We start from the raw sequence: 53,820 nt of genomic DNA on the forward strand, positions 1-53,820 counted from the left end.
CAGAAGGCCTGTTCTACCAGTTCGCAAATGATATGCCCGACGATGATGTGCGCCTCCTGTGTCCTGGCAGTGACCGAAGAAGGCACTACCAGCGATACATCAGCTAGTTTAGCCAATTCCCCTCCATCCGCTCCGGTGAGGGCGATTGTTTTTATCCCCATTTTTTTTGCCTGCTTGATCCCGCAGGCAACGTTTTTTGCCTTTCCGCTTGTGGATATCCCGATAACCACGTCGTTCTTTTGTCCCAAGGCCTCTACCTGTTTTGCAAAGACGAACTCGTAGCCGTAATCATTAGCCAGCGCCGTTATTATAGAGGTATTTGTGGTCAGGGCAATAGCCGGCAGGGCATCCCTGTCTTTTTTAAACCTGCCTACTAATTCTGCGGCAATATGCTGGCTGTCACTGGCTGAACCGCCGTTACCGAACAGGATTACTTTACCGTTTTTCTTTAAGGCGTCAATAACGATAGTGGTGATTTCTATGATTTGGCTTAAGCCTGTGCGCATTAATTCTTCTTTGACCTGGATGCTTTCCAACAGTATATCTTTAATTCTGTCTCTCATCTGCCCGCTCCGTTTTAACCAAAGAATTCCTTTGCGATAGAGTAAAGTTCCATATCCACTGTTTTTAAAGCGGATACCGCTTCTTCAATGGCCACGTCAACGATTTTATTCCCTACCAGCGCGGCCATCCTGCCGAATTTCTTGTTTTTTATTAATTCCACTGCCTTTACCCCGAATCTTGTACCTAAAACTCTATCAAAAGCGCTGGGAGTGCCTCCTCTTTGAATATGGCCGAGGACGCTTACCCTTGTTTCGTAGCCCGTCCTTTTTTCTATCTCCTGGCCTAAAGATTCGCCTATTCCCCCTAACCTGACATGCCCGAATTCATCCAGTTTTTCTTCCTGCGTAATCATAGTGCCTTCTTTGAATTTCGCGCCTTCAGCTACCACCACTATGCTGAAGAGTTTGCCTCGCGTATGCCTCTTTTTTATAATAGCGCAGGTTTCCTCGATATCAATAGGCAGTTCGGGTATTAAAATTACGTCCGCCCCGCCTGCTATCCCCGCTTCTATGGCGATCCATCCGGCGTGCCTGCCCATGACTTCTACGACGATGATGCGGTGATGGCTTTCGGCAGTAGTATGCAGTTTGTCAATGCACTCCGTGGCAGTATTTAACGCCGTGTCAAAACCAAAGGTATAGTCTGTGGCAGAGAGGTCGTTATCTATGGTCTTGGGCACCCCCACAATATTAGTGATGCCGTCTTTGATTAATTTTGAGGCTACCCCTAAGGTATCTTCTCCGCCTACAGCAATAAGGGCGTCTAAACCGATTTTCTTATAATTGTCCCTTAGTTTTTGCAGGTCGCCTTCTTTTTTATATGGGTTTGTCCGGCTCGTGCCCAATATTGTCCCGCCCTTAGGCAATATGCCGGAGACGCTGGCAAGATTTAAGCTGACAATATCGTTTTCAATCAGGCCTTTCCAGCCGTTTTTGATACCGATTATTTCGTGCCCTTCATTTACTGCCTTTCTGACTGCCGCTCTGATTACCGGATTTAAGCCCGGGCAATCGCCTCCTCCGGTAAGAATACCAATTTTTGCCATATCCTCGCTCCTTTTATTTTATATTTTACACCCTGTAACCGCCAAACGGTATGGGGGGTTCTTCTTTTAATTGTTCTTTTCTTCTTTTATCTGTTTCCTGCGCAGAGATAATTTTTGCTACGTGAATCCTGATAATAATCTGCTCTTCAATCCCTAAAATTTCCTGTATTTTAGAGCGGGTTATCTCCTGCAGCCGTCCGGTCAGCTCCGGGATATTCGCCTCCGATTTCAGGACGACCCTGATATCGACGATGATACCTTTTTTAGTGGCGATTACATCAGGCCTCAATTCTTTTATTTCCGGGATAATAAAGCCTACCCGTTTTATCAGGTCTTCCACCGCTGAAAGCGCGATAGTTACCTCTCCCGAAGAAGTAGTGAAGGCAATAGTCTTCTCACGCTGGAACCTGCCCAAGATTAATTGCGCAAACGAGAAACTTATGAGTATTAACAAGAGGCCCGAAAGCCCGACGATTATCCTGGAATTAATCCCGTATTGCGCGTATGCCAAGAGGTTATTTATGTCTTGGGGCTGTAATAGGTTGAGAGAGAAAATTATCATTACTAATCCGATTAAAATAAGCACTACCGCATAAAATAATATCCCTAAGACCGTGAATATGCGCATAAGTTACCCCCTCTCTATACCCTGCACGTTTATATTGATATATTTGATGGATAGGCTGGTCATTTTCTCCAAGGCGTTACGTACATTTTCCTGGGCCTTATTGGCTACTTCGGGTATGTTGGAGCCGTATTTTATCACGAGCGGAATTTCTACGCGTATCTCCTCGTTTTTGTCAATCTGGACATCAATAGCCGTTGCGGATTTTTGCCCGATTAATTCCAGTATTCCGCTTTTTAAGTCTTTGCCGATACGTTTTACGCCCTCAATTTCCACTGCCGCTAAAGACGCTATTGAGGCAATGACGTTTTTATGTATCCTGATTTTTCCTAAATCCGTTTGTGATTCTTCTTTATGCATTGCCCCCTCCTGCTTACGCCAGGCACGGCGAAATTATTCATTTTGCGGGATGTCTTTGTATTCTTCCTTTAGCATCTCTTGGACAAAATGGGTGGATATCTTTCCTTCCAAAAAGGCAGAATCTGCCAGCAGGCGCTGGTGGAAGGGTATGGTAGTTTTTATGGGGGAGATAGTAAATTCGTTTAACGCCCTTTGCATTATTCTTATTGCTTCCTGGCGCGTGCCGGCGTAAGTTATTAGTTTGGCGACCAGCGAGTCGTAGTAGGGTGAGATTTCGTATCCGGCGTAGATATGGGTATCCAGGCGTACGCCCGGCCCGCCGGGCAGATTAAGCGTTTCTATCCTGCCCGGGGAAGGCGAAAAGTTATTGGTATAGTCTTCGGCGTTTATCCGGCATTCTATCGCAGCACCCTTTATCTGGATATCGTCCTGTTGAAAAGAGAGCCTCTCGCCCGCGGCAACGCGGATTTGTTCTTTTATCAAATCCATCCCGGTTACCATTTCGGTTACGGGGTGTTCTACCTGTATCCGGGTATTCATTTCCATAAAATAGAAGTTGTTATTACTGTCTAAAAGAAATTCAATGGTCCCGGCGCCGACATAGTTTATTGCCTTAGCGCCCTTTACGGCTAATTCTCCCAGGCGTTTGCGTAATTTATTGTCCACTACCGGCGAGGGGGATTCTTCCAATAGCTTCTGGTGCCTTCTCTGTATGCTGCAGTCCCTCTCTCCGAGGTGCACAATATGCCCGTGTTTATCAGAGAGGATCTGTATCTCTATATGCCGGGGCCTCTCGACATATTTTTCTATGTAGACATTAGAGTTGCCGAAATTCGCTTCTGCCTCTGCCTGGGCGGTCATCAGGCTAGCCACTAACCTGATATCATTGTGGGCGATCCTCATCCCTTTTCCGCCGCCGCCGGCAGCCGCTTTTATAATTACGGGATAGCCTATTTTTTTAGCGGTCCTGATAGCCTCTTCTTTATTTTTTATTGCGGCAATGCTCCCGGGCACTATAGGCAGGCCCGTCTTTTGCATATTGGCGCGCGCTGCCATTTTGTCGCCCATGAGCCGGATATTCTCCGGGGTAGGCCCGATAAAAGTTATCTGGCAGGACTCGCAGATTTCCGCGAAATGCGGGTTTTCGGCAAGAAAACCGTATCCCGGATGTATCGCGTCTACATCGGTGATTTCCGCGGCGCTGATAATCGCGGGGATATTTAAGTAACTGCTGCTGCTTTGCGGCTTGCCTATGCAGATGGCCTCATCAGCAAAGCGCACATGCAGAGAATTCCTGTCCGCCTCGGAATATACAGCGACGGTACGGATGTCTAATTCCCGGCAGGCACGGATGACCCGCAGGGCTATTTCGCCGCGGTTGGCTATTAAGATTTTTGAAAACATCGGTTTAGATTATTAATTTTAGAGGGGTTCGATGAGAAACATCGGTTGCCCGAATTCTACGGGTTCGGCATTATCCGCGAAAATTTCCAGGACCTTACCCTTCACTTCCGATTTTATTTCGTTCATTAATTTCATCGCCTCGATGATGCAGATAACCTGCCCCGGCTCTATTACCTGGCCCACCTCAGCATAGGGCGGCGCTTCCGGAGAGGGCGCGCGGTAAAATGTCCCTACCATCGGCGCCTTTATTTCTATCGTTTTTCCCGTTGTTTTTTCTGTGGTTTCGTAGGATTCTTCTCTGGGGTGTTCACCCGATACGCGTGTCCTTTCCACTATTATCGGCTGGTTAGCTGCATCTATGCCTGCGGCGCCGGTCTTTTTTAACCTGATGCGCATGCCGTCTTTTTCAATTTCCAGTTCTACCAGGCCGTTTTCGTTCATCAGGTTGATCATTTCCTTTATTTCTTTGATATTCATAGGAAACCTCGTATTTTTATGAGTATACCCTTTCGATATACTCTCCTGTGCGGGTATCTACTTTTATTTTATCCCCCGTATCTATAAAAAGCGGTACCTGTATGTTTGCCCCGGTCTCGATTTGCGCCGGCTTTGTGCCGCTTTTTGCGGTGTCCCCTTTTATCCCGGGTTCGGTATGGATAATTTTAAACTCAATAAAATTCGGCAGGTTGATGTTTAAGGTTTCGTTTTTATAGAAATACCCCATAACTTCCAGGTTATCTTTTAAAAATTTTTTCTTATCACCGATACTGTCTTCGGAGATGGATATTTCTTCATAATTATCCTGGTCCATAAAATGGTATATAGTGCCGGAGAAATACTGATATTGCAGCTTTCTTTCTTCTATAAAAGCAGCATCTATTTTTTCATCTCCCCGGAAAGTTTTCTCCTGGATGCCGCCGTTCCTTAAGTTTCTTAATTTTGCCCGGACGAAAGCGGCGCCTTTACCCGGTTTTACATGCTGGGTTTCTATGACCAGGTATACTTCTGCGTCTACCAGTATAGTTAACCCTGACTTGACGTCATTTATCGAGAGGGCCACTTAAGACCTCACATCCTTTTTTGGTTACTAAAACTATATCTTCTAACCTTATGCCGAACCTGTGGGGTAAATAAATCGCCGGCTCAACAGTAAAAACCATCCCCGGATTTAATATGCCTTTTTCTTTGCTGGATATGCTTGGTTTTTCGTGGACCTCCAGGCCTATCCCGTGTCCTAAGGCATGACCAAAAAACCCGCCGTATCCTTTTCGGGTTATGTATTGGCGGGCAGCTGTATCGATTCCGCTTATAGGGACAGCCGGTTTTATTTTTTCTATTGCCTTATCTTGGGCCCGGCGGACTATATCGTAAACCTTTCTTACAGTAGGGGTTATTTTACCTAAAAAGAAAATCCTTGTCAAGTCAGATTTATACCCCGCATACTCAACGCCTATATCCACCAAGACATGCTCGTTATTTTTAATTTTTCTCTGAGAGGTGCGGTGGTGGGGAAGGCTGGAGTTGGCCCCGGCAGCGACAATAATCTCAAAGGCGCAACCCTGGGCGCCGCGATACCTGACGAAACGCTCTATTTCTGCGGCAATTTCAATCTCTCTCTTTCCGGCTGAAATAAAATTACGGATAAACTCAAACGCCTTTACAGTAATCTGGATCGCGGTTTTTATCTTTTTAATTTCTTCCTTATCTTTTACCTGCCGCAGCCCCTCTATTAAACCATGAGTGGGAATAAATTCATATTTTTTATTTAATTTTATTTTATCCTCTCTATCTTCAGCTAAAGGAGAGCGCCTTTCTTCAAATCCTATGCGCTTAAGGCCTAAGTCCTGACAGAGCCTAGGTATGATTCTCATGATCGGGCCATCGGCCTGTTTTACCGTTGCAATGTTCTTTAAACATGCCCTGGCTTCTTGGATATATCTAGAGTCTGTGATATAAATATTCTTTTGCCTGGATATTAAAAGGTGGGAATCACGGCTGGTGAAATCAGTAAGATAAGAGATGTTGGCGGGAGAAAAGACCAGCAGGGCATCTAGATTTTTTTCTTTTAATTTTGTATATATGTATTTTATACGTAAATTCATAAGATAGCATCAAAGTAAATCTATCAGTGCCTCCAGGCCCAGCAGGTAACTTTTAGCGCCAAAACCCAGTATTGTGCCTTTTACTACCGGGCTGATCAGGGATTTTTGCCTGAATTCTTCGCGGGAGTAAATGTTGGAGAGATGAACTTCTACCGCTAATATGTTTGCGGCTGCTATAGCGTCCCTGATGGCAACGCTGGTATGCGTATAGGCAGCGGGGTTTATTAGTAAGCCGGCGTATTTATTTTTCATCCTGCCGATTAAATCGACGATTTCTCCTTCGTGGTTAGACTGTTTTATGGCCAGGACTACCCCTCTTTTTTTAGCAATTTTTTGCAAGGCGCCATTTATCTGTTGGAGAGTTACTTTACCGTAGATACCGGGTTCCCTCTTACCCAATAAATCCAGGTTCGGGCCGTGGATTACGAGAATTTTTTTCATTTTATTAATCTTCTGCTTCGTCAATCAACATTATGGGGATATCGTCTTTAATAGGGTATTTCTTACCGCACTTTTTACAGACGATTTTGTTGTCTTTTAGTTCCACGTCTGCCTTGCAGGCAGGGCATGCCAGGATGTCTAATAATTCTTTGTCTATCATTTTGTCCCTCCTTGCGCTTGAGATATATACTGCATCCTTAATTCGTAAAGTATGTTTTCCAGGAAGTTTGCTTCTTCTGGCTTCAGGTTTCCTTTTGTTTTTTCTTTGAGCATCCCCAGGGTGTCAATAATGAATTTTGCCTGTATGAGGTTTTCTTCTTTTTTATTTGTCGCGGGGTTAGGGACCTGGCCTAAGTCAATGGATGCCTGAAGCGAAAGCGTAGTGACGAAGAAAATAAAATCCGGTTCGGGCGGAGCGGTTTTCCCTTCTTTCTTTAGGTTTTCTTTCTCTTTTTCCGCCGCTTCTTTCCAGCTCTCGTCGATATTTTTATTTAATTCGTCCATTGTTTTAGTATAAGATGATGCCGGCATAACCCACTACGCTAGTTTTATCCTGGGTTATATCGCCGCTGGTTTGATATTGTATGAGTTTGGCTTTTCTTGCGCCCAGCCTTTTGGCAGCAGAGATCATCGTGATCACCGGGGCATATCCGCACATTGATATATTTAAACGCCGCAGCGTATGCATAAGTTTATCCTCGTCTAATTCCAAAATCGCCTCTATAGCCTGGCTGTCTTTTTTTTGGGCCTCTTCCTGCGGTTCGTAGTGGGTCATATCAGAACTGGCTGCCAGAAGAGGTAAATCTTTAAGTTTAAGCCCCGTTATAGTATCGGCGATCTCGCTACCTATTTTTTTAAGAGTTTCTACTTCATCGGAGAGCAGGATAATAGGTACGATTTCCAGGTCGTTTCTGAAATATTGCAAGAAAGGCAGCTCTACTTCCAGGGAATGTTCATATGCATGGGCTAAGGGGTCTTCTTCTAAATATTGAGAATGCCGTAAAATTTCTTTTGCCAGGCCGCTATCTATTTTGACCTCACCTAACGGAGTCTGCCAGCTGCCTTCGGATACGATACTGAATTTCGCTCCGTAACCGGTATGGTTAGGCCCCAGGAGGATTACCTTTTTCCTTATATGAATATGCGAAATTGTCCGGGCTGCTACGGCTCCCGAATACATATAACCGGCATGCGGCAGGATACAACCAATGGCATCTGATTTAGCCGCTTTTTTATCAATAAGTGAGGCTATTTGTTCTTTGAGTTCTTTCGGGGAAGACGGATAAAATTGCCCTGCTACCGCAGGCGGCCTTAACTTAGATTTTTCCATGCCAGGCTTATCTTCTTCCTCTTGACTTCTTTCTTTTGCGTTCGCTGGGTTTTTCGTAATGTTTGCGGTCTCTGAGCTCTCTTAGGATGCCTTCCTGCTCAATCTTTCTCTTGAAACGGCGCAACGCCGACTCAAAGGATTCGTCTTTTTTGATTTCAATCTCCGGCATATATAATCATCTCCCTTCCGTTTTTATTTGAATTATCAATATAGCACTAAATTTAAGGGGTGTCAATAATTTAGGTAATACCGCGGGGTTTATACATTCGCGGCCAGAAAAACCCTGCTCTTCAGGGCAAGGATGAAGAATGGCCGCTTTAGTATTTCGTTCCAAGAGGCCATGGGCTTTAGCCCATGGAGCTTCATTCGACCTCAAAAGAGATGATTACGTTAAAGGAGAGCTGGGGGTAATCCAGTTCTTTGGGAAAGTTCGCAAACGGTGAGGATTCTTTTACGCTTCTAAGGGCGATCTCCCTTAGGTAAGGGATAGGTGATGATTTTTCTTGCAGTAACCGCGTTTCTTTCAGGGAGCCATCAGAGAGGATAACGAAAGAAAGATACACCTCGCCCACTTCTACCCGGCTATAGTTTTGGTAAGCCGAGCGCCTGATCTTCTCGCGCACCATCTGGTAATAAGTTATGTAGGAAGGGCTATTGATTTTATTGATATCTATGGGGGGTAAGGTTATCTTTTTTTTAACGGCGATAATATCAGGTTTTATAAAAGCGGGTTTGGTAAAGGTATATTTTTGAGAAAGGGCCTGCCTGTCTTTTTTAAAGATAACCTCTCTGTCTATGAAGGGCGGCGGGGCTGCTTTCATAGCTGTTGCCTTAGGGGACGATTTTAAAAAGTCCTGTTTTGGCTGGGGTATTTCCTGGTGCGCCTGCTTTTTTAGCGCCGGCTCTATATAACTTACTTCTAGATTTTGCTTTTTTTTATCCGCTGAAGAAAGATGCGGGTTAAGATTAGGATTCTGGAATAGGATAACGCCGTGGGCGGCTAAAGATAATAAAAACGCGATTTTAAAGGCTTTATCTGAAAGCATGAGATTTATATTAACATAATTGGTTTTGGTTTACAAGTTTTGATTTAAAGGGGGTAGTATACTCAATCTTGTGTAAATTATATCAGGCAGCGGGTCCTGCCTGCCGAGCCACTTCGCCGTCCTCGCTTTTGGCTGCGGGCGGCAAGGTCTTCGTTTCGTCAGTCACCCACTGGACAGAAAACCAAACAAAACCGCCAAACAAGCGCCAAACACAAACAAGACGCTCTTAATAATTATATCTCTTGCAATAAGTTGCGTAACAATTCTTATGTCTAGCCTGCCTCTGCCTTAAGGCTTAAAAAGAATTGTTTTATAACTCTAGTGATTATATAGAGTTAACAACAGCGTCTTGGTCATTACAACAGCGTCTTGGTCATTGGTCATTGGTCACTTTGGTTATTTGCGTTGGTTATTTGGTTACTTTTACTGTTTTGGTCACTGTTGGTCACTGAAGGCTATGCCGTGTTTAAAACTTTATAGAGCCACCCACAGTAAAATTTCTTTCTGCTGCTGGATAATAATTTTTATACGTCCTATCGAAACTAGCCGCACCATATTCGTAATATTCTTCATTGAATAAGTTATTAATTCCTAAAAATGCCGAGACAATACCTTTATCAAAAATTAATTTGGTATCTACGGTAAGATAAGAAGCCATACGCGGCAGCACATTAGCTTGGTCGCTGATAAAATACCTTTCCCCGATGTAATTACCCACCAAGGAAAATATAAAATATTTATGGAATTTTATATCCCCGCCCAAACTCCATTTATGAACAGGAACCGCCGGAATCATTTTTTTATCATATGTGCCGCCCTTAAAATATGCATCTGTAAACGTATAATTGGCAAAGAGTTTAATCCTTTCATCCCATTTCATGTCTGTGCTGAATTCTAATCCTCTGTGGATTGTCTTATCATAATTAGTATTATTGCCCGTTGTCGGCTCATAATATATCTCATTCCTAACTTTCATCATATAGCCGGTTAGCCCGATGAGGAAGTTTTTATTTAAACTATGGCGAATGCCGGCTTCGTAATTCTTTGCCGTCTGAGGGCCAAGGGCGGAATTTAGACCTCCTCCCGGCCCAAGCCCGTAGTCAAATTTATTCACATAAACTTCATCAACCAGCGGAAGGCGGAAGCTGTTGGCAAAACTTAAATAAACATTTGAGTCAGCACGGTAGTTATAATTTAGCGCGGCATTAAACACACTTTCCTTAAATCTGCTCTTTTCTGAACCAATTAAAACCGCTTCCTGTTCAAAGTTATAACGCGCAGTTTCGTACCGGGTCCCTCCGGTAAAGGAAAATTTATCGGTAAAATAAAACTGGTCCATTAAATAAAACCCGTAATCTTTCTTAGACAAAGTAAGCTTGTCAGGGTTACCGGCATAACTACCATCATTTATGTCTTGCTCTGCATCAAAATAGTCTATACCGGCGATAAACTTATTTCTATTCCTAAATATTTTATTTTCCAATAAATATTTTGAATTCATGGTATAGGTAACGGTATTTCTTTCGCTCATCCAAGAATACTTAACATTATTAAAGAATGTATCTCTTTTTCTTTTGGCCAAATCAACCTCAACTTTACCGAATTCATCCAAATCTCCTTCGATACCAAAGTCAATAAAATAGTCTCTAGACCTTGCAAAATCGTCGGGAGTAACCGATGCGCGCCTGTCCCTGGTATTTAATTCTCCGTCTAATAGCCCGCCGGGAAGTCCGTATTTATCTGTGTGATTCCCAAAAGTAAATCTGGTTTTTAAGCTCTCATTTAAGGAATATTTTAATTTTCCGTTAAAATCATTGCGTATCAGGTCACTATTTATTCTATATCCGTCTGTTCGATATTGTTCAAAAAGGCCTAAGCCGGAAAAATTTTCTTTATCAAGAGAAAGCTCAATGTTTTCTCCATAAGTCCCATAGCTACCCCCAAGTAAGCCTAATTTCAATTCATTTTTTCTATACGCGGGTTCTTTGGTAATTATATTAATTACACCTCCAGATGCGTTATCGCCATACAATACGCTCCCTGCGCCCCTGAGGATTTCAATTTTCTCAACCATGGAAACAGGTATCTGCGTCCAGTCGGTGCCGCTTAAGTCGATATTATTCACCCGTCTGCCATCTACGAGCACTAGCACATTGCTCAAGCCGGTTTCTCCGAAACCGCGGATATCGGCATTTGTAGTTTTACCATTACCGATGTAATCCCGCATTATCACTGAACCCTGGCCACTAAGGAGTTCGGGTATGGTTTTTGCTTTTGAGCGTTCAATCTGGCCTTTTGTAATAACAGAGATATTGTTGGGTGTTTTGCCCATTTCTTCTTCGTTCCTGTTTGGGGTTACGACAATCCTTTCTAAATCAATATCTTCTGCTTGACACAAACTGCTTGAAAGTAAAACCAATCCTGCGAAGACAATCAGTGTTTGCCTGACCTTTTTTAGCCTAAACCTTTTCATGACTTGATTCTCCTTTCCCTTCTTCGCGAAGGTACTTTCCTTCCAGTAGGCGATCGACCGGACTTGAAACCCTAAATAGGGTTTTACCGTTGCGCGGGCAGTGCCTGGAATCTCCACCAGGACTTCCTTCGCCTACCCGGATTAGATAGTTTTATATTTTTTAATATCGAGAAACCAGTGTTTCCAGAAGCCTTCCTTGATAATGGGTTCGGCTTTTAGTATCTGAATCCGTTTCTTAAAAATCGGGCCGTCTATCACCAGGGTATGGAATTCTCCGTTTTCGCCGCAGGGGCAGATATTCCTTGTTTTCAACTCGCTGATTAAATCCGTGTCTATCGGACGGCCGAGGAATTCTTTGCCCATTATGTCTGCTTTACAGCTGACAATAATCGCCTTAAAGCCGAGTTTTATAAAATCTTTGATAATTTCTTCCGGCGGTAAATTCCATAACGGCTCTACGGCAGAAATATCTAAATCTTTGCAGACACGTTTAACCCAATTCTCATGTTCTTCTAAATAAATATCCCCGAAAACCATTGCCTTGACGCCTTTGAATTTAAACTCTCTAACCGCAGCCTTAAATTCCTCTTCATATTTTTTCATATCCGGGCTTACTTCTTTTTGAATCAGGGGTATGCCTATTGCTTCTGTTTGGGCCTGCATGAGCTTATTTTCTATTCCGTGAAAACATCCGCGTTTGGATTCCCGCGAGATAAAATTCAAAAGGTATTTTACCTGATAGCCCTCTTGGATTGCCTTATAGCAAGCCAGGCAGCTGTCTTTACCGCCGCTCCATGAAGATATCGCCGTTAAATTATCCATAGGTTGCCCCTTTCTAAAATGCATATACTAAATAATATGATGACCTCAGTTATTTCTTCTGCTGCGCCAAGGGTGTCTCCGGTTATTCCGCCGATTTTTTTATCCATAGCTTTACCGAAAATATAATTAACCCCGGCTATTATCATAAGAACTAATAGCCCTTTTATCCTCCAGATTGCGATTACGGGAATCAGGGTGATTATAGTCGCTAAGATAAATATTTTTAAAGTTATTCCCTGCGTAAAAGTCTTTGCTTTACCCTCTTCTCTGGCATAAGGGAATAAAAATATCGTAAAGACCATAGACCATCTGCTCAGTATGCACATTAAGAGCAATGCAGTCATTTTGGAAGATATGCCTAGCGTAGAAAGAAAAGAGGACTTTAATAGTAGCATGCTTATTATTGCCAAGACCCCCATTACGCCGATGTGGGGATCGCGCATAATCGTAAGCATCTCTTCTTTGCTCTTTCTGCTCAATAAGGCATCGGCAGTATCGGCTAGGCCGTCTAAATGCATCCCGCCTGTAAGTATGACGAGGGAGATAACCAGGATAATATTTATGGAGAATTCCGGGAAATTCAGGTTAAGGAATAAATTGTCTATTCCTACTAAAGCCAACCCCAGCAATAGCCCGATCAATGGGAAGCATATCATTGATTTTGCTAATTCATCTTCTCGTGCGAGGCTGACCTTAACGGGAATAATGGTTAAGAATTGTAGCGCCAAGAGTAGGCTCTTCATTTATCGGTTTTTTGGGATACGCCCGCGCTTTTAAAGGTAGCCATCTGGGTTAAAATCTTTATTGCCGCATCTATTATGTTTATTCCTAAGGCAGCACCCGTGCCTTCTCCCAGCCTTAGGTTTAAATCCAGAAGGGGCTTAAGGCCCAAATATTCTAATATAACCTTGTGGCCTTTTTCTACTGAACAGTGGCTGGCGATCATGTAATCTTTGGTTTTCGGTTCTATTTGATAAGCGATTAATGCCGCAGCAGCAGATATAAATCCGTCTATTATTACCGGGACCCTTTTACTTGCGGCTGCTAAAATTATACCGGCCAGCCCCCCTATCTCAAAGCCGCCTACCTTAGCCAGGATATCGATAGCATCGTCAGGATCGGGTTTATTCAATGCCAAGGCCTTTTTGATAACCCTGATTTTATTCTTCATGCCTTTATCGTCAATTCCCGTTCCTTTACCAGTAACATCCGCAACAGGTTTTTTTGTAATTACCGCGGTAATCGCGCTGGCTGCAGTGGTATTGCCGATACCCATCTCTCCGGTTCCGATAATATCAATACCTTTTTTCCCGCCGGAGGCGGATCCGCCTTTGACGGAAAATTCATCTGTAAATATTTCTATCCCTGCCTCAATAGCTTTTATTGCTTCAGGCCTGGTCATTGCCGGGCCAACTGCCATATTCTTAGTGCCGTAATTTATTTTTTTAATCACAAGGGCCGGGTGAGGTTTTAAATCCTGGACAACACCCAAGTCCGCCACTATAACCCTTGCTCCGGCATGCCTGGCTAAAACATTTATCCCTGCGCCGCCGCTTAAGAAGTTATAGACCATTTGCGCGGTGACTTCTTGGGGATACGCGCTTACGCCTTCCCGGGCTACCCCATGGTCAGCCGCAAAAGTAAAGATGGCCTTATTCTTAAGCTTCGGGTTTTCTTTTGCGGTTATACCTGCAATAAGCCTGGCTAATTCTTCTAATCTCCCCAGGCTCCCAATAGGCTTAGTCAGGTTATTGAGCCTTTCTTGCGTCAAATCCATAAGCCTTTTGTTAATTTCGGCGATATTACTTAAGGTTTCTTTTAGTTTATCCATGCCTTGCTCTATTTTATTTTTAGGGGGATACCCGCAACCATAAAAAATACCTCGTCGGATTCTCTGGCAACGAATTGGTTTATCTTGCCGGCAATATCCCGGAAATCCCTGCCTAGCTTGTTCTTTGGCACTATGCCCAAACCCACTTCGTTAGATACGATAATGGCGCTGGCCCTGCTTTTTTTTAATTCGGATAAGACTTTATTTATTTCTTCATAGATAGCCGGTTCCCGGAGCCCCTTTAGTATTAAATTTGATACCAGAAGCGTCAGGCAGTCCAATAAAATAAGCGGGAATTTTTTAATGATTTTATACAGGAGTTTTGAGATATTAACCGGCTCTTCAAAGGTCTGCCAGTTTCTTGGCCTGTTCTTTTTATGCAGATTTATGCGCTTAGCCATTTCCTTATCCAGGGCCTGGCAGGTGGCAATAAAGGCAACCTTTCTTTTACCTTTCTTGGCTAACTCAAGGGCATAAGCGCTCTTACCGCTACGCGCGCCGCCGGTAATAAAAATAATTTTAGCCATATTGACTTTACCCTTTCTTAAATTTTACCGCGTCTATCTTCAGGCCGGATAGATGCGAGATGTCATTGAGGAGCCTGATTTTAATTTTTTTATTCTTTGCGTCCATGATAGTGAGGCTGGCTGAATCCGGTATATGTTTCCAGAATTCCTTAGATTTTAATACATGGTTGATGAATGCGCTGATTGCTCCGCCATGGCAGACCACCGCGATAGTCTGGTTAGGGTGGCAGAGAATAATCCTTTTGAATGCCTTTACTACGCGTTTTTTAAGTATAGTCAGGCTTTCGCCTGAGGGGATGGCGTTTGCAAAGGGGTTACCCGCCCATTTTTTATAAATACGGGGGAATTTTTCCATGATTTGTTTATAAGTCAGGCCTTCAAAGATGCCGAAGTGCATCTCCCGTAAATCCGCGACCTTCTCTACGTCGCGCCCCTTAAAGACTATTTCGGCAGTTTGTATGGCGCGTTTCCTGTCGCTCGCGTATACTTTATGCACGGTTTCATTCTTGAGCCTCCTCTGCAGCCTTTTTGCCTGTATCTTCCCTCTTGCGTTTAAGGCTATGTTGATAAAGCCGCAGTATCTCTGTAGAACATTCCAATCTGTCGAGCCGTGCCGGATAAGAAAGAGCCTGGTAGCCATTTATCTCTCTCTTGGGACCAAGACCACATATGGCTTGGAATTAATGGGGTTATTGTTGACTACTACAGTTGTCTTATATACTGCTTCTATATTTTGATAAGTCAATACATCGCGGGGAGAACCTTCTTTAAAAATTTTCCCTTCATTCATCAGGACTATCCGGTTACAATATTCACTGGCTAAGTTTAAGTCATGCAGGACCATAATAATGGTAAGATTATCCTGGCGGTTTAATTTCCGTAATAAATCCAATATCTGTATCTGATGGCCTATATCCAGGTGTGAAGTAGGCTCATCTAAGAATAGTAAAAGCGGCTGCTGGGCGAGGGCCTTGGCGATAATCACGCGCTGGCGTTCCCCGGAACTTAACTCGTCTATCATTTTTTCTTTTAAATGCAGGGTGTCGGTCATTGCCATTGCCTTCTCGGCAAAAAAATAGTCTTTCTTGGTTTCGGCCTCAAGCCTCTTAAGGTGCGGGGTCCTTCCCATTAACACGATCTCAAATACGCTAAAGGGAAAATTGACCACGGTATCCTGAGCCACAAAGGCAACAGACTTCGCGAACTCTTTCATCGCCATTGAGGCGATATCCCTGCCATGAAAAATAATATTTCCTTTATTGGGTGAAAGTATCTTGCTGGCCAGGCGTAGGAGGGTAGTCTTACCGGAGCCATTTGGCCCGATAATCCCCATAAAATCCCCGTGTTTTATATCCAAAGAGATATCCCTTACGATCGTCTCTTTACCGTATCCTCCGCTTAGGTTATATGTCTTTAGCAAATTACTCATTTTATCCCCTGTTTTACTTTTAACAGGATTATAAATACCGGCGCTCCCAAAAATGCTGTTATGACTCCTATAGGTATTTCTAAAGGAGGGAATATTGTGCGCGAGAGTATGTCGCAGGTTATCATGAATATCGCAGCTGCAAGACATGAGACAGGAATAAGGGTTTTATGGTTTGGGCCTATCAAGAGCCGCATCATATGCGGGACTATCAGCCCCACAAACCCGATTATCCCGCAGACAGAAACAAGCCCGGCGGTGATTAGAGAGACTATCAATATAAGGATTTTCTTTACGGCTTCTATGTCTATACCTAAGTGCATCGCTTCTTCTTCGCCAAGGCTTATGGCGTTTAAATCCTGGGAGAATATATAAACCGCGGCTACCCCAAGCATAACCACGGTACAGATTATTATAAGGAGCGTCCAGTCGTAGACCTGCAGACTTCCCCAGAGCCACCAGGTTATGCCGTGTAACGCCTCATTCGAACTGGCAGAGATAAGGAATACGATTATAGCTGAAACCGCCACGGAGACAATAACCCCGGAGAGTATTAACGACTGCGGTAATATTTTATTATTCTGTTTAGCTAAATTATAAACCAAAACAATGCTTAAGACTGCGCCTATGAATGCTGCCAGAGGCAGGTATATCCCCGATACGCCTAATATGACCGCTATTACCGCGCCTAACCCCGCGCCGCTTGAAGTCCCCAATAAGTATGGTTCAGCTAAGGAATTCTTTAAAATTGCCTGCAGGGCTATGCCTGAAACACTCAAGCCCGCCCCCGCGACTGCCGCAAGGAATATGCGCAAAAGCCTCAAGTTCAATATGGGCCTGTTTCCTTCAAGTAGCAATTCAGAAAAAGGAATATTCACCGAGCCGATAAGGGCCCCCGCCAAAATAGCGAATATTAATAATAAAAATAAAAACAGTATTTTATTCCTGAGCTTTCCCGTCATGGATAAAACCTCTCGTGAAGTTCCCTAAGCCCCTCTGTTATGCGCGGGCCCGGGCGCAACAATAAATCAGAATTAATGTCGTTATATATCCTATTATTTCTAACTGCCATTATATTCCCCCAGCTAAAACGCTTACTCAATGATATTCGCGAGCCTTCTTCGCCCATATAAGCCAAAATGATACATTCAGGGTTACGTTTAATCACCTCTTCCGGGCTAAATATACTGTATGCCCTTTTTGTATCCTTTGCTATGTTTATCCCTCCTGCCTTGGTAATCAACTCATCAACAAAAGAACCATCTCCCGCGGTAGTCAGCGGGTCATGCCATATCTCAATAAATACCCTTGGCTTTTTATTTGCGGGTATTGCTGTGACCTTTAAATTTATCTCTTTAATCTCATCCTGCATAGCTTTGATTAATGCCTTTGCTTCTTTTGGCTTGCCGGTAATCCTGCCTATCTCCATAATAGAGCTAAAGAGCCCGTCCGTGTTCTGCGGGTCAGACACATAGACATTTAAATTTAGGCGCCTCAACTCAATGACTACAGATGCCTGCTCAAGCCCCGTACAAAAAATATAGTCAGGCTTTAAAGAAATGATTTTCTCTATATTGGGATAACTGAATGTGCCGACTTTTTCCTTGCCTTTTGTTTTTGGGGGATAATTACAGTATAAGCTTACCCCTACGATTTCTTCATCTAACCCTAAGGAGAATAAGATTTCAGTAGTTGAAGGGGCCAGCGAAATATACCGGGCGGTCTTTTTAGGGACTGTCCCCGCCATGGCTATTTCTGTAAATCCCAAGGGGACTGTCCCTGATAATAAGCTAATTATTAATAATAGTTTCTTCATATAACAAAAAACCCGCCACAAAATTCGGCGGGTTGCACCCTGCTTTCCTACTTGACCCTTATCCGCGAGGTTCTTCTACGCCCTTTAAAAGGCCGGGTTTCGAAGCAACTATTATATAGGTAAGGTCTTCTGACTTAAGGATTGGCCTACTTGCTCTACCTTCCCGGCTTTTAAGCCAGTGGTATTTTAGAGTTTTCGTACCCTTATACAGCAGCGGGACTGTGGCCGCTTTTACGGCCTTCCCTCACCCATACAACTATCTAATTTGTAAAAAGAACTCTTACTAATTTTCTATCTAGGGCTATATTAATGCAAATTTATTTTTATGTCAAGAGAAAGTTTCATTAATGAAACTTTCTCTTGATTCTTAAGGCAATGTGCCGAAGAATCTAATATAATTCTTTAAAATTCAATTCCCTTCCTGGCCTTCACGCCCTTTTTATAATAATGTTTGACCTCTTTTATTTCGCTTACTAAGTCTGCGGCCTTAACGATTTCAGGATGCGCCTGGCGGCCGGTAAGAATCAGTTCTGTTTTTCCGGGAGCGCTTTTAATGAGCGAGATAACATCCCTCAATTCCAGAAGCCCGAGTTTTAAGGCCGGGTTGATTTCATCCAATATTACCACATCATAATATCCTGCGCAGATAATTTCTTTCGCTTTATTTAAGCCGCGTTTGGCTAACTCCCTGTCTTTTTGGGCAGGGTTTTTACGGATAAAAAAGGCCCTTCCGAATTGTTCGACTTTTATATTTTTAAACTTCTTTATGGCCGTTAATTCACAATAGCAGCCGTTTTTTAAAAACTGGCAGATATAAATTTTTAAACCGCCCCCTGCTGCCCTTAGCGCCTGGCCCAAGGCAGCCGTAGTTTTTCCTTTGCCGTTACCGGTATATACCTGTATCAATGCACCACCGCTTTCCAGCTGATTATGCCTAATCCAGAGAGGCCAGCGACGATTAATCCTGCGCCGATAACCCCACAGATTATAGCGATAAATGCGTATCTAAACCTGATTTTAAATAAAGACGCAGCTACTACCCCGCTCCAGGCCCCTGTTATCGGTAAAGGTATCGCCACGAATATGGCTAAGCCCAACGCTTCGTATTTTTGCACTGTATCTGCTTTTTTCTTCGTTCGCGTAAAGAGCCAATCGAAGAAACGCGACCAGATTTTAAAATTCCGTAGCCTTTTGGAAACGGGCTCTAGAAGAAAAAGCGCCGGCGCAACCGGGATGATGTTGCCTATTACCGCCAGCCAAAATGCTTTACCCATAGGCATACCCAGAGATAATGCTAAAGGGATCGCCCCTCTTAGTTCCGATATGGGTAGCGCCCCTACAATCATTACCAGGTATTCTTTAGGTATATTTTTTAAGCAGTTTATTATTATCTCAAGCATGTTTTTGCCCCCAGCCATATTTGCCTATTAGCGGGACGAATACGCAGCCGCAGATATTTAAGGGCTGAAGTTTACCTTCCTTCTTTTCCACTAAAGTTAAGGTCTGGCTGAAATTTTCACCCAGCGGCAGGATGAGCTTGCCGTTTTCTCCCAGCTCCTCGGTTAAAGGCGGCGGGATTTTCGGGCTTGAAGCAGTAACAATAATCTTATCAAAGGGCGCTTCCTCTTTCCAGCCCAAGGTTCCGTCGCCTGCCTTTATTTTAATATTTTTATACCCTAAGCTGTTAAGTAAAGTTCGCGCCTTTTCTGCCAAAGCCTCAAACCTCTCCACACTATAGACTTCACCTGCCAGTTCTGCAAGAATAGCTGTTTGGTAACCTGAACCGGTACCTATTTCCAGTATTTTATCTTTCGGGCTTAAATTTAAACACTCTGTCATTAAGGCAACAATGTAAGGCTGGGATATGGTTTGCCCTTCGTCCAGAGGGATGGGAAAATCAGCGTAGGCATTCATTCTTAAATCTTCGGGAACGAATTTATGCCGCTCTACCTTACCAAAGGCCTCTAATACCTTTTTATCCCTTATCCCGCGGCCGATCAGCTGCTCTTCTACCATGCGTTTTCTTAGGATTTCGTAATCCATAGCTCTGTGGATATAAATTTGATAAACCTTAAGGTATCGATGATAGGGTTAATTTGGCTCTTTTCCCCCCTATATATAGTCTTAATAGGCACGGATTCTACTTTAAAACCCAAACGCGCCGCCTTAATAATTATTTCCGATTCGGTCTCATATTTACGGGTGCGAAGATTTATTTTATCCAACACCTCTTTTTTTATCAGCCGGAATCCGCATTGCGTATCAGGAATCTTTTGCCCGGCCAGAGAAGATATGAACCAGGACATAAATTTATTGGTAAAAATCCGCGCTAGCGGCATATCTTTTTTCTTTAGCATCCTGTTGCCTATCAGGATGCTGCTATCGGAATATTTGGCCAGCCTGACAAAATACGGTATCTCTTCGGGCAGGTGCTGGCCGTCGCCGTCCATAGTTATTACGGCGTCAAAACCTTTATCAAAAACATAATTAAAGCCACGTATTAAAGATGCGCCTTTACCTTCGTTATCCGGATTACGTAAAACTATGGCGCCGTTCTCTTGCGCAATCCCACAGGTATTATCAGATGAACCGTCGTCAACCACTACGACCTCCAGGGCCTGTTCTTTGATTTTTTTTATCAGCCCGGCAATGTGATCTACTTCATTATATGTAGGTATGACTACGCAGATTTTCATATTAGGCGTCTCTCCAGAATTTCCTGAACACATACCATTGGTCGGGGTAAGCGCGGATGTAATCTTGAAAAATATTCCTGTACTGCCCGGTTAAATCTACCAGGTCCTTATCTTTATTGCCCGTGGGGACAAAATTAAGGGGTTTCTCGAATTTCAGGGTGAAACTGTCATCCGCATTCCTTAACATAAATCCCAGCAATATCCCCGCGCCTGTTTTTATGGAAAGGGCTGCCGGCCCTTGCGGGAAAATTGCCGGCCTGCCGAAGAAATCCACCGTTATCCCCTTTTCGCTAAAATCCCTGTCGCCAACCAGGGCGAGGACCTTGTTTTCTTTTAAAATATCCAAAGACTGCCTTACGGCTTTGCCCAGGGGTATAACCTTTACGCCTTTGCTCCCCCTTTGAGAGTTAAAAAAATCATCTACTTTCTTATATTTGTGGGGCAAGGCTACTACCCAGAAAGGATACCCCAAAAGGGCGATAACCACCCCTCCTAATTCCCAATTCCCCAAATGGGCAGTGACTACAATAGCCCCTTTGCCTTTAGAGAGGACCTCGTCGATATAATGTATGTTTTCTACCTTGACATTTTTTCTTACGTAATCTATATCCAATTTTGAGAAACGGAAGAAATCTACCAGGTATTTGGCGAAATTCCTGAACATCCTTATCCTTATACCGCGGATTTCCCTGTTTGATTTTTGCGGGAATATCGCCTTTAAATTTTTTGCGGTAATCCCGCGGTCTCTGTAAACGAAGACATAGTGCAGGTCAGAAAAGAAAACCGCTATGCGATAGGCTGCTTTTAGGGGTAAGGATAAGCTGATAAATTGGCCGATTCTGTATAATATGTAATTAAACATGCCTAGCGGTTAAATCCAGAATAAATTTAGCTATATCTAAACTTGCGTTGGGCTTGGCGATACCTCCGGCGGCCTCAGCGAGGCGGGCTAATTTTTGGCGGTTTTCCAGAAGGTCATCAATAATTAAGTGTATATCCTTTGGTTTGTCTATTTTAATCGCCGCCTTCTTGTCCGTCAAATAAGCCGTATTATTTACTTCCTGTCCGGGTATGGGCTTAACGATAATCATGGGTAGTTTTCTTGCCAATACCTCTGATATGGTTACCCCTCCCGGTTTGGTAATGATAATATCTGAAATACCCATAAGTTCATGGATATTATTGACGTAACCGAAGAGTAAAACTTTTTTCTTATATTTCTTTAACCGCATTTTTAGGGATCCGTAAAGTTTTTTATTCGTGCCGGAAACAACTAATGCCTGAAAGCCTTTTTTTACTTTTTCTAAAGACTTGATGATGGTCTTTATAGGCCCTAACCCCTGTCCCCCGCCCATAATCAATACGGTAAAGAGCCCGGGGTCAAGATGGAGCCTATGCATAACTTCGTTTTTTAGGATGCCTTCGTTAAATTTGGGGTCAAAAGGAATACCCAGAGGCTTTATTTTGTCAGGAGGCACGCCCTTTTTGATTAAACGCAGGCTCACCTCTTGTGAGGGAGTGATGTAATAATCTACCTTATCGTAGACCCAGTAAGAATGCGGTATGTAGTCGGTCAGCACAGCTACCAGGGGGATATCGGAAGCATAGGTTTTTTTAAAATCCGCGGCCATCCCGCAGGGGAAGGCCTGTGTGCAGATGATTGCATCCGGCTTAAACTTATCAAAAAGATTCTTTAACTTAGGGGAGTTAAATTTATGGACGACATTTTTAATCTTTTCTATTTTCTTTACTACTGCCGGATTATCGTAAAGATAATCCCAGATTTTCGGAGTCCGTTTGATTACGGCCATATAGAGGCGGTTGACAATTTTTTCAGAGATGGGATTGGTATAATTGAATCCATCGATATTTAGAATTTGCGTATCGGGTTGTAGTATCTTTAAGGCCTTTTCGATTGCCAGGGTAGCGCTGTGGTGGCCGGAGACCTCGGAAATATACATCAATATTATACGTTTGGCTTCTTTAACGTCTGGCATATTAAAGTTTTTTAATTCGGGTATATTATCGATAATTTTTACCTTATCTATCTATTTATATTTACGATAATACAGTATAGCCCTATGTTGTCAAGCGATTTCTGGACGCAGGTTTATCTACTACTCTTCAATGGTACCCAGAACTTCGCCTACATTTACGCTGTCGCCTTCATGGAAGAAAACTTCCGAAAGCACTCCGGATGAGGGGCTGGGGAGATTAAATGTAGCTTTATCGGTGGTAAGCTCCACCAGATCGTCTTTTTCGTTGACTCTCTCCCCTTCTTTAAAAAACCAGTAAGATAGCGTTGCCTTTTCAATACCTTCTCCCAATTCCGGCAGAATTACTTTAACCATATAATCCCTCCTTTTGGTCTGGAAATATCTTCTGGAATCTATCAACCAGCCCTTTTTTTATTCTTTCTATTTCAATATTACGGTCCAGCGCTTTTTCTAACGCAGTCATCTCTATATCCATGCCGCAGGGTTTGATCAAACAGAAATTATCCAAGTCATCCTTTTTGATATTTATGCTTATGCCGTGTAAAGTAATCCAGTTCTTTACGCTGATACCGATGGAGGATATTTTTTCCCTGGATATCCATACCCCGGTCAGGCCCGGATAAGTCAAGGCATTAAGCCCAAAATCTGAAATAAAACCGACAGCTGCTTCTTCGAGTTTTCTAAGAAAGAAATGGATGTCTTTTTTTAGGTAGTTCAGGTTGAATATCGGATATGCAATGAGTTGCCCGGGGCCATGATAGGTAACGTCGCCTCCGCGCTCTATTTCGTATATTTGAATGCCCCTGTTTTTTAATTCCTGCGCAGAAACCCTGATATTTTCTTTCTTCGCTGACCGCCCTAAGGTTATTACGGGATAGTGCCGGCAGAGGATCAGCCCGGCTTTATAATAATTATTTTTTATTTCCTGGAATATTTCCTTTTGGAATTGCCAGGCCGCCTTAAAATCTACTAATCCTAAATCAAAAAGCTTAAATTCCATAACCTTCTTTTAATGCGCTAGCGATCCCTTCTGATAATGTCGGGTGGGGGAATATGATTTCCTTCAGCTCGGAGATTTTAAGGCGGGATTTGACAGCGAGGGTAAGGATGCCGATTAATTCGGTTGCGCGCGGGCCGATTATCGAAGCGCCCAGGACCTGCCCTGTTTTTTTATCGGAGAGTATTTTAATAAAACCTTCTGTTTCGTTTAATATCCGGGCCATCCCGGAACCTAAAAAATCAAACCTGTTTATTTTTACGTCCGTGCCTGCTGATTTTACCTCTTTTTCCGTCAGTCCGACGCTGCCTATTTCCGGTTCAGTAAAGATACAACTGGGGATATTTTGGCTATACACCTTCTTAGGATGCGAATGGCCCATAATATTCTCTGCGGCAATTTCTCCCTGGTACGCGGCAAAGTGCGCCAGCATAGTTTCATTCGCGCAATCGCCGGCTGCATAAATATTGGGCAGGTTGGTTTTAAGATATTCATCAACTAGAATCCTTTTGCCCTCTAATTTTACGCCCTGTTCTTCAAGGCCCAAACCTTCTGTATTGGGGGCGCGGCCTACGCAGACCAGCACTAAATTATAATTACTTAGATCAACTGTAGTTGCGTCGGTTTTAGTATATATTTTAATGCCTTTCTTCTTAAAAATTATTTCTATTTTTTTTGCTATTTCTTCATCCATCCCGGGCAAAAGCTGAGGTTCCAACTCTACAACAGAAACCCCGCAATCAAAGCTTGAAAATAAGCTCGCGAATTCACAGCCGATGACCCCTCCTCCGATGATTAAAAGTGACCCTGGCAATTCTTCTAAATCCAGGATTTCATCGCTGGAAATAACTTTTTTCCCGTCGAATTTTATGTCTTTTAAAGCGTAAGGCCTTGAGCCGGTAGCAATAAGGATAGACTTGGCATTTATCTGTCTTTGGCCTATTTCTATAGTATTTTCCGATACAAGCCGGGCGCCTTCATTTATAAAATCAACGCCGCCGAGTGCGGATTCCATACCTTTGCGTAATTGCTGGATGATTTTATTTTTTCTGGCCTGGGCTTCATTAAGATTGAGGTGAGGGTTTAATGTTTCTATGCCGAATATCTTGGCAATTTTTGCGAGGTTATAAATTTTAGCAGAAGCTAGCAGTGTTTTGGTGGGTATGCAGCCGCGGTTTAAGCAGGTACCGCCTAAGTTATTTTTTTCAATAAGGGCGGTCTTTAAGCCCTTGGATTTAGCTTTTAGCGCAGCATTAAACCCTGCCCAGCCCGCGCCGATTATGGCCAAATCATAATCCATGGCAGAAAGATTTTATTAATTCTAAGTTTTTACGTATGGATTCGGCTGAACGCAAAAAAGCTAACTCTTCTTCTTTATTTAAATCAAGCTCAATGATTTCCTCTATGCCTTCTTTGCCCAAGCGGCAGGGTACGCCGATACAGATATCCCTAATACCGTATTCGCCGCTTAAATAGGCCGATACGCCTATAGTGTGTTTTTCATTTTTTACGATTGTTTTGATAATCTCTGTGATTGCCTGGGAAGGGGCAAAATGCGCGCTACCGCTACCTAATAAAGAAACAATCTCCTGTCCGCGTTGCAGGGTTTTTTCTATTAAGCGCCCTGTTTTTTGAGCATCCAGGAGGTTATTTAATGCCGTGCCCTTTACGGTCGTAAATCTGGGCAGGATGAGCATATTTTCCCCATGGTTTCCGATTACACAGGCCTCGATATCAGCATAGGGGGCATTTAATTCTCTGCTTATAAAATTGGCAAATCTGGCTGCGTCCAGGGTAACCCCCATGCCGAATACCTTCTGGGGCTTAAAACCGGTAATTTTAAGCGCCAGGTAAGTCATTAAATCCAGGGGGTTAGTCACGATTATAACTATAGAATTAGGGCTGAGTTCTTTTACATTCAGGCAGATCTTTTTTAAGATCAGGGCATTTTTACTTAATAAATCCTCCCTGGTCATCCCGGGTTTACGGGTTAACCCCGCGGTAATTATTATAATATCTGACCCGGATATCTCTTTTATATCATCCGTGCCGTGGATACGATAATCATATTTCAGGATAGCCCCCGCATCTTCTAAGTCCAGGGCCTTGCCTTGCGCCAGGCCTTTGGCTATATCCACCAGGATTATATCCTCAAAGCCTGTTTCAGCTAAGCGCATTGCCGTTAATCCGCCTATATTGCCCGCGCCTATTATGGAGATTTTCATATAATATGCCTACCGTTGTGTCAAGGTATCATGTATCAAGGTATCAAAGTTTTTTCTTTGATACTCTGACACTTTGATACTTTGATACGCTTACCTTAATTTTCCAATAATAGCATCCGCCATCTCTTTGGTCCCGACGCAGGTAGGGTCGTTACGGTCAGGTTTTAAATCATAAGTTACGGATTTGCCTTCGGCTAACACCTTTTTTAACGCCTCCTCCAGTTTATCCGCAGCCCTATCTTCTTTGATGTGCCTAAGCATCAAAACACCCGATAAAATCATGGCCATGGGATTGACTTTATTCAACCCCTTGTATTTAGGCGCCGAACCGTGCACGGCTTCAAATACCGCTAAATCTTCTCCGATATTGGCTCCCGGGGCAACCCCTAAGCCGCCGACTAAACCCGCGCACAAATCGGAGATTATATCGCCATAAAGGTTAGGTAACACCAGGCAATCGTAATTATGGGGTTTCTGCACCAGCTGCATGGCCATATTATCTACGATCGCCTCTTCGAAAACTATTCTATCTAAATATTCTTTGGCTACTTCCCGCGCTGCCTTCAGGAATAATCCGTCGGTAAATTTCATGATGTTTGCCTTATGTACGACTGTAACTTTTTTACGGCGGTGTTTAACGGCGTATTCAAAGGCGAAGCGTATAATTCTTTGGGAAGCGGTTATGGATATGGGTTTTATGGAAATACCAGAATCCCGGCGTATCTTTTTTTTACTATATTCTTCGATTTGGGCAATGAGTTTTTTTGTTTCAGGCTTACCTTCTTCAAATTCTATGCCGGCATATAAATCTTCGCTATTTTCCCGTATAATTACCAGGTCTATATCTTTGTAGGGGCTCGCGACGCCTGAATAGGTCTTTGCCGGCCGCACACAGGCGTAAAGGTCCAATGCCTGCCTGATGGCTACATTTACCGAGCGAAAACCTTCGCCAATGGGAGTAACAATAGGCCCTTTCAGGGCGACCTTGTTCTTTTTTATGGATTCCAATACGTTTTCAGGCAGGATGTCGCCGTATTTATCAATGGCTGTCTCTCCGGCAATGACTTCATCCCAGGTAATTTCTACGCCGGTTGCTTCAATGCATCTTTTCGCCGCCTGGGTTACTTCCGGTCCGATTCCGTCACCTGGTATTAAGGTTATTCTGTGCATCATTCTACACCTTCAATTCTTTATATTTCTTAAAGTAGTTGACTATCCCGCCTTCTCTCAGTATTTCCTGCATAAATTTAGGCAAAGGCTTAACCTGCATAGTTAAATTTTTAGTTAAATTCATAACTATGCCTTTGTCCATATCTACGGCTAAAATATCGTTCTCTTCTATTTTATCCGTATCGGTTTCAATAAGGGTCAAGCCTATATTAAAGCTATTACGATAAAATATACGCGCAAAGGACTTGGCTAAAATAGCACTGATACCGGATTCTTTTATTACTAAAGGCGCCTGTTCGCGCGAGGAGCCCATGCCGAAATTTTCCCCTGCTACAAGCATGGATTTACCGGGTATTATCTTTGCGTGGAACTCAGGGTCAATATCCTCCATTATATGCTTGGCTAATTCTTTGATATCTGTGATTGAGAATTTATATCTGCCGGATATGATAAAATCCGTATTTATATTATCCCCTAATTTTATAACCTTGCCTTCTATTTTCATCCCGTTACAAACACCACCTTTGCCCGTTACTGGCCAATAGTTTATAACGGGACTCATAGTTGCTTAAATTCATCAGGGCTCTTGACCTTGGACATGGCCACGTCCAGGCTGATCAGCCCCTGCTGGTAGAGTTCCTTCAGGGATTTATCCATTGTTTTCATGCCGTATTGGCTGCCGGTCTGCATAAGCGTAGCGATCTGTTCAATCTCCTGTGTACGGATAAGGTTTCTTATGCCGGCGACACCCAGCATTATCTCCGTAGCGATTACGCGGCCCTGGCCGGAGGCCTTAGGGAGCAATAGCTGCGATATGACCCCCTGCAGGCAGTCGGCTAACTGCAGCCTTATCTGCGGCTGTTGATGGGAAGGAAAAACGTCTATGATCCTTTGGACGGTCTGCGGGGCATCCGGTGTATGTAAGGTTGCCAAAACCAAATGCCCGGTTTCTGCGGCAGTAAGAGTAGTAGAGATAGTTTCTAAGTCGCGCATTTCGCCTACAACGATGATATTGGGGTCCTGCCTTAAGACGTGCCTTAAGGCTTCCGCGAAAGAGTGGGTATCGGCGTAAACCTCCCTTTGCTTAATAATGCTTTTTTTATTCGGCTGTATAAATTCAATGGGGTCTTCAATACATACGACCAAGCTTTCCCTTTCATTATTGATCAAGTCAATCATTGCTGCTAAGGTAGTGGTTTTACCTGAGCCCGTTGGGCCGGTAACCAGCACTAAACCGTTAGGTTTACGCGCCAGGTCCTTAACTATAGGCGGCAGGCCTAATTCTTCAATCGCGGGTATTCTTAAGGGGACGCGCCTGAATGCCGCTTCCACTGACCCTCTTTGTATGTGTACATTGACCCTGAACCTGTCCATAGCTGCGAGGGCAAGGGAGAAATCCAATTCTAAGTCATGCTCCAGCTTTTCCTTCTGGGAATTATTCAGTATGCCGTAAATCATAAGTTTTAAATCCTCCCTCTTTAAGGGGGGCTGGTTTACCCGCATTAGCTTTCCGTCGATACGCAAGATGGGCGGTTCCTTTTCGGTAAGATGCAGGTCCGAAGCTTTTTTTTCTATGCACAACAAAAGCAATTCACGGATTTCTATCATACTAACCTCCCTTAATGAGCACATAACTTACTCGCGCTCTCGTGCTCGTAAGTTATGTGCGCGAATTAATCCGCCTTCGGCGGATAAGTTCGGACAATCCGCCTACGGCGGATGTCCTCACTTATAAGTATTCACGAGGGTCGGTAATCTTCCCCTTAACCGCAGATGCGCTGACCGTAGCCGGCGAAGCCAAATAAATAAATGCGTTGGGGTTGCCCATCCTGCCTTTGAAATTTCTGTTGGCGCTGGATATAACTGTTTCGCCGTCTGCGGGGACGCCATTATGCGTGCCGACGCAGGGTCCGCATCCGGGAGCGACTATTACTGCGCCCGCCTTAATAAATATATCAATAATACCCGACCGTAAGGCATCCTGAAATATTGCGCGTGAAGAAGGGGCAACGATGAATTTCACTCCCCTGGCCACTTTTCTTGATTTGAGTATTTTAGCCGCTATGGTTAAATCTTGAAGCCTGCCGTTTGTGCAAGTGCCTAAAAAAGCCTCATCTATTTTTTTACCCTTCAATTTATTTACGTCTACGGCGCTATCTACGCTGTGTGGGCAGGATACTTGCGGCTTAAGCTGTGAGATATCATACTCTAAGGTTTTGATATATTCAGCGCCTTTATCTGCCGTTACCGCCTTTATTTTTTTGTTTTTAACCCTTGTTTTTAACCAGGCTGAAGTCTTTTTATCCTGGGGCATAAATCCTGCCTTAGCCCCCATCTCTACGACCATATTACAGACGGTAAAACGGCCGTCCATGCCTATTTTATCGATTACCTCGCCATAAAATTCTACTGCTTTATATGTGGCTCCGTTAGAGCCTATACTGCTGATAATATGTAAAATAATATCCTTAGCGAATATCCCCTTAGGCATCTTACCCTTTACAATTATTTTTATGCTCTGAGGTACTTTAAACCAGTTTTTTCCCGTAGCCAAGGCGACTGCCAGGTCAGTTGAACCTACTCCCGTAGCAAAAGCGCCCAGCGCCCCGTAAGTACAGGTATGCGAGTCTGCGCCCAGTACTAAATCCCCGGGCAGGATCTGCCCGGATTCGGGGATAACCTGATGGCACACGCCGCAACCGGCTTCATAAAGGCCCACATTATAAGCATCGGCGAAGGCACGCATCCTTTTGTGGATCCTGGAGACGCCTTCGTTTGGCGAAGGGGCGTTGTGGTCAATCACCATGCAGAATCTTGTTTTTATCCGTTTTACCTCTAATTCTTTTAACCTGTCCAGAATAATGGACGATGTCCCGTCTTGGCCGAAAGCAAAATCAACCTTGCATATAGCAAGGTCCCCTGCTTTAAGTTTTCTTCCGGCATGGCTGCTAAGTATTTTTTCGGCGATAGTCTGATAAATCATAATTTTTTGGCCCAGCCTTCTATTCTATCCATGCCTTTTTCCAGTTGCGCCAGGCTGGTGGCGAAACTTATACGCACGTAATCATCACAGCCAAAACCCGAACCAGGGATGAGGCTTACGGAGGCCTCATCAAGCAGGCGGCCGGCAAAGGTAAGGGAATCCATTTTAAACTTAGAAATATCGCAGAATATATAAAATGCGCCCTGCGGCTTTACGGGTTTAAACCCCTTGATTTTAATCAGCCTGTTAAAGGCATAGTCCCTTTTCTTCTGGAATTCGCTAGCCATAAGTTTAGAAAAATCATCCGTAGCGTTAAGGGCTTCTAGGGCTGCTTTCTGGCTGATTGAAGCAGGGTTTGAAGTAGAGTGGTCCTGCAATTTGGATATGGCCTCTGCTATATCCAAAGGGGCCCCCAGGTAGCCGATACGCCATCCGGTCATGGAATGGCTTTTAGATACGCCGTTAACAGTAATAACGGATTCGTATATATCTTTACCGAGGGAGGCGATAGAGGTATGTTTTAAATTGTCGTAGATAAGCTTTTCATATACCTCGTCGCTGATTATGAAAATTTTTTTTGCTGTACAGATACGCGCTATCCCTTTTAGCTCTGCCTCTGTATAAACACAGCCGGTAGGATTGGATGGGCTATTTAGTATCAGCAGTTTTGTTTTGGAATTAATGTGTTTTTCTAAGTCTTTAGGGGTAATCTTGAAATGATTCTGCGCAAGGGTAGGTATGAAACGGATTTTACCTTCGCATAGATTTACCATTTCCGGATAACTCACCCAATAAGGAGAAGGTATTAAGACTTCGTCGCCCTCCTCCACTAATACAAACAGGGCATTGAAGATGCTGTGTTTTGCCCCGCAGGAAACAATTATCTGGTTGGGGGCGTAATCAAGGGAGTTATCTCTTTTGAATTTTTCGCAAATCGCTCCTTTTAATTCCGGGATACCGGTGGTAGGGGTGTATTTTGTAAATCCAGCTTTTATCGCGTTTATGGCAGCTTCTTTAATGAAATCAGGCGTATCAAAATCCGGTTCTCCGGCGGCAAAGTTAACGACATCGCGCCCCTCGGATTTTAATTTTTTAGCTTTTGCGGTTATGGCAAGAGTTTGGGAAGGATTTATTTTCTTAAGGCGTTTTGCCAGCCTTGCATCTTTTTGCATCGAGATTTCTTTATGGTTATAAAGAGTCCCGCTCTTTTTTGAATATTCCCCGAAGCCCCCCTAAGAATTTTTTGGTAGGCTTTTTAGTAATGGGCGGTTTTTCCTTTACCGCTATTTCTGTCTTTGATTTTTCTTCTCTGAGTTTTTCTTCTTTTAAGGGCCTCTCTTCGGCTATTTCCGTTTTCTTTGGGGTTTCGGCCTGAATTTTCTTAGGCTTTTTTTCCTTAATTTCGGTAAGCGCCAGGATTGCTAATTGCGCATTATCCCCCCGCCTTACCCCTAAATTTAAAATTCTGGTGTAGCCGCCGATTCTATTGGTAAAACGCGGGGCGATATCCTTAAAAAGCAGGCTGACCAGCTTATGGCTGCCCAGTATTTTATAGGCCTGCCTTTTGGCAAAAAGGGAGTTCTTTTTGCCTAAAGATATAAGCTCCTCTACCAATGGTTTTGCGGCCTTGGCCCTATGCAAGGTAGTTTTAATCTGTTGGTGAATGATCATGGCCCTTGCCAGGCTGATGAGCGTTGCCTTACGCCAACTGGTAAAACGGTTTAATTGTAATCTAGCCTTTGCGTGTCTCATCTAGTTTATCCTTTATTATATTATCTATATTTAATTTATGTTTTCTTTAATTTCTTAGAATCAACCTGCATGCCTAGGTTCACACCCATGCCCGCGAGCAATTCCTTTATTTCGGTCAGGGATTTCTTGCCGAAATTTTTAAAACTCAACATTTCCTCTTCCGTCTTCTTTACTAAATCAGCTATGGTCTTGATATTAGCTTCCCTCAGGCAATTTGAGCTCCTTACCGATAATTCCAGCTCCGATATGGGCAGCTTTAATTTTTCATATAGCATCATTTCTTCCCGGCTCATCTGCGGCTCTTCTTCTATTTCCTCGGGTAGCTGGCCGAAACTGACAAAGATATCCAGGTGCCTCTGCAGGATATTGGAGGCATAAAGAAGGGCGTCCTTTGGGGTTATGGCGCCGTTGGTTAATATTTCTAATATCAGTTTATCGTAGTCTGTCCTTTGCCCTACGCGCGTATTCTCTACGTAAAAATTCACCTTTTTAACCGGGCTGAATATGGAGTCTATGGGGATTACGTTTATACTGGCGCCGTCTTTTTTATTTGCTTCCTGAGGCACATAACCCCGGCCCCTGGCTACCTCAAGTTCCGCCTGGAACTTTATATCTTTAGTAAGGGTGGCGATATGCAGGTCAGGGTTAATTATTTCTATAGTTTCATCGACCTCAATATCTTTTCCCTTGACCTCGCCTTTGGTATTTTTTTTCACGTAGATAGTCTTGGGTATCTTTGAGTGGGAATTCAAGACCAGGCTCTTTATGTTTAAAATTATCTCCGGGATATCTTCCAGTACCCCGGGGATAGTAGAGAATTCATGCTCTACCCCCAAAAATTTAACCGAGGTAACCGCGCTGCCTTCTATAGAAGAAAGCAAAACCCTTCTTAAGGAACTGCCTAAGGTTACGCCGTAGCCTCTCTCGAAAGGGGCAGCAGAAAATTTACCATAGGTATTAGTGTAGCTAGCTTCATCGCACTCCAGCTTCTTCGGTAATTGAAAATCCCTCCATTTTGTGCCCATCTTCCCTCGCTTTCACTCTTAAGCAATAAAATGTTATTTAGAATACAACTCTACAATCAGCTGTTCCTGGATCGGTTGTTGTATATCCTCTTTTTCCGGTAATCTTAAGACCATTGCCTTTAGTTCTTTGGTGTCGAATTGCAGCCAGGAAGGTACCCCCCTATCGTTAGATAATTCAAGGTTCTCCCGGATTTTCTTTTGTCCCTTTTCTTTTGTTTTTATCTGAATAACATCGTCTTTACTTATAAGATACGAAGGTATGTTAACCCGCGTAGAGTTTACATAGACTAAATTATGGCGTACTATCTGGCGGCTCTGTGCCCGGGATAGGCCTAGGCCCAGCCTGAATACGACATTATCCAGCCTTCTCTCTAATAATTGCAATAGCACCTTTCCGGTTACGCCTTTTGTTTTAGAGGCAATATGGAAATACCTGCGGAATTGTTTTTCTAGGACCCCGTACATCCTTTTGGCCTTTTGTTTTTCTCTTAGCTGTAGCCCGTAGTTAGATAGTTTTTGCCTCCTGCCCTGGCCGTGTTGCCCCGGGGCATAGCTTCTTTTAGCAATGGCGCATTTGGGTGTGTTACATCTTGGCCCTTTTAAGAATAATTTTTCTCCCTGGCGCCTGCAGAGCCTACAAACAGCATTTATATATCGGCCCATTTATTTTATACTCTCCTTCTTTTTCTGGCACGGCATCCGTTATGAGGGATCGGCGTGACATCCCTGATTGAGACAACAGTCAGGCCCGCAGCCTGTAGCGCCCTGATTGCCGATTCCCTGCCTGAGCCAGGCCCTTTTACGTAGACCTCGATTTCTTTAATCCCGATTTCTTTGGCTTTTCTTGCCGCGTCGGTTGCAGCTATCTGGGCGGCAAAAGGCGTGGACTTTTTCGAACCGCTGTAACCTACGATACCGGGCGCCGACCAGACCAGGGCATTACCCTGTTTATCGGTTATGGTAATTATGGTATTATTGAAGCTTGCCTGTATATGGGCTATGCCGTTGGTTATGCCCTTTGCGATCTTTTTCTTTTTTGCCTTGTCCTTTACCGCCATATTTTTTCACTCCATTAATTATTTTGCAGGCTTAGCTGCAGGGGCGGCCTTTTTATCGTCGGTAGATTTCTTTATCACGGCCATGCCGCCTTTACGCGGGCCCTTTCTGGTCCTTGCGTTTGTACGCGTACGTTGCCCTCTTACGGGAAGGCCCTTTTTATGGCGCATCCCCCTCCATGACCCGATATCCATCAATCTTTTGATATTTTGCGAGATCTCACGCCTTAGGTCGCCTTCTACCCTCATCCCGCTTTTCTGTATGGTATTGGTGAGGCGCACGGTTTCCTCTTCAGTCAGGTCTTTGGCGCGCTTACCGGCATCGATAGCGGCTTCCTTAAGGATTTTATTGGAGGTATCCCTGCCTATGCCATAAAGATAGGTAAGGGCAATTTCGATTCTTTTTTCCTTGGGTATATCTACGCCTACGATTCTGGGCACTTCTTCCTCCTTTAAAACTTAATTACTTTTAGCCCTGTTTTTGTTTATGTTTTGGATTAGGACAGATTACCCGGACAATCCCTCTCCTTTTGATAATCTTGCACCTGTCACAGATTTTTTTTACCGAAGCCTTTACTTTCACCCCGCCCTTCCTTCCGTATATTTCCCCACTCTCCCTTTTTTTAGGAAGGGCGGGGTTCATATTTTATTTTGATCTAAAAGTAATCCTGCCTCTGGTTAAGTCATAAGGAGAAAGCTCCAGCTTTACTTTATCTCCCGGCAGTATCCTGATAAAATTCATGCGCATTTTACCCGAAACGTGGGCGAGCACGCGGTGCCCGTTTTCTAATTCTACCCGAAACATAGCATTAGGCAAAGCTTCAATTACCGTACCCTCGGTTTCAATCAGCTCTTCTTTTGCCATATTTGTCAATCAGTCAATACCTGCGGCCCATCGTCCGTGATGGCTACCGTATGTTCAAAATGCGCCGAAGGCATACCGTCTTTTGTCACTGCGGTCCAACCGTTATCCAGGATCTCGCATTCCCAAGTTCCCATATTTACCATAGGCTCAATGGCAAAGACCATGCCGTTTTTTAATAATTCGCCCTCGTGGGGCCTGCCGAAATTAGGTATTTCAGGGGTTTCATGTAAGCTGTGGCCTATACCGTGGCCTACAAACTGCCTGACCACGGAAAAACCGTGTTTTTCCACATAGGTTTGGATCGCATAAGATATATCCGACAGGCGGTTATTTACCCTTGCCCGTTCTATGCCTTTTAAGAGAGCGTTTTTAGTTACGGCGATCAATCTATCCGTGCCGGAGGCAAGGCGGCCTACGCCCACGGTAATTGCCCCGTCGCAGAAATAACCTTTATAGTTTATACCTAAGTCCAGGCCGATAATATCGCCTTCTTTTAATCGCCTGGGCCCGGGTATGCCGTGCACCACTTCTTCGTTAATGGAAGCGCAGATATTTCCCGGGAAGCCTTTGTAGCCTTTAAATGCCGGCAGGGCCTTTTCTTTATCCACTAGTTTTTGCGCCAATTCGTCAATTTCTAACGTCGAGACCCCTGCCTTAACAGAGCTTTTCAGCCTCTGCATTATTTCAGCAAGGATCTTTCCGGATTTTTTCAGCATTTTCAGGTCCTCTTTAGACTTTATGGGAATCATTAGGTTCTTTTGTTAACTCAATAATTTTATTCAGCACCATTTCCGCATCCCCGTCTGCCGAAAGGCGGTAAAGGCTGCCTTTTTGATTGTAGTATTGAACTACAGGAGAAGATTCCTTTAGATAGACCTCAAGACGTTTTTTAATCGTCTGGGGATTGTCATCGTTTCTTTGATAAAGTTTACCGCCGCATTTATCACAGGCCATATCTACTTTCGGCGGCATGTTCTTAATATGAAAATTCTCCGAACAAACGCTGCAGACTAAGCGCCCAGAGAGCCGTTGTATGATTACCGGTTCGCTGGTATCAAGATAAATTACTAAATCCGGACCGGATTTTTTTAACATGTTATCCAGCGCTTCCGCTTGGCTGATATTACGGGGGTAACCGTCTAAAATAAATCCTCTTTGGGTATCCGATTGGTTAATACGCTCACTTAACATCTGCGTAACCAATTCATCGGGTACTAAAGCGCCCCTGTTCATAAAATCCTGGGCCTGTTTACCTAACGGGGTATTGCCTGAGACATTTTGCCTGAGTATATCTCCGGTAGAGATGTGCGGCAGGCCTAACTTCTCTGCCAATACCTTTGCCTGCGTGCCTTTTCCCGCACCCGGCGGGCCCAATAATATTATTTTCATTCTATCTCCTTCCCCTGATGCGTCCACCCTTGATAAACCCTTCATAGTGGTGCATGAGAAGGTGTGATTCTATCTGTTTTATCGTATCCAATACGACGCCTACTACAATTAATATTCCTGTGCCGCCGAAAAAAGAAGCCACCAAGTAAGGAATCTTAAGCCAGGCCATAATAAAATCCGGAAAGATCGCGATAAAGGCGATAAAAGACGCTCCGGCTAAGGTTATGCGCGTCATCACGTAATCCAGGAATTCGGTAGTGGAAGTCCCCGGCCTGATCCCCGGGATAAAGCCGCCGTATTTTTTCATATTTTCGGATAAATCCACGGGATTAAACACGATAGCGGTATAGAAATAGCAGAAGAATATAATCAATAACGCATATACAGCCGTATAGAGCAGGTGCCCTCTTACGAGCCCCTGGGCCCAGCTTTGAAATGTGGGGTTAGGTATGAATGAAGCCAAAGTAGCGGGAAAAAGGATTATTGATTGGGCAAAGATTATGGCAATAACGCCGGAGGTGTCTACTTTTAAAGGTATGTAAGTGCTCTGGCCGCCGAAAATCTTTCTTCCTACAACCCTGCGCGCATACTGCACGGGGATCTTTCTTTGCCCCTGGGTAATGAGGATTACCGCAAAGACTACGCCTACCAAGAGAGCTGCCATAATCAACAAGGTAAAAGGCTGGATTTGCCTGCGGCCAGGCGAGAAAGGCGAAATCAATATGAATAATTGGTGCATTGCCGGCCAGAGCCGGGAAATAATACCGCAGGTGATGACTAAAGAGATGCCGTTACCGATACCCCTTTCCTGTATCTGTTCGCCTAACCACATAATAAATATCGTGCCGGTAGTTAAAGTAAGGACGGTTAATATGCGAAAACCCCATCCGGGGTATACGACTATCCTTAAACCTTCAAAACGCGCGGGATTCTCAAGCCACAGGGCGATAAAGAAGGATTGTATTAAAGAAAGCGCTACTGTCCCGTAACGGGTGTATTGATTTATTTTTTCATAACCGGCCTTGCCCTCCTTGGCTAGTTTTTCTAAGGCGGGTATGACCGCGGTTAAGAGCTGCAGTATGATAGAGCTGGATATGTAAGGCATGATCCCCAAGGCAAAAATAGTAAGCCTTTCCATTGCCCCGCCGGAGAACATATTGATGATACCGAAGATTGTTCCGCCCTGGGTTTTGGCCATGCGATTGAAGAATTCGGCCAGTGCCGCTCCGTCGATACCGGGGGTAGGTATATAGCAGCCTATGCGGTAGACAATAATAAGGACTGCTGTTACGATAATCCTTTTTTTTAGGTCGGGGATCTTAAAGGAATTAACCAGCGCGCTAAACACTAATAACCTCTATCTTTCCTCCGGCACCCTGGATCTTCTCCATAGCTTTACGGGAAAACGCGTGCGCCTGTATAGTAACGGGATTTTTGATGTCTCCGTCGCTCAATATTTTAACCCATTTACTTTTGTCCTTAATCATGCCCTTTTCCTGCAATAATTCCGGGTTTATGGTTTCTGTTTTTATTTTATTCAGGTCGCCTAAATGTATAATCTGATATTCCTTTTTGGACCTGCTGGTAAAACCGCGTTTGGGAATTCTGCGGATTAAGGGGGTCTGTCCGCCTTCAAATCCGAGATATTTGTGTTTTCCTGAACGCGAAGTCTGGCCTTTGCTGCCGCGGGTAGAAGTTTTGCCGTGGCCGGAACTGGAACCTCTGCCTAAAATCTTTTTACGCTTATGGGCACCCTTAGGCGTGCTTAAATTATAGAGACCAGTTGCAACAGGAACCGCTGTCTTTACTTTGGGATGCGCCTTATTCTTTACTCTCTTTGTTTTCATTTTGCATTACCTTTAAGTTCTTTAACCCCTGGACAGTAGCTTTAATTACGTTTAACGGGTTATTAGACCTGAGACATTTGGTCAAAATATCCTTTATGCCCACGGCTTCGCATATTGCCCTGACCGGGCCGGCAGCGATAACGCCCGTCCCTTCCGAAGCAGGCTTCAAGAGTACCTTGGCCGCGCCGAATTCGCCAATAATTTCATGCGGTATAGTCGAACCTTCCATGGTTACGTTAAAAAGTTCTTTTTTTGCCTTAGTTAATCCTTTACGGATAGCATCTGCAACCTCGTTGGCTTTACCCAGGGCAAAACCCATACGGCCTTTGGTATTGCCTACTACTACCAGGGCGCTGAAAGAAAGTTTCTTCCCGCCCTTAGTTACCTTAGCTACCCTATTGATAGTAATAACCTTTTCTATAAATTCCTGGTTTTGCTCAATCCTTAATTCTTGCATTTATTAAAACTCCATTCCGCCTTTTCTTAAGGCATCTGCAAACGCCTTGACTCTCCCGTGGTATAAATAACCCGCACGGTCAAAAACAATAGAATTGATGCCTTTTTCTTTAGCCTTTTTGGCAAAGACTTCGCCAAATAATTCCGCTGCCTTTAAATTTCCGGCAGAGGCGAATTTTTGCTTTATTTCTTTATCCAGCGTGGATAGGGAAAACAAGGTCGCATTTTTTGTATCGTCTATAATCTGGGCATAGATATTTTTTAAGCTGCGGCGTAAAATTAAACGCGGCCTTTCTTTTGTGCCGGATAACAATAAACGTATACGCCGGTGCCTCTTCAATCTGGATAAATCTTTTTTCTTTTTCATATATTATTTAGTCGTGGCTTGAGCCTTGCCTACCTTTTTCTTTATGTATTCCCCCGCGTAGCGAATACCTTTGCCTTTATACGGTTCAGGAGGATAAACCGCGCGTATTTCAGAAGCGATCTTGCCTATCTTTTCTTTGTCGATACTCCTGATTACAATCTGGGTCTGCTTGGGTGTTTCTATTTTTATTCCTTCGGGTATGGGGAAATTCACCGGGTGAGAAAAACCCAGCTGCATGTTTAGATTATTACCTTGGACCTGCGCGCGAAATCCCATTCCCTGGATTTCTAATTCTTTGGTATATCCTTCGGTAACTCCTTTAATCATATTAAAGACTAGGGAGCGATAAAGGCCGTGCAGGGCTTTATCGGATTTTATATTGGTTGCCCTTTTAAAAAAGACCTGGCCGTCTTTCATTTCTAACTTTATGCGGTCCGAAACGAGACAGTCCAATTTTCCTTTAGGGCCCTCGATATAGATTTTGCCCTCTTTTACCTCTACTTTTACTTCTTTGGGTATAGTTACAGGTTTAGCGCCTATTCTAGACATTTTTAATGAGCCCATAACTTACGGAACGTAAGTTATTTGGGCGAATTAATCCGCCAATGCTTTGTGGCGGATATCCTAGTTACCAGATGTAACCGATAATTTCTCCGCCTGAACCGGAATCCCTTGCTTGTTGGTCGGTAGTGATCCCCTTAGGCGTAGAGACTATGGCTATGCCTCTTCCTCTTAATACAGATGGCAGTTTTTTATGTTTTACGTATACGCGCAATCCCGGCTTAGATACGCGGCTTATATTTCTTATCGCGGGCTTTCCCGAAATATATTTCAAATAGACCCTAAGCAACCCTTGCTTTTTGTCTTCCATGAGCTTGAAATTTTCGATATAATTTTCCTTTTTCAGGATATCTAAAATCGCATTTAACTGCTTAGAGGCCGGTATATCCACGATTTCTTTTTTTGCCATCATGGCATTGCGTATCATCGCGAAAGCATCCGCAATTAAGTCTGTCCTGGACATTTATCCCCCACTTCGTTCTAATTAACTTGTTAACTGATTTTTACCAGCTTGCTTTTCTGACGCCGGGTATCAAACCCTGCCAGACTAACTCCCTAAAACAGATACGGCAGAGCTTAAACCTTCTCAAGTAACCGCCTGACCTGCCGCAAATAGAACAACGGTTATATTTGCGCGTAGAAAATTTTGGCGCCCTTTTCCATCTTGCTATTTGTGAATTTTTAGCCATATTTTTAGTTAATCCCCGCTCTTAAAAGGCATGCCGAATAACCTTAATAATTCCCTGGCCTGTTCTTTATTCTTAGCATTTTTAATTACTAAAGTTATATCCATGCCTTGCGGCCGGGTTATCTTATCATAATCTATATCAGGAAAAATGCCCTGTTCCGAAAGGCCCAGGGTATAATTGCCTTTTTCGTCAAAAGAATCCGGCGAAACGCCCCGGAAATCTCGGATACGGGGCAGGGCAACGTTTACTAACCTATCCAGAAATTCATACATCATTAAGCGCCTGAGAGTAACCTTGCAGCCTATGGGATGGCCCTCTCTAATTTTAAAGTTCGCGATTGCCTTTTTCGCCCGCCTTAAGATGGGCCTCTGCCCCGTGATCATGGCTAATTCTTCCATGGCCTTCTCCAGAATTTTGATATCCTGCATGCCTTCACCCACTCCCATATTTACCACTATTTTTTCCAGGCGCGGGGCTGCCAATTTGTTCTTTAGGGAAAAGGTCTGGGCTATCTGCGGTGCGATTTCCTTCCTGTATTTTTCTAATAGCCGGGGAGTCATAACACCTCTTTACAGCGTTTACAGATGCGGGATTTACTTTTGTCTTTTAAAAAGATAAATCCGGCCCTGGCACGACGGTTACAGTTTTTGCAAAAAAGCATAAGATTAGAAAGTTTAATAGGCACCTCGATAGAAACAACACCGCCCTGCTGGTCTTGTTGCGTCTTACGCCTGTGTTTCTTGGCTAAATTGATGCCCTCTACGAGTGCCCTGCCGGTTGAAGTAATAACCTCAAGGACCCTGGCTTTTTTGCCTCTGTCTTTACCTTTAATAACCTCTACGGTATCGCCTTTTCTGATTTTAAACATCGTCTTAACAGCTTTTAATCTTTTAATTACGAGTTACTAGTTACGAGCTTACGAGTTACTGAAATTTAAATAACTTCCGGTGCTAACGATATAATCTTAGTAAAGTTCTTTTCTCTTAACTCTCTGGCCACAGGCCCGAAGACGCGCGTGCCCATCGGGTTTGACTGGGCGTCGATAAATACAATGGCATTGCGGTCAAACCTTAATACAGAGCCGTCGCTACGCCTTATGGGTTGTTTTGTCCTTACTATGATTGCTTTGGCAACCGTCCCTTTTTTAACTATAGCATCAGGAGAGGATTCTTTTATATTGACATTAACGATATCGCCTATTTCGGCGGCGAATCTTCCTTTTCTACCCAGGGGGGCGATGAAAGATGCGCGTTTTGCCCCGGTGTTATCCGCTACATCTAAAATAGTCCGTAGTTGGATCATACCTTAAGGCTCCTTGACTTCGATATGGGTTTGCGCCTTTTTGATAACTTCGGTTAACCGGAAACGCTTATCTTTTGATAATGGCCTGGTTTCTTCTATACGCACCACGTCTCCCTGCTTGGCGCTGTTTTTTTCGTCGTGGACTTTAAATTTATTGTGCTTTTTCATAATCCTGCCGTATTTGGGGTGTTTGCTTATGCGCGTTACCCTGACAATAATAGTTTTCTGCATCCTGTCGCTTATTACCGTACCCGTAAATTCTTTTCTTTTGTCCATCTAATTTAGCCTTTCTTGACTGACGCCTCTGGGGTAGACTTGGAGATTACGCTTAAAACAGTCTGAATCCTGGCGATATCCCGCTTGATTAAAGAAAACATATGGGGTTTCTCTACCCTGCCGCCGTAACGCTGCATATTAAGTTTGAATAGGTCCTCTTTTAAGGCCTTTTCCTTTTGCAGCAATTCTTCTTTAGAAAGGTTATGTAAATCTTGTATTTTCATCCCGCTCTTCCTCTTTTATCTATATCCCTGCCCATTAGGAAGGGCGGGATTCATCTTATCTGTGAGTACGGCTGATAAATTTTGTTTTAAAAGGCAACTTATAGGCAGCTAGCCTGAAACACCTGCGCGCGAATTCCTCCGGTACGGCCCCCAGCTCAAACAAGATACGGCCCCTCTTTATTACCGCGACCCAATGGTCAAGATCGCCCTTACCTTTACCCATACGTACTTCTGCGGGTTTTTTGGTTATGGATTTATCGGGAAAGGCCCTGATCCAGAGTTTTCCGCCCCTGTGCAGCTGGCGGGCTAAAATAACACGTACTGCTTCTATCTGGGTATTTTTAAGCCAGCCGTTCTCCAGGGATTTTAACCCGAATTCACCGAAAGCTAAATTACAACCCGTAGTGGCTATCCCGCGCTTTGTCCCGCGCTGTAATTTACGATATTTTACCCTTTTGGGCATTAAAACCATTTTGCACCTGTTTTATATTACTGATTAGCTTCTTGCGCCTGTTTTGAAGCTTCTTCAGCAGTATTTTTAGTAAGTATATCGCCTTTGTAAAGCCAAGTCTTAACCCCGATTAAACCGTAAGTGGTCAAGCTCTCTGCAAAGCCGTAATCTATGTCTGCGCGTAACGTAGCCAGAGGTATCTTGCCTTGCCGGTAAGTTTCGGTACGGGACATTTCTGCGCCGCCAAGCCTGCCTGCGCAGGTTATCTTTATCCCCTGGGCCCCTGCGCTCATCGTTTGCTCCATCGCCCGTTTTACTGCCCGACGGAAAGCAATCCTCTTTTCCAACTGCAACGCAACGTTTTCCGCCACTAACTGCGCGTCCATAGCCGGGTTCTTTACTTCCTCTATGTCAATAGACAGCTCTTTATTTACTAGGCTATTTAAGTCTGCCCTCAGGCGTTCAATATCTGAGCCGTGCCTGCCGATAATTATACCGGGCCTGGCGCTGAATATCCTGATCCTGACGCGTTCTGCCAGCCTCTCTATGATAATCTTTGCGATAGCCGCCTGCTTAAACTTATTCTTAATAAACTTTCTGATTTTATAATCTTCTTCGATAAACTTGGCAAAATCCTGATGTTTAGCAAACCATCTGCTGTGCCATGTCCTGATAAAACCGATTCTTTGCAAAAACGGACTAACTTTTTGTCCCATCTTTCTCCTAACGCGCTTTTACTTCCAGCTCTATTTTAATATGCGCTGTCCTTTTTTTTATGGGCGTCGCCCTGCCGAATGCCGCTGCCTTAAACCTCTTCCAGCTGGGGCCAACGTCGCATATAGCCTTGGATATGTATAAAGCATCGGCGTTGAAACCTTTTACCTTTGCGTTAGCTACGGCTTGTTTTAATATTTTCCTAAGGTATTCGCAGGCCCTCTTGTTTAAATTGAGCAATAAGGCCTGTGCCTGAGGCACGTCTTTATTGCGGATTAAATCCATTACTTGCCTTATCTTAGGAGGCGAAACCCTGATAAATTTTGCTTCTGCTTTTGCTATCATTTATGTTTTTTCCGGTGCCTTCTTGGCTTTTACGCCGCCGTGCTTTCTGAATATCCGGCTGGGTGCAAATTCCCCTAATTTATGCCCGACCATGTTCTCAGTGATAAAAATCGGTACGTGTTTTTTACCGTCATAGACCGCAAAAGTCAACCCAACGAAATCCGGTATAATAGTAGAACGCCTGGACCAGGTTTTTATGGCCTGGCGTAACCCCGAGCGTTTTAACCGCTCTACTTTTTCCAATAGCCTTTCTTCCACAAAGGGGCCTTTTTTTAATGAACGTGGCATGGTTATTTCCTTCTTTTTATAATGAATTTATTCGAATACTTATTTTTCTTTCTTGTTTTGTAACCTTTAGTAGGCATGCCCCAAGGTGTTACTGGATGGGGATTGCCCTGGCCTGATTTTCCTTCGCCGCCGCCATGGGGATGATCCACGGGATTCATCGCCAGCCCCCTGACCGTAGGCTTAATCCCTAACCAACGTATCCTTCCTGCCTTGCCATAACTTATGGCCTCATGTTCAATATTGCTGACCTGGCCTATAGTGGCATGGCAGTCTAAATCTACAAGCCTGACTTCTCCCGAGGGCAGCCTGATGTGCGCCCATTCCTGTTCTTTAGCCATAATCTGGGCGGATGAACCTGCGCTCCTGACGATCTGCCCGCCGTTACCTTTGATTAATTCGATGTTGTGGATCATGGTTCCCGAGGGGATATATCTTAAAGGAAGGCAGTTACCGATTTTGATTTCGGCGTTTTTCTGGTCAGAGGCGATAATTTCATCTCCTACCCTTAATCCCTGGGGGCTTAAAATGTATTTTTTTTCCTTATTAGGATATTCAACCAACGCGATCCTGGAGGTACGGTTAGGGTCATACTCAATGGCAATAACCTTTGCGTTCACCTCAAGGAGAGCCCTCTTAAAATCAATAAGGCGCAGCATTCTTTTATGCCCGCCGCCGATATGCCTTGTGGTTATGCGGCCATAAACGTTTCTGCCCCCGGTCTTCTTGAGAGGGGCGATGAGTGACTTTTCGGGTTTATCTTTAGTAATTTCCGAAAAGTCGCACCCGCTCATCCAGCGCCTTGAATGTGTTGTTGGCTTAAATTTTTTAATTCCCATGGTATTAGAATTACTAGTTACTAAGCAACAGTTATCTTCTGCCCTTCTTTTAGGGTGACTACTGCTTTCTTAAAATCCGGGGTCTTGCCTAATTGATACCTTACCCTTTTTAATTTTCCGCTGGCTATAAGGGTATTGACACCTTTAACCCCTACTTTATATATATCCTCCACGGCCTTTTTAATTTGAATTTTATTCGCTGCCTTATCTACCAGAAAAAGGTATTGGTTTTCTGGTTCGTGCAGGGTTGATTTCTCGGTCTTTAATAAAGCCTTGATGATTTCGTGAGAATAAGTCATTTTTTTAATCTTGCGGTCAACTCGCGCAGGCCATCTTTGGTAATAATCAATTTATGGGCAGCCAGAATCTCATATGCATACGTATCCTGCGCGCGGTTAATACTTAAAAAATCAATATTACGCAAAGCCAATTTTAAATTTTCGCCCATTTTATCTAATAATAGGAGCGCTTTTACATGCTTTGAGCCGGAGCCCTTTCTGTTTTTCTTGTTTGGATTAATTTTTAAATGAGAAAGGATCTTGACAGCCTCTTTTGTTTTTGGCGTTTCTATTTTTAGGTTATCCAGGACAATTAAATTATTTTCATTCACCTTTGCGTTAAGGCTGGACATTAGGGCCAAGTTTTTTATTTTCACAGGCAGGGTATAAGAAAAATCCCGCGGATGGGGCCCGAAGATTACGCCGCCGTGCCTCCAGAGAGGAGAACGTATGGAACCGACCCTGGCGCGCCCGGTCCCTTTCTGCCTCCAGGGTTTACGTCCGCCGCCGGATACCTCGCCCATAGTCTTGGTAGAGGCCAAGCCCTTTCTTTGGGATGCCCTGTAAGCGACCACAGCCTGATACATAGCCTTGGTATTGACCTGGCCGTTAAAAACAACAGCATCAAGCTTTAAGGTTTCTATTTCCTGGCCTTGCGTATTATATATAGGTAAAGTAATGCTGTTCATTATCGTTGTTTATTTTTTAGTTTCCGGTCTCTTCTTTTTTTTCGCCTTAGTAATAACTAAATAACTATTATTACATCCCGGCACCGCGCCTTTTATTAATATAAGGTTATTTTGTGCGTCTATCTTAACTACCCGTAAATTCTGTAAGGTTACGCGAGCGGCACCCATATGTCCGGGAGCGTGATGGCCTTTAAATACCCTGCCGGGAGTAGTGCTGGAACCCATGGAACCTACGCGGCGGTGCGATGTTGAGCCGTGCGTCTTGGGCCCGCCATGCCAATTCCAACGCTTCATCCCTCCTTGAAACCCCTTACCCTTGGATATACCGGATATATCTACAAAATCCCCGATTTGAAACAAATCCACTTTTAATTCCTCTCCGACTTTATATTCTCTACCAGGTTCTTTTATAAACTCTCTAATTAATTTCCGGGGGGTAATGTTTAGTTTTTTAAAATATCCTGCCAGCGGTTTTTTTGTGCGTTTCTCGGTAGCGGCATCAAACCCCAGCTGTATGTGTTTGTCTTTGACGGCTAAGACAGGGCATGGGCCTGCCTCAATGGCTGTAACGCAGACCTTTTTATTATCCGCGCTAAAAACCTGCGTCATCCCTATTTTTTTTCCTAATATCCCTGTCATTTGATTTCCACATCTACCCCTGCCGGCAGATTGAGTTTTCTTAACGAATCAATCGTCTTGGAGGTAGGCTCGAAGATATCGATAAGGCGCTTATGCGTAGAGAGCTCGAATTGTTCGCGCGATTTCTTATCGATAACCGGAGACCGTAACACGGTATAAATTTCTCTTTTAGTAGGCAACGGCACCGGCCCGGAAATTTTTGCGCCGGTGCGTTTTACGGTTTCCACGATCTCTTCTACTGCCTGGTCCAAAAGACGGTGATCGTAGGCTTTTAGTTTTATGCGTATCTTCTGTAGCATGTCCGTTTTAGTCCGTTGTTAGTCTGTCAGCCGGTTAAGCAATAACTTCAGTTACTACGCCTGCGCCGACGGTACGCCCGCCTTCGCGTATGGCAAAACGTGATTCTTTTTCCATGGCAATAGGCGTGATTAACTCTATTTCTACATTCACATTATCTCCGGGCATAACCATTTCTACGCCCTGCGGAAGAGTTACGCTTCCGGTAACGTCAGTGGTACGAAAATAGAACTGCGGCCTGTACCCCTTGAAGAAAGGAGTATGCCTTCCGCCTTCCTCTTTGGCTAATACGTAGACCTGGGCCTTAAATTTGGTATGGGGGGTAATGGATTTAGGTGCGGCTATAACCATACCGCGCTCAATACCGTCTTTTTCGACACCCCTTAAGAGCAGCCCGACGTTATCGCCGGCCTGGCCTTCATCCAAAAGTTTCCTGAACATTTCAATGCCCGTGACTACTGTTTTCCTTACTTCTGGCCTTAAACCAACCAGTTCGACTTCATCGTTTAATTTGACTTTGCCGCGCTCGATTCTTCCTGTCCCGACCGTTCCTCTGCCTTCAATGCTAAATACATCTTCCACGGCCATAAGCAAAGGTTTGTCGAGATCTCTTACAGGAATGGGAATAAACTCATCCACTGCTTTCATCAAATCTAAAATAGGTTTAGCTTCAGGGCTATTTGGGTCATCTGTTGCCATTGCCTTTGAGGCGCTCCCTTTAATAATAGGTGTCTTGTCGCCGGGATAGCCATATTTTGTCAGCAGTTCCCTGACCTCCATTTCTACTAAATCAAGGAGCTCTTTGTCGGTAACCAAGTCCACCTTATTTAAAAATACTACCATTGACGGAACGTTTACCTGCCTTGCCAAAAGAATATGTTCTCTTGTCTGAGGCATGGGCCCGTCGGCTGCAGAAACAACGAGTATTGCCCCGTCCATCTGGGCTGCCCCCGTAATCATGTTTTTGATATAGTCGGCATGGCCCGGGCAATCTATATGGGCGTAGTGGCGCGCATCGGTTTCGTATTCAACGTGCGCAACCGAAATCGTAACTACTTTTGTTTCGTCCCTTACGGTACCGCCTTTGGCAATATCAGCATAATCTCTTGCAGTAGCCTTACCGAGTTTTGAGAGTACCTTTGTAATAGCTGCCGTTAACGTTGTCTTGCCATGGTCAATATGGCCTATGGTCCCGATATTTACGTGAGGCTTGCTCCTGACAAACTTTTCTTTAGCCATTTATACACCTCCTGTTTATTTAAAGAGTTTTCCTTGTCCCCGTAGTTGTAAAACCTGACTTTATCTTTTCTGCTATATGTGAAGGCACCTCAGCGTAAAACGAGGGCTCCATTGTATAGGACGCCCGGCCTTGCGTTAAAGAACGCGATACGGTTGCGTAATTAAATACTTCTGCCAAGGGCACATAATTTCTGATTGTACGCACATTCCCGCGCACGGCAAGCGAGGTTATCTTTGCCCTCCGGGAATTTAAGTCGCCGATTATCTGCCCCATATATTCCTCCGGCACGACAATCTCCATGTCCATAATCGGCTCTAATAAAATAGAATTTGCTTTCTTGAGGCCTTCATTAAAAGCGATTGCCCCGGCCATTTTAAAGGCCATCTCCGAAGAATCTACTTCATGGAACGAACCGTCTATTAATTCCACTTTTACATCCGTAACCGGATAGCCCGCTAATACGCCGCTTTTAGCCGCGCCTAACACACCGTCTTCGACCGACGGGATAAATTCTCTAGGGATAGCGCCGCTCCTTATTTTATTCTCAAAGGTTATCCCGGCACCGGGCATCTCCTGGGGCGACATCTCCAAGACCGCATGTCCGTATTGTCCGTGGCCACCGCTTTGTTGGATAAATTTTCCCGTTGAGATTACCTTTTTAGTAATAGTTTCGCGATAGGCAACCTGGGGTAAACCTACCTGTGCCTCCACACTAAATTCGCGTAATATTCGGTCGATAACTATCTCTAAATGTAACTGGCCCATTCCTGAAATAATGGTCTGCCCTGTTTCGTGATTATAGGTTACGCGAAAAGAAGGGTCCTCTTCCGCTAATTTATGTAAAGCCATGCCCATTTTTTCCTGGTCTTGTTTAGTTTTGGGTTCTACTGCCTGCTGGATTACCGGTTCGGGAAAACGCATTGCTTCAATAAGTATGGGGTTAGCCTCCTCGCAAAGCGTGTCCCCTGTTTTAGTCTCTTTTAATCCCGCAACCGCAGCAATATCGCCGGTAGAAATGTTGTCTACGACCTCTTGGCGGTTAGCATGCATAAACATTAATTTTGTAATGCGTTCCCTGGTCCTGCGCGAGGCATTATAAATATAAGACCCGGAATTCAGGACTCCGGAGTATACCCGCAGGTAATTAATCCTCCCTACATAAGGATCCACCATTACCTTAAAGCATAAAGCGCAGAAGGGCGCTTCGTCTGAGGCAGCTATCTCCTCGTGCTCCCGCGTTTCCGGCTCCATACCCTTTATCGGCGGTAAATCCAGAGGCGAAGGCAGATAATCGCAGATGGCATCCAAAAGCATCTGCATGCCTTTGTTCCTTAAAGAGGAGCCGCACAAAACCGGGATAAACTTATCCTCAATAACCTTTCTCCTTATCGTTTCTTTTATCAAGGCCGCAGTTATTTCTTTATTCTGTACGTAATAACTCATTATCGTATCGTCTACCTCTGCCAATTTTTCCAGCAGTATGTGGTGGTATTTATCTAATTCAGCCAATTTGTCAGCGGGCACATCCATAATATCGAACTCTCTGCCTGCGTCGTCTTTATATACGATTAGTTTTTTTTCTATGATATCAATAATACCTTTAAAATTTTCTTCCTGGCCAAAAGGCAGCTGTATCGCGGCAGCGTTTGCCCCTAATTTTTTATGTATTTCTTCAATAGTGCCGAAAAAGTTGCTTCCGATACGGTCCATTTTATTTACGAAGGCGATCTTGGGCACGCCGTAACGCTCAGCCTGGCGCCAGACTGTCTCTGACTGCGGCTCAACCCCGCCCACTCCGCAGAAAACAATTACTGCCCCATCCAGCACCTTCAGGGACCTTTCGACCTCTACGGTAAAATCAACATGCCCGGGGGTATCAATGATATTGATGCGAAAGTCATTCCAGTTACAGGTAGTACAGGCAGCAGTAATAGTAATGCCCCTTTCCTGTTCCTGGACCATCCAGTCCATAGTAGCAGTGCCTTCGTCTACCTCTCCGATTTTATAGGTCTTGCCCGTAAAATAAAGTATGCGTTCGGTAGTGGTAGTCTTACCCGCATCAATATGGGCGATAATACCGATATTTCTAAGTTTAGTTAAAGATTTTTCTTTCATCGTGATAACGAAATTACCACCTAAAATGCGCAAATGCCTTATTAGATTCTGCCATCTTATGCGTGTCGTCCCTTTTCTTAATAGCCGCGCCTTCTCCTTTATAAGCAGCGATGATTTCATCGGCTAATTTTTCCTTCATACTTTTACCTTTTCTGGTCCGGGAAAAGTCCCTTATCCAGCGTAGTGCAATGGATGTGCCGCGTTCCTGTTTTACCTCAATCGGCACCTGGTAAGTCGCGCCTCCCACGCGCCTGGGTTTTACTTCCAGGCGTGGCCTAACATTATCTATTGCCTTATGAAAAATCTTCAATACGTCCGGATCATTGAGCTGTTGTTTTATTACTTCAAATGCGCCGTAAACTATCCTTTCGGCAATGGACTTTTTACCTTCCAGCATAACCATATTGACAAACTTGGCTACTATTTTACTGTTAAACTTAGGGTCAGCTAATACTTCTTTTTCCTGTGCTTTTCGTCTTCTCATTGCTTAGGCCTCTTGGCTCCATATTTTGAACGCGACTTCTTGCGTTGATTAACTCCGGCCGCATCCAGGGTGCCCCTGACAATATGGTATCTTACGCCAGGTAAATCTTTCACGCGTCCGCCCCTGACTAAAACTATGGAGTGTTCCTGTAAATTATGACCTTCGCCAGGTATATACGAAGTTACCTCTATCCCCGTCGTTAACCTTACCCTGGCAATTTTACGTAAGGCAGAATTAGGTTTCTTGGGAGTCATAGTACGCACCTGTAGACACACGCCCCTTCTCTGAGGGCAACCTTTTAAGGCTGGCGATTTTGTCTTTTTCTTTTTTAAGATCCTACCCTGCCTGATTAATTGTGCAATAGTCGGCATTTAACCTTACTTACTTTCTACGGTAACAGCTTCTTTAGGTTCGTTTACTGTTTTAGTTACTTCAATATCGCGATGGGTATAAAAACCCGTGCCAGCCGGGATAAGATGGCCTACTATAACGTTTTCTTTGAGGCCGAATAATTCATCACTTTTGCCTGAAGCCGCGGCATCGGTAAGGACCCTTGTTGTTTCCTGAAAACTGGCCGCAGAAATAAAACTTTCCGTGGTCAGGGCGGCCTTAGTAATACCTAAGAGTAAAGGCGTGGCGACCGCGGGCTTCTCGCCTTTTTTGATTACGCGCATATTCTCCTTCTGGAATTTCCATTTATCTACCTGTTGCGTAGCCAGGAATTCCGTATCGCCCGGATCTTCTATTCTGATTTTTTTTAACATCTGCCTGATAATTGTCTCAATATGTTTATCGTTTATGCGTACGCCTTGCAACCGGTAAACCTCCTGGACTTCATTAACCAGGTATTCCTGTAAAACCTTATCGCCGCAGACCCTTAAAATATCCTGCAATACTACCGGCCCGTCGGTTAATTGCTGTCCGGCTGAGACCTTATCGCCCTTATATACGTTGGGGTGCTTTCCGTGAGGAATACTGTATTCCCTCTGCATACCGGTAGGCGATTTTACGATAATCACGCGTTGGCCTTTCTTAGTCTCGCCGAATTCTACGAAACCGTCTATTTCGCTGATGATTGCCGGATCTTTGGGCCGCCTGGCTTCAAATAATTCCGCTACGCGCGGTAGGCCGCCGGTAATATCCCTGGTTTTCACGATGTGCCTGGGGATTTTCGCTAAGAGCTCGCCCGCAGTTGTTTTCTGGCCGTCATTGACCAATATATGTGCCCCCGCAGGGATAGGATATATACCCATAACTTCTTTTTTGTCGTCCAGGATTATTATTTGCGGGTGGTATTCCTGCTTGTGTTCTACGACCACGCGTTCGGTTAATTTGGTTACGGGATTCAGTTCTTCCCTGATAGTAACATTATCGCGCAGGTCCTCATATTTTACCTGCCCGGCCACTTCAGTAAGAATAGGCTGGGTATAGGGGTCCCAACGGATAAAAGAGATGCCTTTTGCTACCTCTTCTCCGTCAGCAATACTGATAAAAGAACCTTGCGGCACGGCATAACGTTCAAGTTCTCTTCCCTGTTTATCGTTTATGCTTATGGAACCATTTCTGTTTAAGACTATAACCCCTTTATTTTTTTCTACAACCCTTAAGCTGTGGTATTTGATTTCCCCCTTATTTTTTGCCTTTATAAATGACTGCGCAACGATCCTGGAAGCAGTACCGCCGATATGGAAGGTCCTCATGGTCAGCTGTGTGCCGGGTTCGCCTATGCTCTGCGCGGCGATTACGCCTACTGCCTCACCTAACTCTACGGGCCTGCCGGTGGCGAGATTGCGGCCATAACATTTCACGCAAACTCCTCTGCCTACTTCGCAAGTGAGGACGCTGCGTATACGTATCTTCTCAATGCCCAATTTCTCGATCATCTCGGCTTTTTCTTCGGTAATTTCAGAACCCGCTTCTATGATCACCGCATCAGTAATGATATCCACGACATTATCCAGCGCCACTCTTCCTATTATACGGTCCTTCAGGCTGACTACTACTTCGTCGCCCTCAATAATCGCAGAAACCGTAATACCGTTTAGCGTGCCGCAGTCACCCTCAGTCACAATAACTTCCTGAGCCACATCTACGAGCCTGCGCGTAAGATACCCTGCGTCCGCGGTCTTCAGCGCCGTATCGGCAAGCCCCTTGCGCGCGCCGTGAGTAGAAATAAAATATTCCAAAACGTTCAAGCCTTCCCTAAAATTGGCGGTGATAGGGCTTTCGATGATTTCTCCCGAAGGCTTGGCCATCAGGCCGCGCATGCCCGCTAACTGCCTTACCTGGAGCCTTGAACCTCTTGCCCCTGAATCCGCCATCATAAATATGGGGTTAAACGGCTCCATCTCTTTAAATAATAAATCGGAGACCTTATCGGTAGCGTGGGTCCAGACATCAATAACCTTATTATAGCGTTCTCTCTCTGTAATAATGCCGTTACGATACTGCTCCTCGATCTTGGCGACTTCATCCTTGGCTTCTTTTAAGACCTCTCCCTTGGCTTTGGGGATCTTGAGGTCATCTATACCGATAGATATTCCTCCGAGGGTAGCGAATTCAAATCCCATTTTTTTGATATCATCGAGCAGCACGATTATCCTGGAGTGCCCGAAACGTTTATAGCATTCGGCTACGATATCGCCTACCTTGCTTTTGTTTAATTCTCTATTCACAAAACCAAACCCGGAAGGTAATATCTGATTAAAAATAATCCTGCCTACGGTGGTAGAGATAATCTGTTTTTCCGTAATGACTTTTTTTTCTTCTAAATCATAAAGGGAATTTATCCTTAATTTTATTTTGGCATGCAGGTCCAGTTCTTTATCTTCGTAAGCGATGATGGCCTCATCGGAATTAGCGAATATTTTATTCTCGCCCTTTGCCCCGGGTTTCTCTTTGGAAAGATACGATACCCCTAAGATTGTGTCCTGGGTAGGGCTGATAATCGGCCTTCCGTCTGCCGGAGAAAATACGTTGTTTATGGAGAGCATGAGTATTTTTGCTTCGATTTGGGATTCTAGCGAAAGGGGCACATGCACTGCCATCTGGTCGCCGTCAAAATCCGCGTTAAAAGCAGTGCATACTAAAGGATGAATTTTTATGGATTTGCCTTCGATTAAAACGGGTTGAAAGGCCTGTATGCTTAAGCGGTGAAGGGTGGGTGCGCGATTTAAAAGAACGGGATGGTCTTTGATTACTTCATCCAGGATATCCCATACTTCAATCTTTCCGTGTTCTACCATTCTGCGCGCGCCTTTAATGGTATGCACAAACCCTCTTTCTCTTAATTTTTTGATGATAAACGGTTCAAATAATTCCAGGGCCATCTGTTTAGGCAGGCCGCATTCGTGCAATTTGAGTTCCGGCCCTACTACAATGACGGAACGGCCGGAATAATCCACGCGTTTGCCCAGGAGGTTCTGCCTGAACCTGCCCTGTTTGCCTTTAAGCATGTCCGCAAGCGACTTAAGCGGCCGGTTATTCGCGCCCATTACCGGCCGGCCGTGGCGGCCATTGTCCAGAAGGGCATCCACTGCTTCCTGGAGCATGCGTTTTTCGTTACGGATAATGATTTCCGGGGCGTTTAATTCTATAAGTTTCCTTAAACGATTGTTGCGGTTAATAACCCTGCGGTATAAATCATTGAGGTCAGAGGTAGCAAATCTTCCGCCGTCTAAGGGCACCAGGGGCCTTAGATCCGGGGGTATAACCGGTAGAATATCCAAAATCATCCACTCCGGCTTATTACCGGAT

At 44.2% G+C, this 53,820-nt stretch carries 73 protein-coding genes and 1 riboswitch (2 of these 74 only partly in view); all 73 genes read right to left on the reverse strand.

Annotated elements, in window-relative coordinates:
• Nucleotides 1–563, reverse strand: partial view of a D-sedoheptulose 7-phosphate isomerase gene (locus PHV44_00335; GenBank protein ID MDD5591728.1) — the 5' portion only. 7 nt of this gene lie to the left of the window's left edge; 563 of the gene's 570 nt are visible here — the first part of the coding sequence; its start codon is at nt 561–563; its stop codon lies beyond the left edge, outside the window.
• Nucleotides 564–577: 14 nt separating this feature from the next.
• Nucleotides 578–1,609 (reverse strand): ATP-dependent 6-phosphofructokinase, encoded by a 1,032-nt coding sequence (locus PHV44_00340; protein MDD5591729.1) that lies wholly within the window; start codon nt 1,607–1,609, stop codon nt 578–580.
• Between the two features lie 25 nt (nt 1,610–1,634).
• A complete protein-coding gene (amaP, locus tag PHV44_00345) occupies nt 1,635–2,237 on the reverse strand; it encodes an alkaline shock response membrane anchor protein AmaP (protein MDD5591730.1) in 603 nt (200 codons plus the stop codon).
• A gap of 3 nt (nt 2,238–2,240) precedes the next feature.
• A complete protein-coding gene (locus PHV44_00350) occupies nt 2,241–2,594 on the reverse strand; it encodes an Asp23/Gls24 family envelope stress response protein (protein ID MDD5591731.1) in 354 nt (117 codons plus the stop codon).
• Nucleotides 2,595–2,627: 33 nt separating this feature from the next.
• Nucleotides 2,628–3,998, reverse strand: a complete 1,371-nt coding sequence (accC, locus tag PHV44_00355) for an acetyl-CoA carboxylase biotin carboxylase subunit (GenBank protein ID MDD5591732.1) — start codon at nt 3,996–3,998, stop codon at nt 2,628–2,630.
• Nucleotides 3,999–4,016: 18 nt separating this feature from the next.
• Nucleotides 4,017–4,475 carry an acetyl-CoA carboxylase biotin carboxyl carrier protein gene (gene accB / locus PHV44_00360; protein ID MDD5591733.1) on the reverse strand — a complete coding sequence of 153 codons (459 nt, stop codon included), beginning with the start codon at nt 4,473–4,475 and terminating at the stop codon, nt 4,017–4,019.
• A 16-nt stretch (nt 4,476–4,491) separates the two neighbouring features.
• Entirely contained in the window at nt 4,492–5,058 is a 567-nt protein-coding gene (gene efp / locus PHV44_00365; protein MDD5591734.1) for an elongation factor P, read from the reverse strand.
• Nucleotides 5,039–6,100 (reverse strand): aminopeptidase P family protein, encoded by a 1,062-nt coding sequence (locus PHV44_00370; protein ID MDD5591735.1) that lies wholly within the window; start codon nt 6,098–6,100, stop codon nt 5,039–5,041. The genes efp and PHV44_00370 overlap by 20 nt, the downstream gene beginning before the upstream one ends.
• A gap of 9 nt (nt 6,101–6,109) precedes the next feature.
• On the reverse strand, nt 6,110–6,541 hold the full coding sequence (gene aroQ, locus PHV44_00375) for a type II 3-dehydroquinate dehydratase (protein ID MDD5591736.1): 432 nt from the start codon (nt 6,539–6,541) through the stop codon (nt 6,110–6,112).
• Nucleotides 6,542–6,545: 4 nt separating this feature from the next.
• Nucleotides 6,546–6,701: a Trm112 family protein gene (locus PHV44_00380; protein MDD5591737.1), complete on the reverse strand. Its 156-nt coding sequence runs from the start codon at nt 6,699–6,701 to the stop codon at nt 6,546–6,548.
• Nucleotides 6,698–7,072 (reverse strand): DUF1844 domain-containing protein, encoded by a 375-nt coding sequence (locus PHV44_00385; GenBank protein MDD5591738.1) that lies wholly within the window; start codon nt 7,070–7,072, stop codon nt 6,698–6,700. The genes PHV44_00380 and PHV44_00385 overlap by 4 nt, the downstream gene beginning before the upstream one ends.
• Nucleotides 7,050–7,871, reverse strand: a complete 822-nt coding sequence (gene amrB, locus PHV44_00390) for an AmmeMemoRadiSam system protein B (GenBank protein ID MDD5591739.1) — start codon at nt 7,869–7,871, stop codon at nt 7,050–7,052. Before amrB ends, PHV44_00385 begins: the two co-directional genes overlap by 23 nt.
• A gap of 7 nt (nt 7,872–7,878) precedes the next feature.
• Nucleotides 7,879–8,040, reverse strand: coding sequence for a 30S ribosomal protein S21 (gene rpsU / locus PHV44_00395; protein ID MDD5591740.1), 162 nt, complete (start codon nt 8,038–8,040; stop codon nt 7,879–7,881).
• 193 nt (nt 8,041–8,233) lie between these two features.
• Complete coding sequence (locus PHV44_00400; protein MDD5591741.1) at nt 8,234–8,917, reverse strand: hypothetical protein; 684 nt, start codon at nt 8,915–8,917, stop codon at nt 8,234–8,236.
• Nucleotides 8,918–9,383: 466 nt separating this feature from the next.
• Nucleotides 9,384–11,390 (reverse strand): TonB-dependent receptor, encoded by a 2,007-nt coding sequence (locus PHV44_00405; GenBank protein MDD5591742.1) that lies wholly within the window; start codon nt 11,388–11,390, stop codon nt 9,384–9,386.
• Nucleotides 11,391–11,531: 141 nt separating this feature from the next.
• On the reverse strand, nt 11,532–12,212 hold the full coding sequence (locus tag PHV44_00410; protein MDD5591743.1) for a diphthine--ammonia ligase: 681 nt from the start codon (nt 12,210–12,212) through the stop codon (nt 11,532–11,534).
• The gene (gene cobS, locus PHV44_00415) at nt 12,200–12,955 is read right to left on the reverse strand and encodes an adenosylcobinamide-GDP ribazoletransferase (protein ID MDD5591744.1); all 756 of its coding nucleotides are present in this window, start codon (nt 12,953–12,955) and stop codon (nt 12,200–12,202) included. The genes PHV44_00410 and cobS overlap by 13 nt, the downstream gene beginning before the upstream one ends.
• Nucleotides 12,952–14,043, reverse strand: coding sequence for a nicotinate-nucleotide--dimethylbenzimidazole phosphoribosyltransferase (gene cobT / locus PHV44_00420; GenBank protein ID MDD5591745.1), 1,092 nt, complete (start codon nt 14,041–14,043; stop codon nt 12,952–12,954). Before cobT ends, cobS begins: the two co-directional genes overlap by 4 nt.
• Nucleotides 14,044–14,051: 8 nt before the next feature.
• Complete coding sequence (gene cobU / locus PHV44_00425) at nt 14,052–14,570, reverse strand: bifunctional adenosylcobinamide kinase/adenosylcobinamide-phosphate guanylyltransferase (GenBank protein ID MDD5591746.1); 519 nt, start codon at nt 14,568–14,570, stop codon at nt 14,052–14,054.
• Nucleotides 14,571–14,577: 7 nt separating this feature from the next.
• Nucleotides 14,578–15,210: a histidine phosphatase family protein gene (locus tag PHV44_00430; GenBank protein ID MDD5591747.1), complete on the reverse strand. Its 633-nt coding sequence runs from the start codon at nt 15,208–15,210 to the stop codon at nt 14,578–14,580.
• A complete protein-coding gene (locus PHV44_00435; GenBank protein ID MDD5591748.1) occupies nt 15,211–15,999 on the reverse strand; it encodes an ABC transporter ATP-binding protein in 789 nt (262 codons plus the stop codon). It abuts the gene before it with no gap.
• Complete coding sequence (locus PHV44_00440) at nt 15,996–16,958, reverse strand: iron ABC transporter permease (protein ID MDD5591749.1); 963 nt, start codon at nt 16,956–16,958, stop codon at nt 15,996–15,998. The genes PHV44_00435 and PHV44_00440 overlap by 4 nt, the downstream gene beginning before the upstream one ends.
• On the reverse strand, nt 16,955–17,812 hold the full coding sequence (locus tag PHV44_00445) for a cobalamin-binding protein (protein ID MDD5591750.1): 858 nt from the start codon (nt 17,810–17,812) through the stop codon (nt 16,955–16,957). The genes PHV44_00440 and PHV44_00445 overlap by 4 nt, the downstream gene beginning before the upstream one ends.
• A 101-nt stretch (nt 17,813–17,913) precedes the next feature.
• Nucleotides 17,914–18,090: riboswitch (cobalamin riboswitch) on the reverse strand.
• A 124-nt stretch (nt 18,091–18,214) separates the two neighbouring features.
• Entirely contained in the window at nt 18,215–18,718 is a 504-nt protein-coding gene (locus PHV44_00450) for a cob(I)yrinic acid a,c-diamide adenosyltransferase (GenBank protein MDD5591751.1), read from the reverse strand.
• The gene (locus PHV44_00455) at nt 18,715–19,212 is read right to left on the reverse strand and encodes a small multi-drug export protein (protein MDD5591752.1); all 498 of its coding nucleotides are present in this window, start codon (nt 19,210–19,212) and stop codon (nt 18,715–18,717) included. The genes PHV44_00450 and PHV44_00455 overlap by 4 nt, the downstream gene beginning before the upstream one ends.
• The gene (locus PHV44_00460; protein MDD5591753.1) at nt 19,205–19,855 is read right to left on the reverse strand and encodes a protein-L-isoaspartate(D-aspartate) O-methyltransferase; all 651 of its coding nucleotides are present in this window, start codon (nt 19,853–19,855) and stop codon (nt 19,205–19,207) included. Before PHV44_00460 ends, PHV44_00455 begins: the two co-directional genes overlap by 8 nt.
• On the reverse strand, nt 19,837–20,508 hold the full coding sequence (locus PHV44_00465; protein MDD5591754.1) for a glycosyltransferase family 2 protein: 672 nt from the start codon (nt 20,506–20,508) through the stop codon (nt 19,837–19,839). The genes PHV44_00460 and PHV44_00465 overlap by 19 nt, the downstream gene beginning before the upstream one ends.
• Nucleotide 20,509: 1 nt before the next feature.
• Nucleotides 20,510–21,370, reverse strand: coding sequence for a lysophospholipid acyltransferase family protein (locus PHV44_00470; protein MDD5591755.1), 861 nt, complete (start codon nt 21,368–21,370; stop codon nt 20,510–20,512).
• Nucleotides 21,363–22,505 carry a glycosyltransferase gene (locus tag PHV44_00475; protein MDD5591756.1) on the reverse strand — a complete coding sequence of 381 codons (1,143 nt, stop codon included), beginning with the start codon at nt 22,503–22,505 and terminating at the stop codon, nt 21,363–21,365. Before PHV44_00475 ends, PHV44_00470 begins: the two co-directional genes overlap by 8 nt.
• A gap of 120 nt (nt 22,506–22,625) precedes the next feature.
• Nucleotides 22,626–22,859 (reverse strand): hypothetical protein, encoded by a 234-nt coding sequence (locus PHV44_00480; GenBank protein ID MDD5591757.1) that lies wholly within the window; start codon nt 22,857–22,859, stop codon nt 22,626–22,628.
• The gene (lipB, locus tag PHV44_00485) at nt 22,852–23,505 is read right to left on the reverse strand and encodes a lipoyl(octanoyl) transferase LipB (GenBank protein ID MDD5591758.1); all 654 of its coding nucleotides are present in this window, start codon (nt 23,503–23,505) and stop codon (nt 22,852–22,854) included. Before lipB ends, PHV44_00480 begins: the two co-directional genes overlap by 8 nt.
• On the reverse strand, nt 23,495–24,802 hold the full coding sequence (gene lpdA, locus PHV44_00490; GenBank protein MDD5591759.1) for a dihydrolipoyl dehydrogenase: 1,308 nt from the start codon (nt 24,800–24,802) through the stop codon (nt 23,495–23,497). Before lpdA ends, lipB begins: the two co-directional genes overlap by 11 nt.
• Entirely contained in the window at nt 24,792–25,727 is a 936-nt protein-coding gene (locus PHV44_00495; protein MDD5591760.1) for a malate dehydrogenase, read from the reverse strand. The genes lpdA and PHV44_00495 overlap by 11 nt, the downstream gene beginning before the upstream one ends.
• 90 nt (nt 25,728–25,817) lie before the next feature.
• Nucleotides 25,818–26,900 carry an isocitrate/isopropylmalate dehydrogenase family protein gene (locus PHV44_00500; protein ID MDD5591761.1) on the reverse strand — a complete coding sequence of 361 codons (1,083 nt, stop codon included), beginning with the start codon at nt 26,898–26,900 and terminating at the stop codon, nt 25,818–25,820.
• A gap of 1 nt (nt 26,901) precedes the next feature.
• The gene (locus PHV44_00505) at nt 26,902–27,402 is read right to left on the reverse strand and encodes a 3-isopropylmalate dehydratase small subunit (GenBank protein MDD5591762.1); all 501 of its coding nucleotides are present in this window, start codon (nt 27,400–27,402) and stop codon (nt 26,902–26,904) included.
• 53 nt (nt 27,403–27,455) lie between these two features.
• Nucleotides 27,456–28,505, reverse strand: a complete 1,050-nt coding sequence (locus PHV44_00510) for a type IV pilus twitching motility protein PilT (GenBank protein MDD5591763.1) — start codon at nt 28,503–28,505, stop codon at nt 27,456–27,458.
• Nucleotides 28,506–28,626: 121 nt separating this feature from the next.
• A complete protein-coding gene (locus PHV44_00515; protein MDD5591764.1) occupies nt 28,627–29,877 on the reverse strand; it encodes a 3-isopropylmalate dehydratase large subunit in 1,251 nt (416 codons plus the stop codon).
• Complete coding sequence (locus tag PHV44_00520; protein ID MDD5591765.1) at nt 29,877–31,052, reverse strand: pyridoxal phosphate-dependent aminotransferase; 1,176 nt, start codon at nt 31,050–31,052, stop codon at nt 29,877–29,879. Before PHV44_00520 ends, PHV44_00515 begins: the two co-directional genes overlap by 1 nt.
• 16 nt (nt 31,053–31,068) lie before the next feature.
• Nucleotides 31,069–31,632, reverse strand: a complete 564-nt coding sequence (gene rplQ / locus PHV44_00525) for a 50S ribosomal protein L17 (protein ID MDD5591766.1) — start codon at nt 31,630–31,632, stop codon at nt 31,069–31,071.
• A 35-nt stretch (nt 31,633–31,667) separates the two neighbouring features.
• Nucleotides 31,668–32,657 (reverse strand): DNA-directed RNA polymerase subunit alpha, encoded by a 990-nt coding sequence (locus PHV44_00530; protein ID MDD5591767.1) that lies wholly within the window; start codon nt 32,655–32,657, stop codon nt 31,668–31,670.
• Between the two features lie 33 nt (nt 32,658–32,690).
• Nucleotides 32,691–33,320, reverse strand: coding sequence for a 30S ribosomal protein S4 (gene rpsD, locus PHV44_00535; GenBank protein ID MDD5591768.1), 630 nt, complete (start codon nt 33,318–33,320; stop codon nt 32,691–32,693).
• A gap of 5 nt (nt 33,321–33,325) precedes the next feature.
• Nucleotides 33,326–33,715 carry a 30S ribosomal protein S11 gene (rpsK, locus tag PHV44_00540; protein ID MDD5591769.1) on the reverse strand — a complete coding sequence of 130 codons (390 nt, stop codon included), beginning with the start codon at nt 33,713–33,715 and terminating at the stop codon, nt 33,326–33,328.
• An 18-nt stretch (nt 33,716–33,733) separates the two neighbouring features.
• Complete coding sequence (gene rpsM / locus PHV44_00545) at nt 33,734–34,153, reverse strand: 30S ribosomal protein S13 (protein MDD5591770.1); 420 nt, start codon at nt 34,151–34,153, stop codon at nt 33,734–33,736.
• Nucleotides 34,154–34,181: 28 nt separating this feature from the next.
• On the reverse strand, nt 34,182–34,295 hold the full coding sequence (gene rpmJ, locus PHV44_00550; GenBank protein MDD5591771.1) for a 50S ribosomal protein L36: 114 nt from the start codon (nt 34,293–34,295) through the stop codon (nt 34,182–34,184).
• A gap of 63 nt (nt 34,296–34,358) precedes the next feature.
• On the reverse strand, nt 34,359–34,577 hold the full coding sequence (infA, locus tag PHV44_00555) for a translation initiation factor IF-1 (protein ID MDD5591772.1): 219 nt from the start codon (nt 34,575–34,577) through the stop codon (nt 34,359–34,361).
• 5 nt (nt 34,578–34,582) lie between these two features.
• Entirely contained in the window at nt 34,583–35,326 is a 744-nt protein-coding gene (gene map, locus PHV44_00560) for a type I methionyl aminopeptidase (GenBank protein MDD5591773.1), read from the reverse strand.
• On the reverse strand, nt 35,307–35,966 hold the full coding sequence (locus tag PHV44_00565; protein ID MDD5591774.1) for an adenylate kinase: 660 nt from the start codon (nt 35,964–35,966) through the stop codon (nt 35,307–35,309). Before PHV44_00565 ends, map begins: the two co-directional genes overlap by 20 nt.
• 1 nt (nt 35,967) lies before the next feature.
• Nucleotides 35,968–37,314 carry a preprotein translocase subunit SecY gene (secY, locus tag PHV44_00570; GenBank protein MDD5591775.1) on the reverse strand — a complete coding sequence of 449 codons (1,347 nt, stop codon included), beginning with the start codon at nt 37,312–37,314 and terminating at the stop codon, nt 35,968–35,970.
• Entirely contained in the window at nt 37,307–37,813 is a 507-nt protein-coding gene (gene rplO, locus PHV44_00575; GenBank protein ID MDD5591776.1) for a 50S ribosomal protein L15, read from the reverse strand. The genes secY and rplO overlap by 8 nt, the downstream gene beginning before the upstream one ends.
• Entirely contained in the window at nt 37,788–38,270 is a 483-nt protein-coding gene (gene rpsE, locus PHV44_00580; GenBank protein MDD5591777.1) for a 30S ribosomal protein S5, read from the reverse strand. The genes rplO and rpsE overlap by 26 nt, the downstream gene beginning before the upstream one ends.
• Nucleotides 38,271–38,273: 3 nt before the next feature.
• Nucleotides 38,274–38,636 carry a 50S ribosomal protein L18 gene (rplR, locus tag PHV44_00585; protein MDD5591778.1) on the reverse strand — a complete coding sequence of 121 codons (363 nt, stop codon included), beginning with the start codon at nt 38,634–38,636 and terminating at the stop codon, nt 38,274–38,276.
• Nucleotides 38,637–38,639: 3 nt separating this feature from the next.
• Nucleotides 38,640–39,185, reverse strand: a complete 546-nt coding sequence (gene rplF, locus PHV44_00590; GenBank protein ID MDD5591779.1) for a 50S ribosomal protein L6 — start codon at nt 39,183–39,185, stop codon at nt 38,640–38,642.
• A gap of 79 nt (nt 39,186–39,264) precedes the next feature.
• Entirely contained in the window at nt 39,265–39,660 is a 396-nt protein-coding gene (gene rpsH / locus PHV44_00595) for a 30S ribosomal protein S8 (protein ID MDD5591780.1), read from the reverse strand.
• Between the two features lie 40 nt (nt 39,661–39,700).
• On the reverse strand, nt 39,701–39,886 hold the full coding sequence (locus tag PHV44_00600) for a type Z 30S ribosomal protein S14 (protein MDD5591781.1): 186 nt from the start codon (nt 39,884–39,886) through the stop codon (nt 39,701–39,703).
• Between the two features lie 8 nt (nt 39,887–39,894).
• Nucleotides 39,895–40,446, reverse strand: coding sequence for a 50S ribosomal protein L5 (rplE, locus tag PHV44_00605; GenBank protein ID MDD5591782.1), 552 nt, complete (start codon nt 40,444–40,446; stop codon nt 39,895–39,897).
• On the reverse strand, nt 40,443–40,754 hold the full coding sequence (rplX, locus tag PHV44_00610) for a 50S ribosomal protein L24 (GenBank protein ID MDD5591783.1): 312 nt from the start codon (nt 40,752–40,754) through the stop codon (nt 40,443–40,445). The genes rplE and rplX overlap by 4 nt, the downstream gene beginning before the upstream one ends.
• 65 nt (nt 40,755–40,819) lie before the next feature.
• Nucleotides 40,820–41,188 (reverse strand): 50S ribosomal protein L14, encoded by a 369-nt coding sequence (rplN, locus tag PHV44_00615; GenBank protein ID MDD5591784.1) that lies wholly within the window; start codon nt 41,186–41,188, stop codon nt 40,820–40,822.
• A 3-nt stretch (nt 41,189–41,191) separates the two neighbouring features.
• On the reverse strand, nt 41,192–41,464 hold the full coding sequence (gene rpsQ, locus PHV44_00620; protein MDD5591785.1) for a 30S ribosomal protein S17: 273 nt from the start codon (nt 41,462–41,464) through the stop codon (nt 41,192–41,194).
• A 5-nt stretch (nt 41,465–41,469) separates the two neighbouring features.
• Nucleotides 41,470–41,688, reverse strand: a complete 219-nt coding sequence (gene rpmC, locus PHV44_00625; protein ID MDD5591786.1) for a 50S ribosomal protein L29 — start codon at nt 41,686–41,688, stop codon at nt 41,470–41,472.
• 55 nt (nt 41,689–41,743) lie between these two features.
• On the reverse strand, nt 41,744–42,160 hold the full coding sequence (rplP, locus tag PHV44_00630) for a 50S ribosomal protein L16 (protein ID MDD5591787.1): 417 nt from the start codon (nt 42,158–42,160) through the stop codon (nt 41,744–41,746).
• Nucleotides 42,161–42,177: 17 nt separating this feature from the next.
• Nucleotides 42,178–42,855: a 30S ribosomal protein S3 gene (gene rpsC / locus PHV44_00635; protein ID MDD5591788.1), complete on the reverse strand. Its 678-nt coding sequence runs from the start codon at nt 42,853–42,855 to the stop codon at nt 42,178–42,180.
• A 7-nt stretch (nt 42,856–42,862) separates the two neighbouring features.
• Entirely contained in the window at nt 42,863–43,198 is a 336-nt protein-coding gene (gene rplV, locus PHV44_00640; protein MDD5591789.1) for a 50S ribosomal protein L22, read from the reverse strand.
• Nucleotides 43,199–43,486, reverse strand: coding sequence for a 30S ribosomal protein S19 (gene rpsS / locus PHV44_00645; protein ID MDD5591790.1), 288 nt, complete (start codon nt 43,484–43,486; stop codon nt 43,199–43,201).
• Nucleotides 43,487–43,488: 2 nt separating this feature from the next.
• Entirely contained in the window at nt 43,489–44,322 is an 834-nt protein-coding gene (rplB, locus tag PHV44_00650) for a 50S ribosomal protein L2 (GenBank protein MDD5591791.1), read from the reverse strand.
• 20 nt (nt 44,323–44,342) lie between these two features.
• Nucleotides 44,343–44,621 carry a 50S ribosomal protein L23 gene (gene rplW / locus PHV44_00655; protein MDD5591792.1) on the reverse strand — a complete coding sequence of 93 codons (279 nt, stop codon included), beginning with the start codon at nt 44,619–44,621 and terminating at the stop codon, nt 44,343–44,345.
• A complete protein-coding gene (gene rplD / locus PHV44_00660; GenBank protein MDD5591793.1) occupies nt 44,618–45,289 on the reverse strand; it encodes a 50S ribosomal protein L4 in 672 nt (223 codons plus the stop codon). Before rplD ends, rplW begins: the two co-directional genes overlap by 4 nt.
• 9 nt (nt 45,290–45,298) lie before the next feature.
• Entirely contained in the window at nt 45,299–45,928 is a 630-nt protein-coding gene (gene rplC / locus PHV44_00665) for a 50S ribosomal protein L3 (GenBank protein MDD5591794.1), read from the reverse strand.
• On the reverse strand, nt 45,925–46,227 hold the full coding sequence (gene rpsJ, locus PHV44_00670) for a 30S ribosomal protein S10 (protein MDD5591795.1): 303 nt from the start codon (nt 46,225–46,227) through the stop codon (nt 45,925–45,927). The genes rplC and rpsJ overlap by 4 nt, the downstream gene beginning before the upstream one ends.
• 34 nt (nt 46,228–46,261) lie before the next feature.
• A complete protein-coding gene (gene tuf, locus PHV44_00675; protein ID MDD5591796.1) occupies nt 46,262–47,464 on the reverse strand; it encodes an elongation factor Tu in 1,203 nt (400 codons plus the stop codon).
• A 19-nt stretch (nt 47,465–47,483) separates the two neighbouring features.
• Nucleotides 47,484–49,580, reverse strand: coding sequence for an elongation factor G (gene fusA, locus PHV44_00680; GenBank protein ID MDD5591797.1), 2,097 nt, complete (start codon nt 49,578–49,580; stop codon nt 47,484–47,486).
• Between the two features lie 13 nt (nt 49,581–49,593).
• Nucleotides 49,594–50,064, reverse strand: a complete 471-nt coding sequence (rpsG, locus tag PHV44_00685) for a 30S ribosomal protein S7 (protein ID MDD5591798.1) — start codon at nt 50,062–50,064, stop codon at nt 49,594–49,596.
• Complete coding sequence (rpsL, locus tag PHV44_00690) at nt 50,061–50,435, reverse strand: 30S ribosomal protein S12 (GenBank protein MDD5591799.1); 375 nt, start codon at nt 50,433–50,435, stop codon at nt 50,061–50,063. The genes rpsG and rpsL overlap by 4 nt, the downstream gene beginning before the upstream one ends.
• A 6-nt stretch (nt 50,436–50,441) precedes the next feature.
• Nucleotides 50,442–53,820, reverse strand: partial view of a DNA-directed RNA polymerase subunit beta' gene (rpoC, locus tag PHV44_00695; protein ID MDD5591800.1) — the 3' portion only. The gene runs 656 nt beyond the window's last position; the window shows 3,379 of its 4,035 coding nt (coding positions 657–4,035); the start codon falls outside the window, past its right edge — the gene reads right to left on this strand; its stop codon occupies nt 50,442–50,444.

Source organism: Candidatus Omnitrophota bacterium (assembly GCA_028717245.1).
GTDB lineage: Bacteria > Omnitrophota > Gorgyraeia > Gygaellales > Profunditerraquicolaceae > JAGUYA01.

What these genes read in the sequence shown, in the direction of transcription:
- rpsG (MDD5591798.1), bottom strand. Translation starts at nt 50,064, where the DNA reads ATGAGAAGACGAAAAGCACAGGAAAAAGAAGTATTAGCTGACCCTAAG.
- PHV44_00500 (MDD5591761.1), bottom strand. Translation starts at nt 26,900, where the DNA reads ATGATGCACAGAATAACCTTAATACCAGGTGACGGAATCGGACCGGAA.
- rplQ (MDD5591766.1), bottom strand. Translation starts at nt 31,632, where the DNA reads ATGAGACACGCAAAGGCTAGATTACAATTAAACCGTTTTACCAGTTGG.
- rplP (MDD5591787.1), bottom strand. Translation starts at nt 42,160, where the DNA reads ATGGTTTTAATGCCCAAAAGGGTAAAATATCGTAAATTACAGCGCGGG.
- PHV44_00470 (MDD5591755.1), bottom strand. Translation starts at nt 21,370, where the DNA reads ATGTTTAATTACATATTATACAGAATCGGCCAATTTATCAGCTTATCC.
- cobU (MDD5591746.1), bottom strand. Translation starts at nt 14,570, where the DNA reads ATGGCTAAAATTATTTTTATTACCGGCGGCGCGCGTAGCGGTAAGAGC.
- rpsL (MDD5591799.1), bottom strand. Translation starts at nt 50,435, where the DNA reads ATGCCGACTATTGCACAATTAATCAGGCAGGGTAGGATCTTAAAAAAG.
- rpsS (MDD5591790.1), bottom strand. Translation starts at nt 43,486, where the DNA reads ATGCCACGTTCATTAAAAAAAGGCCCCTTTGTGGAAGAAAGGCTATTG.
- rpsK (MDD5591769.1), bottom strand. Translation starts at nt 33,715, where the DNA reads ATGGCGGTAAAGGACAAGGCAAAAAAGAAAAAGATCGCAAAGGGCATA.
- PHV44_00505 (MDD5591762.1), bottom strand. Translation starts at nt 27,402, where the DNA reads ATGAAAATAGAAGGCAAGGTTATAAAATTAGGGGATAATATAAATACG.
- rpsD (MDD5591768.1), bottom strand. Translation starts at nt 33,320, where the DNA reads ATGGGCCGATATATAAATGCTGTTTGTAGGCTCTGCAGGCGCCAGGGA.
- rpmC (MDD5591786.1), bottom strand. Translation starts at nt 41,688, where the DNA reads ATGAAAATACAAGATTTACATAACCTTTCTAAAGAAGAATTGCTGCAA.
- PHV44_00460 (MDD5591753.1), bottom strand. Translation starts at nt 19,855, where the DNA reads ATGGATTACGAAATCCTAAGAAAACGCATGGTAGAAGAGCAGCTGATC.
- PHV44_00465 (MDD5591754.1), bottom strand. Translation starts at nt 20,508, where the DNA reads ATGAAAATCTGCGTAGTCATACCTACATATAATGAAGTAGATCACATT.
- tuf (MDD5591796.1), bottom strand. Translation starts at nt 47,464, where the DNA reads ATGGCTAAAGAAAAGTTTGTCAGGAGCAAGCCTCACGTAAATATCGGG.
- infA (MDD5591772.1), bottom strand. Translation starts at nt 34,577, where the DNA reads ATGGCAAAAGAAGAGCTGATTGAAACCGAGGGTACGGTAATTGAAGCT.
- PHV44_00520 (MDD5591765.1), bottom strand. Translation starts at nt 31,052, where the DNA reads ATGCAAAAAGATGCAAGGCTGGCAAAACGCCTTAAGAAAATAAATCCT.
- PHV44_00430 (MDD5591747.1), bottom strand. Translation starts at nt 15,210, where the DNA reads ATGGCTACCAGGCTCTTTCTTATCCGGCACGGCTCGACAGATTGGAAT.
- PHV44_00350 (MDD5591731.1), bottom strand. Translation starts at nt 2,594, where the DNA reads ATGCATAAAGAAGAATCACAAACGGATTTAGGAAAAATCAGGATACAT.
- PHV44_00495 (MDD5591760.1), bottom strand. Translation starts at nt 25,727, where the DNA reads ATGAAAATCTCCATAATAGGCGCGGGCAATATAGGCGGATTAACGGCA.
- rplO (MDD5591776.1), bottom strand. Translation starts at nt 37,813, where the DNA reads ATGAAAACAAAGAGAGTAAAGAATAAGGCGCATCCCAAAGTAAAGACA.
- PHV44_00340 (MDD5591729.1), bottom strand. Translation starts at nt 1,609, where the DNA reads ATGGCAAAAATTGGTATTCTTACCGGAGGAGGCGATTGCCCGGGCTTA.
- rplC (MDD5591794.1), bottom strand. Translation starts at nt 45,928, where the DNA reads ATGACAGGGATATTAGGAAAAAAAATAGGGATGACGCAGGTTTTTAGC.
- rplV (MDD5591789.1), bottom strand. Translation starts at nt 43,198, where the DNA reads ATGATAGCAAAAGCAGAAGCAAAATTTATCAGGGTTTCGCCTCCTAAG.
- PHV44_00530 (MDD5591767.1), bottom strand. Translation starts at nt 32,657, where the DNA reads ATGGGCACAAAATGGAGGGATTTTCAATTACCGAAGAAGCTGGAGTGC.
- amaP (MDD5591730.1), bottom strand. Translation starts at nt 2,237, where the DNA reads ATGCGCATATTCACGGTCTTAGGGATATTATTTTATGCGGTAGTGCTT.
- amrB (MDD5591739.1), bottom strand. Translation starts at nt 7,871, where the DNA reads ATGGAAAAATCTAAGTTAAGGCCGCCTGCGGTAGCAGGGCAATTTTAT.
- PHV44_00380 (MDD5591737.1), bottom strand. Translation starts at nt 6,701, where the DNA reads ATGATAGACAAAGAATTATTAGACATCCTGGCATGCCCTGCCTGCAAG.
- accC (MDD5591732.1), bottom strand. Translation starts at nt 3,998, where the DNA reads ATGTTTTCAAAAATCTTAATAGCCAACCGCGGCGAAATAGCCCTGCGG.
- rplX (MDD5591783.1), bottom strand. Translation starts at nt 40,754, where the DNA reads ATGTTTAAAATCAGAAAAGGCGATACCGTAGAGGTTATTAAAGGTAAA.
- rplN (MDD5591784.1), bottom strand. Translation starts at nt 41,188, where the DNA reads ATGATCCAACTACGGACTATTTTAGATGTAGCGGATAACACCGGGGCA.
- PHV44_00405 (MDD5591742.1), bottom strand. Translation starts at nt 11,390, where the DNA reads ATGAAAAGGTTTAGGCTAAAAAAGGTCAGGCAAACACTGATTGTCTTC.
- PHV44_00435 (MDD5591748.1), bottom strand. Translation starts at nt 15,999, where the DNA reads ATGAGTAATTTGCTAAAGACATATAACCTAAGCGGAGGATACGGTAAA.
- PHV44_00600 (MDD5591781.1), bottom strand. Translation starts at nt 39,886, where the DNA reads ATGGCTAAAAATTCACAAATAGCAAGATGGAAAAGGGCGCCAAAATTT.
- rplW (MDD5591792.1), bottom strand. Translation starts at nt 44,621, where the DNA reads ATGACTTATTCTCACGAAATCATCAAGGCTTTATTAAAGACCGAGAAA.
- PHV44_00480 (MDD5591757.1), bottom strand. Translation starts at nt 22,859, where the DNA reads ATGGTTAAAGTAATTCTGCCGGAATTGGGAGAAGGTATTGAAAAGGCA.
- PHV44_00455 (MDD5591752.1), bottom strand. Translation starts at nt 19,212, where the DNA reads ATGCTTGAGATAATAATAAACTGCTTAAAAAATATACCTAAAGAATAC.
- PHV44_00565 (MDD5591774.1), bottom strand. Translation starts at nt 35,966, where the DNA reads ATGAAAATAATATTATTGGGCCCGCCGGGTGCGGGAAAAGGCACGCAG.
- cobS (MDD5591744.1), bottom strand. Translation starts at nt 12,955, where the DNA reads ATGAAGAGCCTACTCTTGGCGCTACAATTCTTAACCATTATTCCCGTT.
- rplD (MDD5591793.1), bottom strand. Translation starts at nt 45,289, where the DNA reads ATGAACAGCATTACTTTACCTATATATAATACGCAAGGCCAGGAAATA.
- map (MDD5591773.1), bottom strand. Translation starts at nt 35,326, where the DNA reads ATGATTCCCATAAAGTCTAAAGAGGACCTGAAAATGCTGAAAAAATCC.
- rpsJ (MDD5591795.1), bottom strand. Translation starts at nt 46,227, where the DNA reads ATGCTACAGAAGATACGCATAAAACTAAAAGCCTACGATCACCGTCTT.
- aroQ (MDD5591736.1), bottom strand. Translation starts at nt 6,541, where the DNA reads ATGAAAAAAATTCTCGTAATCCACGGCCCGAACCTGGATTTATTGGGT.
- rplR (MDD5591778.1), bottom strand. Translation starts at nt 38,636, where the DNA reads ATGAAAAAGAAAAAAGATTTATCCAGATTGAAGAGGCACCGGCGTATA.
- PHV44_00410 (MDD5591743.1), bottom strand. Translation starts at nt 12,212, where the DNA reads ATGGATAATTTAACGGCGATATCTTCATGGAGCGGCGGTAAAGACAGC.
- lipB (MDD5591758.1), bottom strand. Translation starts at nt 23,505, where the DNA reads ATGGAATTTAAGCTTTTTGATTTAGGATTAGTAGATTTTAAGGCGGCC.
- PHV44_00370 (MDD5591735.1), bottom strand. Translation starts at nt 6,100, where the DNA reads ATGAATTTACGTATAAAATACATATATACAAAATTAAAAGAAAAAAAT.
- rpsU (MDD5591740.1), bottom strand. Translation starts at nt 8,040, where the DNA reads ATGCCGGAGATTGAAATCAAAAAAGACGAATCCTTTGAGTCGGCGTTG.
- rplF (MDD5591779.1), bottom strand. Translation starts at nt 39,185, where the DNA reads ATGTCTAGAATAGGCGCTAAACCTGTAACTATACCCAAAGAAGTAAAA.
- rpsQ (MDD5591785.1), bottom strand. Translation starts at nt 41,464, where the DNA reads ATGGACAAAAGAAAAGAATTTACGGGTACGGTAATAAGCGACAGGATG.
- lpdA (MDD5591759.1), bottom strand. Translation starts at nt 24,802, where the DNA reads ATGGATTATGATTTGGCCATAATCGGCGCGGGCTGGGCAGGGTTTAAT.
- rpsH (MDD5591780.1), bottom strand. Translation starts at nt 39,660, where the DNA reads ATGTCCAGGACAGACTTAATTGCGGATGCTTTCGCGATGATACGCAAT.
- rplE (MDD5591782.1), bottom strand. Translation starts at nt 40,446, where the DNA reads ATGACTCCCCGGCTATTAGAAAAATACAGGAAGGAAATCGCACCGCAG.
- PHV44_00440 (MDD5591749.1), bottom strand. Translation starts at nt 16,958, where the DNA reads ATGACGGGAAAGCTCAGGAATAAAATACTGTTTTTATTTTTATTATTA.
- rpsC (MDD5591788.1), bottom strand. Translation starts at nt 42,855, where the DNA reads ATGGGACAAAAAGTTAGTCCGTTTTTGCAAAGAATCGGTTTTATCAGG.
- PHV44_00445 (MDD5591750.1), bottom strand. Translation starts at nt 17,812, where the DNA reads ATGAAGAAACTATTATTAATAATTAGCTTATTATCAGGGACAGTCCCC.
- rpsE (MDD5591777.1), bottom strand. Translation starts at nt 38,270, where the DNA reads ATGCAAGAATTAAGGATTGAGCAAAACCAGGAATTTATAGAAAAGGTT.
- rplB (MDD5591791.1), bottom strand. Translation starts at nt 44,322, where the DNA reads ATGGGAATTAAAAAATTTAAGCCAACAACACATTCAAGGCGCTGGATG.
- fusA (MDD5591797.1), bottom strand. Translation starts at nt 49,580, where the DNA reads ATGAAAGAAAAATCTTTAACTAAACTTAGAAATATCGGTATTATCGCC.
- PHV44_00385 (MDD5591738.1), bottom strand. Translation starts at nt 7,072, where the DNA reads ATGCCGGCATCATCTTATACTAAAACAATGGACGAATTAAATAAAAAT.
- cobT (MDD5591745.1), bottom strand. Translation starts at nt 14,043, where the DNA reads ATGGATAAACTAAAAGAAACCTTAAGTAATATCGCCGAAATTAACAAA.
- PHV44_00510 (MDD5591763.1), bottom strand. Translation starts at nt 28,505, where the DNA reads ATGATAGAAATCCGTGAATTGCTTTTGTTGTGCATAGAAAAAAAAGCT.
- accB (MDD5591733.1), bottom strand. Translation starts at nt 4,475, where the DNA reads ATGAATATCAAAGAAATAAAGGAAATGATCAACCTGATGAACGAAAAC.
- PHV44_00400 (MDD5591741.1), bottom strand. Translation starts at nt 8,917, where the DNA reads ATGCTTTCAGATAAAGCCTTTAAAATCGCGTTTTTATTATCTTTAGCC.
- PHV44_00475 (MDD5591756.1), bottom strand. Translation starts at nt 22,505, where the DNA reads ATGCCAGACGTTAAAGAAGCCAAACGTATAATATTGATGTATATTTCC.